Source organism: Thiothrix sp. UBA5583, from assembly GCA_002425225.1.
Taxonomy (GTDB): Bacteria; Pseudomonadota; Gammaproteobacteria; order Thiotrichales; family Thiotrichaceae; genus Thiothrix; species Thiothrix moscowensis.
The window spans coordinates 348,894-402,244 of record DILV01000026.1; the positions used below are offsets into that span (position 1 = coordinate 348,894).

60 protein-coding genes are annotated in these 53,351 nt (G+C 53.6%); 41 read left to right on the forward strand and 19 right to left on the reverse strand.

The features are described from left to right. The first annotated feature begins 59 nt into the window (after positions 1-59). The 9 genes from B2U47_RS10455 (at position 60) to zapD (ending at position 7,441) form a co-directional block, all read left to right on the forward strand. Positions 60-437, forward strand: a complete 378-nt coding sequence (locus B2U47_RS10455; protein WP_296679034.1) for a hypothetical protein — start codon at positions 60-62, stop codon at positions 435-437. 10 nt (positions 438-447) lie between these two features. Beyond that, positions 448-1,419, forward strand: coding sequence for a biotin synthase BioB (gene bioB, locus B2U47_RS10460; RefSeq protein ID WP_296679031.1), 972 nt, complete (start codon positions 448-450; stop codon positions 1,417-1,419). A gap of 9 nt (positions 1,420-1,428) precedes the next feature. Next, the gene (mnmG, locus tag B2U47_RS10465; RefSeq protein WP_296679029.1) at positions 1,429-3,303 is read left to right on the forward strand and encodes a tRNA uridine-5-carboxymethylaminomethyl(34) synthesis enzyme MnmG; all 1,875 of its coding nucleotides are present in this window, start codon (positions 1,429-1,431) and stop codon (positions 3,301-3,303) included. Between the two features lie 5 nt (positions 3,304-3,308). Then, positions 3,309-3,869, forward strand: a complete 561-nt coding sequence (gene rsmG, locus B2U47_RS10470; protein ID WP_296679027.1) for a 16S rRNA (guanine(527)-N(7))-methyltransferase RsmG — start codon at positions 3,309-3,311, stop codon at positions 3,867-3,869. Positions 3,870-3,883: 14 nt separating this feature from the next. Then, positions 3,884-4,681 (forward strand): ParA family protein, encoded by a 798-nt coding sequence (locus B2U47_RS10475; protein ID WP_296679025.1) that lies wholly within the window; start codon positions 3,884-3,886, stop codon positions 4,679-4,681. After that, complete coding sequence (locus B2U47_RS10480; protein WP_296679022.1) at positions 4,675-5,529, forward strand: ParB/RepB/Spo0J family partition protein; 855 nt, start codon at positions 4,675-4,677, stop codon at positions 5,527-5,529. The genes B2U47_RS10475 and B2U47_RS10480 overlap by 7 nt, the downstream gene beginning before the upstream one ends. An 88-nt stretch (positions 5,530-5,617) precedes the next feature. Continuing rightward, a complete protein-coding gene (gene rpsT / locus B2U47_RS10485; protein WP_296679020.1) occupies positions 5,618-5,887 on the forward strand; it encodes a 30S ribosomal protein S20 in 270 nt (89 codons plus the stop codon). A 72-nt stretch (positions 5,888-5,959) separates the two neighbouring features. After that, on the forward strand, positions 5,960-6,559 hold the full coding sequence (coaE, locus tag B2U47_RS10490; protein WP_296679018.1) for a dephospho-CoA kinase: 600 nt from the start codon (positions 5,960-5,962) through the stop codon (positions 6,557-6,559). 60 nt (positions 6,560-6,619) lie between these two features. Continuing rightward, a complete protein-coding gene (gene zapD / locus B2U47_RS10495; protein WP_296679016.1) occupies positions 6,620-7,441 on the forward strand; it encodes a cell division protein ZapD in 822 nt (273 codons plus the stop codon). Between the two features lie 40 nt (positions 7,442-7,481). Here zapD and B2U47_RS10500 read toward each other — a convergent pair whose 3' ends face one another. Further along, the gene (locus tag B2U47_RS10500; RefSeq protein ID WP_296679014.1) at positions 7,482-8,171 is read right to left on the reverse strand and encodes a DUF2914 domain-containing protein; all 690 of its coding nucleotides are present in this window, start codon (positions 8,169-8,171) and stop codon (positions 7,482-7,484) included. 167 nt (positions 8,172-8,338) lie between these two features. On the opposite strand from B2U47_RS10500, the gene B2U47_RS10505 reads away from it, so the two are divergent. From B2U47_RS10505 to B2U47_RS10520, 4 genes are all read left to right on the forward strand, one after another. After that, a complete protein-coding gene (locus tag B2U47_RS10505; protein ID WP_296679012.1) occupies positions 8,339-8,590 on the forward strand; it encodes an exodeoxyribonuclease VII small subunit in 252 nt (83 codons plus the stop codon). After that, positions 8,590-9,483 (forward strand): (2E,6E)-farnesyl diphosphate synthase, encoded by an 894-nt coding sequence (ispA, locus tag B2U47_RS10510; RefSeq protein WP_296679010.1) that lies wholly within the window; start codon positions 8,590-8,592, stop codon positions 9,481-9,483. Before B2U47_RS10505 ends, ispA begins: the two co-directional genes overlap by 1 nt. Before the next feature lie 64 nt (positions 9,484-9,547). Then, complete coding sequence (dxs, locus tag B2U47_RS10515) at positions 9,548-11,434, forward strand: 1-deoxy-D-xylulose-5-phosphate synthase (protein WP_296679009.1); 1,887 nt, start codon at positions 9,548-9,550, stop codon at positions 11,432-11,434. A gap of 111 nt (positions 11,435-11,545) precedes the next feature. Further along, positions 11,546-12,166, forward strand: coding sequence for a DoxX family protein (locus B2U47_RS10520; protein ID WP_296679007.1), 621 nt, complete (start codon positions 11,546-11,548; stop codon positions 12,164-12,166). Positions 12,167-12,220: 54 nt separating this feature from the next. Here B2U47_RS10520 and B2U47_RS10525 read toward each other — a convergent pair whose 3' ends face one another. After that, positions 12,221-12,478, reverse strand: coding sequence for a hypothetical protein (locus B2U47_RS10525; RefSeq protein WP_296679005.1), 258 nt, complete (start codon positions 12,476-12,478; stop codon positions 12,221-12,223). Positions 12,479-12,596: 118 nt separating this feature from the next. Next, on the reverse strand, positions 12,597-14,642 hold the full coding sequence (locus tag B2U47_RS10530) for a hypothetical protein (RefSeq protein WP_296679002.1): 2,046 nt from the start codon (positions 14,640-14,642) through the stop codon (positions 12,597-12,599). 158 nt (positions 14,643-14,800) lie between these two features. Between B2U47_RS10530 and rpoH the strand changes: the two genes are divergently transcribed. The 4 genes from rpoH (at position 14,801) to B2U47_RS10550 (ending at position 18,077) form a co-directional block, all read left to right on the forward strand. Beyond that, positions 14,801-15,670 carry an RNA polymerase sigma factor RpoH gene (gene rpoH, locus B2U47_RS10535; RefSeq protein WP_296679000.1) on the forward strand — a complete coding sequence of 290 codons (870 nt, stop codon included), beginning with the start codon at positions 14,801-14,803 and terminating at the stop codon, positions 15,668-15,670. Between the two features lie 599 nt (positions 15,671-16,269). After that, the gene (locus B2U47_RS10540) at positions 16,270-16,851 is read left to right on the forward strand and encodes an HNH endonuclease (RefSeq protein WP_296678998.1); all 582 of its coding nucleotides are present in this window, start codon (positions 16,270-16,272) and stop codon (positions 16,849-16,851) included. Positions 16,852-17,109: 258 nt separating this feature from the next. Next, positions 17,110-17,607 carry a T6SS effector amidase Tae4 family protein gene (locus B2U47_RS10545; protein WP_296688353.1) on the forward strand — a complete coding sequence of 166 codons (498 nt, stop codon included), beginning with the start codon at positions 17,110-17,112 and terminating at the stop codon, positions 17,605-17,607. Next, positions 17,592-18,077 carry a hypothetical protein gene (locus tag B2U47_RS10550; protein ID WP_296678994.1) on the forward strand — a complete coding sequence of 162 codons (486 nt, stop codon included), beginning with the start codon at positions 17,592-17,594 and terminating at the stop codon, positions 18,075-18,077. The genes B2U47_RS10545 and B2U47_RS10550 overlap by 16 nt, the downstream gene beginning before the upstream one ends. Positions 18,078-18,079: 2 nt before the next feature. Here B2U47_RS10550 and B2U47_RS10555 read toward each other — a convergent pair whose 3' ends face one another. Next, positions 18,080-18,601 carry an SPOR domain-containing protein gene (locus B2U47_RS10555; RefSeq protein ID WP_296678992.1) on the reverse strand — a complete coding sequence of 174 codons (522 nt, stop codon included), beginning with the start codon at positions 18,599-18,601 and terminating at the stop codon, positions 18,080-18,082. 132 nt (positions 18,602-18,733) lie between these two features. Here B2U47_RS10555 and B2U47_RS10560 point away from each other — a divergent pair, with 132 nt between their 5' ends. Next, positions 18,734-19,576 (forward strand): L,D-transpeptidase family protein, encoded by an 843-nt coding sequence (locus B2U47_RS10560; protein WP_296678989.1) that lies wholly within the window; start codon positions 18,734-18,736, stop codon positions 19,574-19,576. A gap of 9 nt (positions 19,577-19,585) precedes the next feature. On the opposite strand, the gene B2U47_RS10565 is transcribed toward B2U47_RS10560, so the two are convergent. The 3 genes from B2U47_RS10565 to B2U47_RS17270 are packed head-to-tail and all read right to left on the reverse strand — an operon-like array spanning position 19,586 to position 22,860. Beyond that, positions 19,586-21,010 carry a sigma-54-dependent transcriptional regulator gene (locus B2U47_RS10565; RefSeq protein ID WP_296678987.1) on the reverse strand — a complete coding sequence of 475 codons (1,425 nt, stop codon included), beginning with the start codon at positions 21,008-21,010 and terminating at the stop codon, positions 19,586-19,588. A 21-nt stretch (positions 21,011-21,031) separates the two neighbouring features. Continuing rightward, positions 21,032-22,660 carry a two-component system sensor histidine kinase NtrB gene (locus tag B2U47_RS10570; RefSeq protein WP_296678985.1) on the reverse strand — a complete coding sequence of 543 codons (1,629 nt, stop codon included), beginning with the start codon at positions 22,658-22,660 and terminating at the stop codon, positions 21,032-21,034. Continuing rightward, positions 22,618-22,860, reverse strand: coding sequence for a PP0621 family protein (locus tag B2U47_RS17270; RefSeq protein WP_366859896.1), 243 nt, complete (start codon positions 22,858-22,860; stop codon positions 22,618-22,620). Before B2U47_RS17270 ends, B2U47_RS10570 begins: the two co-directional genes overlap by 43 nt. 61 nt (positions 22,861-22,921) lie before the next feature. On the opposite strand from B2U47_RS17270, the gene B2U47_RS10575 reads away from it, so the two are divergent. Genes B2U47_RS10575 through B2U47_RS10590 form a run of 4 tightly spaced genes read left to right on the forward strand, consistent with a single transcriptional unit; the run spans position 22,922 to position 27,661 of the window. Further along, on the forward strand, positions 22,922-24,649 hold the full coding sequence (locus B2U47_RS10575) for an NAD+ synthase (RefSeq protein ID WP_296683400.1): 1,728 nt from the start codon (positions 22,922-22,924) through the stop codon (positions 24,647-24,649). A 10-nt stretch (positions 24,650-24,659) separates the two neighbouring features. Then, the gene (locus B2U47_RS10580; protein WP_296676936.1) at positions 24,660-24,998 is read left to right on the forward strand and encodes a P-II family nitrogen regulator; all 339 of its coding nucleotides are present in this window, start codon (positions 24,660-24,662) and stop codon (positions 24,996-24,998) included. A 12-nt stretch (positions 24,999-25,010) separates the two neighbouring features. Further along, positions 25,011-26,582: a tRNA(Met) cytidine acetyltransferase TmcA gene (locus B2U47_RS10585; RefSeq protein ID WP_296676938.1), complete on the forward strand. Its 1,572-nt coding sequence runs from the start codon at positions 25,011-25,013 to the stop codon at positions 26,580-26,582. Positions 26,583-26,587: 5 nt separating this feature from the next. After that, complete coding sequence (locus B2U47_RS10590) at positions 26,588-27,661, forward strand: acyltransferase family protein (protein WP_296676941.1); 1,074 nt, start codon at positions 26,588-26,590, stop codon at positions 27,659-27,661. Here B2U47_RS10590 and B2U47_RS10595 read toward each other — a convergent pair. Further along, positions 27,642-28,469 carry an undecaprenyl-diphosphate phosphatase gene (locus tag B2U47_RS10595; protein ID WP_296676944.1) on the reverse strand — a complete coding sequence of 276 codons (828 nt, stop codon included), beginning with the start codon at positions 28,467-28,469 and terminating at the stop codon, positions 27,642-27,644. The two genes, B2U47_RS10590 and B2U47_RS10595, sit on opposite strands and share 20 nt — an antisense overlap. A 33-nt stretch (positions 28,470-28,502) precedes the next feature. After that, on the reverse strand, positions 28,503-29,621 hold the full coding sequence (locus B2U47_RS10600) for a class I SAM-dependent methyltransferase (RefSeq protein WP_296676946.1): 1,119 nt from the start codon (positions 29,619-29,621) through the stop codon (positions 28,503-28,505). Positions 29,622-29,665: 44 nt separating this feature from the next. Between B2U47_RS10600 and B2U47_RS10605 the strand changes: the two genes are divergently transcribed. Then, positions 29,666-30,409 carry a pteridine reductase gene (locus tag B2U47_RS10605; protein WP_296676949.1) on the forward strand — a complete coding sequence of 248 codons (744 nt, stop codon included), beginning with the start codon at positions 29,666-29,668 and terminating at the stop codon, positions 30,407-30,409. Here the strand turns inward: B2U47_RS10605 and rfaH are convergent. Then, entirely contained in the window at positions 30,406-30,903 is a 498-nt protein-coding gene (gene rfaH, locus B2U47_RS10610) for a transcription/translation regulatory transformer protein RfaH (RefSeq protein WP_296688356.1), read from the reverse strand. The genes B2U47_RS10605 and rfaH overlap by 4 nt on opposite strands. A 287-nt stretch (positions 30,904-31,190) precedes the next feature. On the opposite strand from rfaH, the gene B2U47_RS10615 reads away from it, so the two are divergent. Genes B2U47_RS10615 through B2U47_RS10630 form a run of 4 tightly spaced genes read left to right on the forward strand, consistent with a single transcriptional unit; the run spans position 31,191 to position 34,929 of the window. Beyond that, positions 31,191-31,946 (forward strand): ABC transporter ATP-binding protein, encoded by a 756-nt coding sequence (locus B2U47_RS10615; protein WP_296676955.1) that lies wholly within the window; start codon positions 31,191-31,193, stop codon positions 31,944-31,946. Next, the gene (locus B2U47_RS10620) at positions 31,943-32,704 is read left to right on the forward strand and encodes an ABC transporter permease subunit (RefSeq protein ID WP_296676958.1); all 762 of its coding nucleotides are present in this window, start codon (positions 31,943-31,945) and stop codon (positions 32,702-32,704) included. Before B2U47_RS10615 ends, B2U47_RS10620 begins: the two co-directional genes overlap by 4 nt. Positions 32,705-32,710: 6 nt before the next feature. Further along, the gene (locus B2U47_RS10625) at positions 32,711-34,120 is read left to right on the forward strand and encodes a GldG family protein (RefSeq protein WP_296676960.1); all 1,410 of its coding nucleotides are present in this window, start codon (positions 32,711-32,713) and stop codon (positions 34,118-34,120) included. Beyond that, complete coding sequence (locus tag B2U47_RS10630; RefSeq protein ID WP_296676962.1) at positions 34,120-34,929, forward strand: DUF4340 domain-containing protein; 810 nt, start codon at positions 34,120-34,122, stop codon at positions 34,927-34,929. The genes B2U47_RS10625 and B2U47_RS10630 overlap by 1 nt, the downstream gene beginning before the upstream one ends. Here the strand turns inward: B2U47_RS10630 and B2U47_RS10635 are convergent. The 3 genes from B2U47_RS10635 to B2U47_RS10645 all read right to left on the reverse strand — a co-directional run bounded on the left by B2U47_RS10635 (position 34,895) and on the right by B2U47_RS10645 (position 38,642). Beyond that, positions 34,895-36,553 (reverse strand): response regulator, encoded by a 1,659-nt coding sequence (locus B2U47_RS10635; RefSeq protein ID WP_296676965.1) that lies wholly within the window; start codon positions 36,551-36,553, stop codon positions 34,895-34,897. The genes B2U47_RS10630 and B2U47_RS10635 overlap by 35 nt on opposite strands. Next, complete coding sequence (locus B2U47_RS10640) at positions 36,550-37,701, reverse strand: FIST signal transduction protein (protein ID WP_296676969.1); 1,152 nt, start codon at positions 37,699-37,701, stop codon at positions 36,550-36,552. The genes B2U47_RS10635 and B2U47_RS10640 overlap by 4 nt, the downstream gene beginning before the upstream one ends. Positions 37,702-37,814: 113 nt before the next feature. Continuing rightward, the gene (locus B2U47_RS10645) at positions 37,815-38,642 is read right to left on the reverse strand and encodes a transglycosylase SLT domain-containing protein (RefSeq protein WP_296676971.1); all 828 of its coding nucleotides are present in this window, start codon (positions 38,640-38,642) and stop codon (positions 37,815-37,817) included. A gap of 107 nt (positions 38,643-38,749) precedes the next feature. On the opposite strand from B2U47_RS10645, the gene B2U47_RS10650 reads away from it, so the two are divergent. Together B2U47_RS10650 and B2U47_RS10655 are read left to right on the forward strand one after the other, a co-directional pair. After that, a complete protein-coding gene (locus B2U47_RS10650; RefSeq protein WP_296676973.1) occupies positions 38,750-39,640 on the forward strand; it encodes an ABC transporter ATP-binding protein in 891 nt (296 codons plus the stop codon). After that, positions 39,637-40,674 (forward strand): ABC transporter permease, encoded by a 1,038-nt coding sequence (locus tag B2U47_RS10655; RefSeq protein ID WP_296676976.1) that lies wholly within the window; start codon positions 39,637-39,639, stop codon positions 40,672-40,674. Before B2U47_RS10650 ends, B2U47_RS10655 begins: the two co-directional genes overlap by 4 nt. A 37-nt stretch (positions 40,675-40,711) precedes the next feature. Here the strand turns inward: B2U47_RS10655 and B2U47_RS10660 are convergent, their stop codons facing one another. Beyond that, positions 40,712-41,158, reverse strand: a complete 447-nt coding sequence (locus B2U47_RS10660; RefSeq protein ID WP_296676977.1) for a hypothetical protein — start codon at positions 41,156-41,158, stop codon at positions 40,712-40,714. A gap of 205 nt (positions 41,159-41,363) precedes the next feature. On the opposite strand from B2U47_RS10660, the gene B2U47_RS10665 reads away from it, so the two are divergent. The 6 genes from B2U47_RS10665 to B2U47_RS10690 are packed head-to-tail and all read left to right on the forward strand — an operon-like array spanning position 41,364 to position 46,317. Beyond that, complete coding sequence (locus B2U47_RS10665; RefSeq protein ID WP_296676979.1) at positions 41,364-42,473, forward strand: transporter substrate-binding domain-containing protein; 1,110 nt, start codon at positions 41,364-41,366, stop codon at positions 42,471-42,473. A 3-nt stretch (positions 42,474-42,476) separates the two neighbouring features. Next, positions 42,477-43,094: a DUF4178 domain-containing protein gene (locus tag B2U47_RS10670; protein ID WP_296676981.1), complete on the forward strand. Its 618-nt coding sequence runs from the start codon at positions 42,477-42,479 to the stop codon at positions 43,092-43,094. Then, complete coding sequence (locus tag B2U47_RS10675; protein WP_296676983.1) at positions 43,091-44,362, forward strand: DUF4178 domain-containing protein; 1,272 nt, start codon at positions 43,091-43,093, stop codon at positions 44,360-44,362. The genes B2U47_RS10670 and B2U47_RS10675 overlap by 4 nt, the downstream gene beginning before the upstream one ends. Beyond that, positions 44,362-44,529, forward strand: coding sequence for a hypothetical protein (locus B2U47_RS10680; RefSeq protein ID WP_296676985.1), 168 nt, complete (start codon positions 44,362-44,364; stop codon positions 44,527-44,529). The genes B2U47_RS10675 and B2U47_RS10680 overlap by 1 nt, the downstream gene beginning before the upstream one ends. Before the next feature lie 25 nt (positions 44,530-44,554). After that, positions 44,555-44,767 carry a DUF350 domain-containing protein gene (locus tag B2U47_RS10685; RefSeq protein ID WP_296676988.1) on the forward strand — a complete coding sequence of 71 codons (213 nt, stop codon included), beginning with the start codon at positions 44,555-44,557 and terminating at the stop codon, positions 44,765-44,767. Then, a complete protein-coding gene (locus tag B2U47_RS10690) occupies positions 44,764-46,317 on the forward strand; it encodes a polyamine aminopropyltransferase (protein ID WP_296676990.1) in 1,554 nt (517 codons plus the stop codon). Before B2U47_RS10685 ends, B2U47_RS10690 begins: the two co-directional genes overlap by 4 nt. A 59-nt stretch (positions 46,318-46,376) precedes the next feature. Here B2U47_RS10690 and B2U47_RS10695 read toward each other — a convergent pair whose 3' ends face one another. After that, positions 46,377-46,640 carry a GlsB/YeaQ/YmgE family stress response membrane protein gene (locus B2U47_RS10695; protein ID WP_296676993.1) on the reverse strand — a complete coding sequence of 88 codons (264 nt, stop codon included), beginning with the start codon at positions 46,638-46,640 and terminating at the stop codon, positions 46,377-46,379. Positions 46,641-46,795: 155 nt separating this feature from the next. Then, entirely contained in the window at positions 46,796-47,536 is a 741-nt protein-coding gene (locus B2U47_RS10700; protein ID WP_296676995.1) for a sialate O-acetylesterase, read from the reverse strand. Positions 47,537-47,668: 132 nt separating this feature from the next. Here B2U47_RS10700 and B2U47_RS10705 point away from each other — a divergent pair, with 132 nt between their 5' ends. Further along, a complete protein-coding gene (locus B2U47_RS10705; protein WP_296676998.1) occupies positions 47,669-48,496 on the forward strand; it encodes a TerC family protein in 828 nt (275 codons plus the stop codon). A 6-nt stretch (positions 48,497-48,502) separates the two neighbouring features. Here B2U47_RS10705 and B2U47_RS10710 read toward each other — a convergent pair whose 3' ends face one another. Continuing rightward, positions 48,503-49,000, reverse strand: a complete 498-nt coding sequence (locus B2U47_RS10710; RefSeq protein ID WP_296677000.1) for a hypothetical protein — start codon at positions 48,998-49,000, stop codon at positions 48,503-48,505. Between the two features lie 109 nt (positions 49,001-49,109). Between B2U47_RS10710 and B2U47_RS10715 the strand changes: the two genes are divergently transcribed. From B2U47_RS10715 to B2U47_RS10735, 5 genes are all read left to right on the forward strand, one after another. Further along, the gene (locus tag B2U47_RS10715) at positions 49,110-50,057 is read left to right on the forward strand and encodes an esterase-like activity of phytase family protein (RefSeq protein ID WP_296677003.1); all 948 of its coding nucleotides are present in this window, start codon (positions 49,110-49,112) and stop codon (positions 50,055-50,057) included. A 1-nt stretch (position 50,058) separates the two neighbouring features. After that, a complete protein-coding gene (locus tag B2U47_RS10720) occupies positions 50,059-51,186 on the forward strand; it encodes a S1C family serine protease (protein WP_296677005.1) in 1,128 nt (375 codons plus the stop codon). A gap of 93 nt (positions 51,187-51,279) precedes the next feature. After that, positions 51,280-51,834: a Uma2 family endonuclease gene (locus B2U47_RS10725; protein WP_296677007.1), complete on the forward strand. Its 555-nt coding sequence runs from the start codon at positions 51,280-51,282 to the stop codon at positions 51,832-51,834. A gap of 70 nt (positions 51,835-51,904) precedes the next feature. Then, the gene (locus tag B2U47_RS10730) at positions 51,905-52,321 is read left to right on the forward strand and encodes an element excision factor XisH family protein (RefSeq protein ID WP_296677010.1); all 417 of its coding nucleotides are present in this window, start codon (positions 51,905-51,907) and stop codon (positions 52,319-52,321) included. Next, entirely contained in the window at positions 52,309-52,644 is a 336-nt protein-coding gene (locus B2U47_RS10735) for a XisI protein (RefSeq protein WP_296677012.1), read from the forward strand. The genes B2U47_RS10730 and B2U47_RS10735 overlap by 13 nt, the downstream gene beginning before the upstream one ends. A 13-nt stretch (positions 52,645-52,657) precedes the next feature. Here the strand turns inward: B2U47_RS10735 and B2U47_RS17275 are convergent, their stop codons facing one another. Further along, positions 52,658-52,918 (reverse strand): YkgJ family cysteine cluster protein, encoded by a 261-nt coding sequence (locus B2U47_RS17275; RefSeq protein ID WP_414717829.1) that lies wholly within the window; start codon positions 52,916-52,918, stop codon positions 52,658-52,660. Then, positions 52,830-53,165 carry a hypothetical protein gene (locus B2U47_RS10740; RefSeq protein WP_296677014.1) on the reverse strand — a complete coding sequence of 112 codons (336 nt, stop codon included), beginning with the start codon at positions 53,163-53,165 and terminating at the stop codon, positions 52,830-52,832. Before B2U47_RS10740 ends, B2U47_RS17275 begins: the two co-directional genes overlap by 89 nt. Positions 53,166-53,351 lie beyond the last annotated feature (186 nt).

Genomic DNA, 53,351 nt, shown 5'->3' on the forward strand with positions numbered 1-53,351 from the left:
ATCATTGCAATATCGGCTGGGTAGCGTAGGCTGCACGCTTTTTTGATGGAGCATTCCTGATGCAGGATAATCAACAAGTTGTCTCCGCTGATAGCGCCCGTAAAATGGCGAAGATATTCTATTACGGCAATATCCTGTCCGTGCTGATTCCATTTCCGGTGTTTATCCTCTGGTTTGGGGCTGGCATACTGGTCTATGCGATGTTCCGCCATCATCCCAATCCACGAGTGGGCTATTTTACGCAGATAGCTGCTTACCAGTATTATGGTCTGGCTGGTGGTCTGGTTCCCATACTCACCTTTGCACCGGGTGACTTTTTTGTAAACTGGTGGTGGGCACTGTGGATACTCTGTGCTGCCATTTTGCTGCCGCTTTCCGTTCGCCAGATCATGCGAGTCAATCGTGAAGTCTGGCAAGATACCGCCAAATCCCATTGAGGAGTGGACAATGTCCGAATTACGTCATGACTGGCGCATCGAAGAAGTCAATGCGCTGTTGGCGATGCCATTCAGTGACCTGATGTTTCAGGCTCATCAGATTCACCGCGAAAATTTTCCAGCCAATCAGGTGCAGATTAGTACCCTGCTGAGTATCAAGACCGGTGCTTGTCCTGAGGATTGTGGTTATTGTTCACAAAGTGCCAAACACGACACTTCGCTGGAGCGGGAAACCCTGTTGCCTTTGCAGGAAGTGGTAGATGCTGCCAAAGAAGCGCAGACCAATGGTGCAACCCGTTTTTGCATGGGGGCAGCCTGGCGTAACCCGACTGACAAGAACCTTGAGCGGGTCGTGGAAATGGTGCAGGCGGTCAAGGGTATGGGGATGGAAACCTGTGTCACGCTAGGTATGCTGACTGACCGGCAAGCCATTCGCCTGAAACAGGCAGGGCTGGATTACTACAACCATAATCTGGATACCTCGCCCGAATTCTACGGCAATGTCATTACCACCCGAACCTATCAGGATCGTTTGGATACACTGGACAATGTGCGTAATGCCGGGATCAATGTTTGCTGTGGGGGCATTCTGGGCATGGGCGAAACCCGTCTGGATCGTGCCCGCCTGTTGCAGCAATTGGCGAATATGAAGTTTCACCCCGAATCCGTGCCGATCAACGATCTGGTCAAGGTTGAAGGTACGCCCTTGTCAGGTGCTGCGAAACTTGATCCGTTCGAGTTTATTCGCACAGTAGCTGTGGCGCGAATCATGATGCCAAAATCTTACGTGCGCCTCTCCGCAGGTCGTACCGAGATGAGTGATGAAATGCAGGCATGGTGTTTCTTTGCGGGAGCCAATTCCATTTTCTACGGTGACAAACTGCTGACCACAGAAAACCCGGAAGAAAGCCACGACCAGCAACTGTTTGCGCGGTTGGGGCTGGAAGCAGAAGCAAGCCGTCCTGGCAGTACATTTTTGTGAGGTTAACGGATGCACTACCCACAACCCTTTGATGTCATCGTCATCGGCGGTGGACACGCCGGAACCGAAGCTGCGCTGGCCGCAGCGCGGATGGGTAGCCGCACCCTGTTACTGACCCACAATATCGAAACGGTCGGTGCAATGAGCTGTAATCCGGCGATTGGCGGCATCGGCAAAGGCCATCTGGTCAAGGAAGTGGATGCCCTCGGCGGGGCAATGGCACATGCCACTGACCGTGGCGGTATCCAGTTTCGTATACTCAATTCCAGCAAGGGTGCGGCAGTCCGCGCCACCCGTGCACAGGCTGATCGGGCACGCTACAAGGCCGCCATCCGTTCCATCGTCGAAAATCAGCCCAACCTGCAAGTTTTCCAGCAGGCGGTTGATGACCTGATGGTGGAAGGCGAGCGGGTCGTTGGGGTTGTTACCCAAATGGGGCTGCACTTTTCCGCCCGTGCGGTGGTACTGACCAGCGGAACCTTCTTGGGTGGCAAAATCCATATCGGCCTAAGCAACCATGCCGGGGGCAGGGCAGGCGACCCGCCGTCGATTGCGCTGGCGGAACGTTTGCGTGAACTGCCGTTCCGGGTCGACCGTCTCAAAACCGGCACGCCACCGCGCATTGATGCCCGTAGCATTGATTTCAGCAAGCTGGAAGCGCAACCGGGCGATACGCCCATGCCAGTGTTCTCGTTCCTCGGCAGCGTGGAAGAGCACCCGCAGCAAGTCGCTTGCCACATTACCTACACCAACCCGCAGACGCATGACATCATCCGTGGAGGGATGGATCGTTCGCCGATGTATACCGGTGTGATTGAGGGTATTGGTCCGCGTTACTGCCCATCAATTGAAGACAAGGTAGTGCGCTTTGCCGATCGCGAACGCCACCAGATTTTTCTCGAACCGGAAGGGTTGGATACGCACGAAGTTTACCCCAACGGCATTTCCACCAGTCTGCCGTTTGATGTGCAATACCATCTGGTGCGTTCGATGGCAGGGCTGGAAAACGCCCACATTACCCGCCCCGGTTACGCCATCGAATACGATTTCTTCGACCCACGTGACTTGAAACCGACCCTGGAAACCAAGGTGCTGCGTGGCTTGTTCTTCGCCGGGCAAATCAATGGCACGACTGGTTACGAGGAAGCCGCTGCCCAAGGCTTGCTGGCTGGCCTGAATGCCGGTTTGTATGTGCAGGAAAAAGAGGGCTGGTATCCGCTGCGTGACCAGGCTTATATCGGCGTGTTGGTTGATGACCTGATTACGCTGGGAACCAAAGAACCTTACCGCATGTTCACCAGCCGCGCTGAACACCGCCTGTTGTTGCGTGAAGACAATGCGGATTTGCGTCTGACCGAGCAAGGGCGTGAACTGGGTCTGGTGGATGATGCGCGTTGGGCGGCTTTCTGTGCAAAACGTGAAGCGATTGAGCTTGAGCAGCAGCGCCTGCGTTCCACTGTGCTGCATCCACACATGCTCAGCGCAGAAGACAGCCAGCGCGTATTTGGTGACGTGCTGACCCGTGAATACAAACTGCATGACTTGCTGCGTCGCCCCGGTGTGACTTACGCCGGTTTGACCAGCCTGCCTGTGGTAGGCAATCCGGTAGCAGATGAAAAAGTTGCCGAGCAGGTCGAAATCCAGTGTAAATACGCTGGTTACATAGGTCGTCAGCAGGAAGAAATCGACAAGCAGCGCCGCAACGAAGCAACCCGCCTGCCGGACTGGTTGGATTACGTGCAAGTACGAGGTTTATCCAACGAAGTGCGACAGAAACTGCAAACCCAGCGTCCTGCCACCATCGGGCAGGCACAGCGGATTCCGGGTGTGACCCCTGCTGCCATTTCCCTGCTGTTGGTGCATTTGAAAAAGAGGTTGGGATGAGGGGTATGGAACAGCAACTCCAGCACTACCTGCAACTGCTGCAACGCTGGAACAAGGTTTACAACCTGACGGCTGTGCGTGATCCTGCGCAGATGCAACTTCTGCATATCGACGATAGTCTCAGTGTTGCCTCTTTCATCCGGGGTGAAACCTGTCTGGACGTGGGGAGTGGGGCGGGCTTGCCGGGCATTCCGCTGGCGATCATTCAGCCGGAACGCCAGTTCACCCTGCTCGATACCAACGGCAAGAAAACCCGTTTCATGCAGCAGGCCGTGCTGGAACTGGGCTTGAAGAATGTGCAAGTGGTACAAACCCGCGTAGAAAGCTGGCAACCTGAGCATTGTTTCGACGCCATCATCAGCCGTGCTTTTGCTTCGCTGTATGATTTTGTGACCTTTACGGGCAAACATGCCTGTGAAAATGGTATCCTCTACGCCATGAAGGGGCGCTACCCTGAAACAGAGCTGGCAGAATTGCCCCAAGGCTGGAAACTGGTGGCGAAACATTCCCTGCACGTCGCCGGGCTGGAGGCAGAACGGCATCTGTTGGAATTACAGCAAGAATAGCGAGAATAAACCCCATGACGCGAGTTATCGCCATCGCCAATCAGAAAGGTGGTGTGGGCAAAACAACGACCACGGTCAATCTGGCAGCTTCACTGGCAGCGATGAAGCGTCGTGTCCTGCTGATAGATATTGATCCGCAAGCCAATGCAACTACCGGGATAGGTCTGGAAAAGCATGGGCAACAAACCAGCTTGACCGATGTTTTGCTGGGGGATGCGCACGTCACCGAGCTATTGCAGAAATTGCCTGACAGTTCCCTGCATGTCTTGCCTGGTTCGCCGGAAGTGACGGTGGCAGAAGTCAGCCTGATGAACAAGGAACGACGAGAGTACCATCTGCGGGACGCGCTGGCTCCTATCCGTGATGCTTACGATTACATCCTGATTGATTGCCCGCCATCCCTCAACATGCTGACGGTGAATGCACTGGTAGCAGCCGATGGTGTGATTATTCCCATGCAGTGTGAATATTATGCGCTGGAAGGTTTGAGTGCACTGGTTGGGACGATTGAGCGCATTACCCAAACGGCTAATCCCAATTTGCAGGTGATGGGGCTGGTACGCACCATGTATGACCCGCGTAGTAATTTGTCGCGTGATGTTTCAGAACAGATCAACGCTTTCTTCAAAAACAAGGTCTACAACACTGCCATCCCGCGCAATATCCGGCTGGCAGAAGCGCCCAGTCATGGTTTGTCAGTACTGGAATATGACAAGGGTTCACGTGGTGCGCTTGCGTATCTGGCCTTGGCAGCCGAAATGTTGCGCAAGGATACCAGCAAGATTGCTGCCAATGGAGAACGGGTATGGTAAAAAAACCGGCTCTTGGGCGTGGCCTTGACATCCTGCTCAGTTCGGCACGTGGGCAGGCAGAATCGGCGGACGATATTGTTCTGAAAACTCTGCCAGTTGAGCGTATCCGCCCCGGTCAGTATCAGCCGCGTACCCGCATGGATCCTGACGCTTTGCAGGAATTGGCAGATTCCATCAAGGCTCAAGGGCTGGTGCAACCGATTGTGGTGCGCAAACTGGGCGGTGGTGAATACGAGCTGATCGCCGGGGAACGTCGCTGGCGGGCTTCCCAACTGGCGGGATTGCATGAAATACCAGCGGTGGTGCGCGAAATCCCTGATCAGGCTGCGGCTGCCATGTCGTTGATCGAAAACATTCAGCGCGAAGACCTGAATGCCCTAGAAGAGGCCAATGCCCTGCGTCGCCTGATTGATGAATTTGGCCTTACCCATCAGCAAACCGCCGAAGCAGTAGGCCGTTCACGGGTCGCCGTTACCAACCTGTTGCGCCTACTGGAATTGCAGGACGAAACCAAACAGATGGTGGATGCTGGTCAGCTTGAAATGGGGCACGCCCGCGCGTTACTGGCGTTGCAGGGTGCGCAACAGATTGAATTGGCGCAAAAGGTTGCCCAGCGTCAGCTTTCCGTGCGTGAAACCGAACGTTTGGTCAAACTGGTGCTGGAAGGGGGTAAAAAAGCCCAACAGGAATTCAAGCCAGCATCTGATGTCGTGCGTCTTGAACAGCAACTGGCTGATACCTTGGGGGCAACAGTTGCCATCCGTTACAACCGTACCGGCAAGGGTAAACTGGTTATTGAGTACAACAGCCTGGATGAGTTGGATGGTATCCTTGCCCATATCCAGTAAATTTTGTCGTTGAGGGTGTTGAAGCAGGCGTAGAATCCCTGCATAATACGCGCCTTGTTTTTCGGATTGGTTTTTCGGGAGAATACCCTTGCCTAACATAGCTTCAGCTAAAAAGCGCGTCCGCCAAAGTGAAGAGCGCCGTATGCACAACCGTCATATGCGCTCACGCCTGCGCACTCAAATCAAGAACGTTCTGAAGGCTATCGCTGCCGGTGATCGTGAAGCAGCCGTCGCTGCTTATAATGCTGCTGTTCCGGTAATTGATTCCATTGCGGACAAAGGCATTGTCCACAAGAACAAGGCGGCACGCCACAAGAGCCGTCTGAATGCGCACATCAAAGCCTTGCAAGCCGCCTAAGCTGCCGGGCAACGTTGCCTCGTTTTCTAGGCCGGTTTTTTTAACCGGCCTTTCGCGTTTGTGCGTGATGCCATGCTGAAGGTTGGGCTAACTGGAGGTATTGGTTGTGGCAAGTCTACGGCGGTCAAGCGCTTCCGCGAGCTGGGTGTTCCTGTCATTGATGCTGATATTGTTGCCCGTGAAGTCGTTGCGCCGGGTCAGTCTGCCTTGCGGGAAATAGTGACCTGCTTTGGCGAGCAGGCTTTGCTGGCAGATGGTTCATTGAACCGCTCTTGGTTACGTCAAACCATTTTTGCCGACAGGCAGGCGTTGCAGCAACTGGAATCCATCCTGCATCCGCGTATCCGTACTGAAATTGTACAACGCATGGCAGAATGTGGCGATGTCGCCTACGCTATTGTTGACGTGCCGTTATTGTTTGAGAAAAGTTACCGTCAGTTATTCGACCGCGTGTTGGTGATTGACTGTTTGCCGCAGCAACAGCGGGAAAGGGTTGTGTTACGTGATGGCAGTGATGTGGAGTTGGTTGATTCTATCATGCAGTCACAGGTTTCACGTGAGCAGCGCTTGCAACAGGCGGACGAAATTCTAGAAAATAGCTCATCTATTCTTGATTTTTATAATAAAATTGACAGCCTTCACAAAGAATACACAAAATTCATTGATACCTAGTTGATTGAATTAGGGAATTTTTGGTATAAACACGAAACAACCCCGCTTCTAGGGTATCTTATGGTTATCTATAATCAATTGGTGGGCGAGCAGATTCGCCAACTTTCAAGGCAGCACATGATCAGTTATGAGCAACCGCTGAATGAAAAGATTCGCCTTTTGCTGCGTCTTGAGCTGCTGATGGGGCGTTTTGAGTACCATGTGTCCGGTGAACCCATGCCGGAAGATACCGTAGCGGCATTACACCTATTGCTGGATTTGTATAATCTGTCGGCTCGTCTTGATATTAAAAGTGAAATCCTCAAGGAAATTGACCGGATCGGTCAGTCCACCCGCATGTTGATGCGTGAAGAAACTGCTGATACTGCCCGCCTAGATCGGGTGCTGGAAAAACTCAACCACCACAGTGATGTGCTCTACCAGCAACGTGGACAGTTGGGGCAGCATCTAAAGAATCACATGTTTTTCAATAGTCTGCGTCAGCGTTCCACCTTGCCTGGCGGTATCAACGGATTTGATATTCCCTTGTTTAATTATTGGCAGGCGCAGATATTGTCTGTGCGTCTGGAAGATTTGCAGGAATGGGTGGCTCCTTATGTCACAGCCAAGGCTGCCGCTACCGACATTCTTAACCTGATGCGTGAGTTTTGTGAGCGGCGCGAGGAAGTGGGCAAGGAGGGTTTCTACCAGTCAACCTTGGAAGGACGCAAACCTTATCAAATGATGCGGGTAGAATTGCCTGACACGGTGGATTATTACCCTGAAATCAGTGCAGGCAAACAGCGCTTTACCCTGCGTTTCGTCAATGCCGACATGCTGGCGGATCGTGGCAAGCAGATCAGCAAGGATATTCCTTTCACCTTGGCTTTGTGCAGTTTCTGACGTAAACCCCTTCTGCCCGCAGACGGAAGGGGTTTCACCCTTAGCGTAATGTTTCCCAAATCGGTTTATCGGTTTTGGCAGGTGATTCCCACGAGGGTGTACCTGTTACGGGCGGCTTTGTGTCTGGATTGGGTGTTTCTGGTGCGGGCGCCGGGTTGACAGGCGGTTTCTGCAATGCTGGCGGAATCGGTGTCAACGGTTGTGCAGGCGCAGGAATGGTTGGTGGTTCGGCGCTAGGCATGACTGGCTCAACCTGCAAGGATTCCTGCTTAAGAATGCTGCCGTCATCATTTTGTACGGTCACTGTCCATGTTCCTGGCAGGTTGGGAGCAATGCTTTTGCTGGAATGTACCCGCCAAGGGCTACCTTCCACCGGGAATTGCAGACCAAGCTGGAATGCGCCATTGCGTTCCCATTTGTGGGTAATGACGTGCCCCTGCAAGCCGGTCAGCTCGGTAAAATAGTACATCTGCTGCCCCGCACTGATGCGGCTGAGTTGGTCAACCGGCTCACGCCCGCTAATGGCGCTGGTGAATGCAGAACGGGTGACGGCTGGCTGACTGAGAATACCTGGCGTTGGTGTTACCGGGGCAGGCGTGGTCGGAGCCGGGTTGGTACTCGCCGGAGGAGGGGTGATGATGGAGCCGTGTTCAAAAGTTTCGGCGTGGAGGGTTGTTGTTAGCACGGTCAGCAGCAAACCGGCGCTGATGCTCATCTGGATGTTTGGCATGTATTCAAGTCTCCCTTCATAATCAGATTGTTGGCTATTAGTGTAATCCAAAGCCATTAGGCAGGTTTATTTCCTTCAGGTTCCCTGAAGATTGCCCGCAATGCTTGCCCCTGAGGTCAAGTTACGCTTTACTAACTCTTTTGCCGTGTAGCAAGACAGGTTTAATAATGCCTAGAAAACAATCAGGTGATGCGGTAGCGCCACTGCCGGATTTCGAGACAGCGATGGCTGAGCTGGAAGCTCTGGTACAACGCATGGAAAGCGGTGATTTGTCGCTGGAGGATTCCTTGCGTGAATTCGAGCGCGGCGTGCAATTGACCCGTATCTGTCAGGATGTACTCAAGGTTGCAGAGCAACGTGTGAAACTGTTGAGTACTGATGGTCAGGAGCGTGATTTCCCGCCACAGAGGGAAGCCTGATGCTAAATGTACATACCCGCCTGCAAGCCTGGCAAGACCGGATTGAAGCGGTACTGGATGATGTATTACCTCCGGCAAGTACCCATCCTGTGCGTTTGCATGAGGCTATGCGCTATTCGGTACTGAATGGTGGCAAACGGATGCGTCCCTTGCTGGTCTATGCTACCGGGGATGCGTTGGGAATTCCGTTGGAGCATCTGGATATTCCCGCCGCCGCCATTGAGCTGATTCACGTGTACTCACTGGTACATGATGATTTGCCAGCCATGGACGATGATGACCTGCGGCGTGGTAAACCCACTTGTCACAAGGCGTTTGACGAAGCGACCGCCATTCTGGTCGGGGATGGCTTGCAAGCGCTGGCTTTCCAGATTCTAGCGCTGCATCCGCGCCTGAAAGCTTCTCCTGCTCAACGGTTGCGAATGATTGAGCACCTAGGGCAGGCTGCCGGTTCACGCGGGATGGTGGGTGGTCAGGCCATCGACCTTGCTGCTGTCGGCAAGCCACTGAGCGAACTGGAGCTGGAAAACATGCATATCCACAAGACGGGTGCCTTGATCCGCGCTAGTGTCATGTTGGCAGCTTACAGCGTGGAGGCGATGGATGCCCTGCGCTTGCAGCAACTGGATCACTTTGCCAAATGCATTGGCTTGGCCTTCCAGGTGCAGGACGACATTCTGGATGTGGAAAGCGATACCCAAACGCTGGGCAAAACCCGTGGGGCAGATGAGGCGGCAGGCAAGCCGACTTATCCTTCCATCATCGGCATGGCTGCATCCAAAGCCAAATTGCAGGATTTGTATGACGAAGCCCTGAATGCTTTGGCATCCTTGGGGGATTCCGCGAAATTGCTACGCGAAATTGCTGAATTCACGGTTAAACGCATACGATAAATAAAAAACAGACACCCAGCCACAGTACCCATATTGACGGTTTGATGATTAGGGGTTAGCCAACGTGCTTGATACAATCCATTCCCCCGCCGATTTGCGTCGGCTGGAACTTGAAGCGCTACCGGCGCTGTGCGCTGAACTGCGCGAATTTTTGCTGAATTCCGTTTCCACTGGCGGAGGCCATTTCTCGTCCAATCTGGGGACAGTCGAGCTGACGGTGGCGTTGCATTACGCTTTCGACACTCCACGAGACAAGTTGGTGTGGGATGTTGGGCATCAGGCATACCCTCACAAGGTTCTGACCGGACGGCGTGGGCAGATGAGTGGCATTCGCCAGAAAGCGGGGCTGTCGGGCTTCCCCAAGCGTTGTGAAAGTGAATATGACACCTTCGGGGTGGGGCATTCCAGTACCTCTATCAGTGCTGCATTGGGCATGGCTTTGGCTGCCCAGCAAAAGGGTGAGGATTTCCATTCCATCGCCATTATTGGTGATGGTGCGATGACCGCCGGGATGGCTTATGAAGCCCTCAATCACGCAGGTGATCTGGATGCCAACCTGATTGTGGTGTTGAACGATAATGAAATGTCGATTTCACCCAATGTGGGAGCCTTGCGCAAATACCTGACCCGCTTGCTGTCCGGGCGTATGTATTCAACCATGCGCGAAAGCGGCAAGAAAGCCCTGTCACACAGCAAATCGCTGTCCAAACTGGTGAAACTGACCGAAGAACACATGAAAGGCATGGTGTTGCCCGGTACGCTGTTCGAGGAAATGGGCTTCAAGTATTACGGGCCAATTGATGGGCATGATGTGGAGGAGTTGGTGCATGTATTGCACAACCTCAAACAGATCAAAGGGCCGCGTTTGCTGCACGTGCTGACGCAAAAAGGCAAAGGTTATGAGCCAGCCGAGGAAGATCCCTGTACCTATCATGGGGTAACACCTTTTAACCTGCAAACCGGGCTGGTTGCCAGCGGCAAGAAATCCACCCCCAGCTATACCCAGGTATTTGGGCAATGGTTGTGTGACATGGCTGCGCAAGATGAACGTTTGGTGGGTATTACGCCTGCCATGCGTGAAGGTTCCGGTCTGGTGGAATTTTCCGAGCGTTTCCCGCAACGCTATTTTGATGTGGGTATTGCCGAGCAGCACGCCGTAACGCTGGCCGCAGGGCTGGCTTGTGAGGGTCTGAAGCCGGTAGTGGCGATTTATTCTACTTTCCTGCAACGGGCTTATGACCAGTTGCTACACGATGTTGCCATCCAGAACCTGCCGGTGGTGTTTGCCATTGACCGTGCCGGGCTGGTGGGGGCGGATGGGCCGACCCATTCCGGCAATTACGATTTGTCTTATCTGCGCTGTGTGCCCAACATGGTGATCATGGCACCGGCTGATGAGGATGAATGCCGCCAGATGTTGTATACCGCATTCCGGCTGGATTGCCCAACGGCAGTCCGTTATCCGCGTGGCAAGGGCATCGGGATAGAGCCACAAGCCGTCATGCAGGAAATTCCGCTGGGCAAGGCGGTGAAACTGCGCACTGGGCATTCCGTTGCCATTCTGCTGTTTGGCTCCCTGTTGCTGGAAGCGCAGGCTGCGGCAGAAGAGCTGGATGCAACCTTGGTCAACATGCGTTTCGTCAAGCCGCTGGATCAGGCCATGATTCGGGAGCTGGTGCAAACCCATGATTTGCTGGTGACACTGGAAGACAATGCAGTGATGGGCGGGGCTGGTAGTGCGGTCAGTGAATACCTTAATGAAACAGGGCTGGATGTGGCGGTGTTGAATCTGGGGTTGCCCGACCGTTATATTGACCATGCCCAGCGCGAAGAGCAGCTCGCCGCCTGTGGACTGGATGCTGCCGGTATTGTCCGGCGTGTCCGGGCAAGCAATGTAGCCAAAACCCAGATGTATGCCGTACCAGCGTTGTCATCTGTCAGGGTGGGATGATGGATTTAACCCCGTATCCTGTGCCACAATACGCCCAAACACGGCAATGTTGCAGGGATCGGCTATACTTGCGCGGTTCCAGTAGTATTTTAAATTCCAAGGAGTTTTTCCATGAAGTTTCTGGTCGGCTTTTTCAGCCTTGAATGGATGCGTATTTTCGATTTTCTGGCACCATTGGCTATCCGCCTGTTTCTGGCTCCAATGTTCTGGATTTCGGGAGTGAAACGTCTGGGTTTGTTTTCCAGCTCCGATTTCGTCATTTATAACCCGTTGACCTGGGTCAATACGGAAGCCTTCCAGCAAAGCGTTGCTTCCATGAGCAATACTCTGTTTTCCGGGATGGGAGCTGAAACCTTGGTAATCCTGCTAGGTTCCATCGAGATTGCTGCTGCCATTCTGCTGGTGCTGGGTTTCGCAGTACGCTGGGTGGTTCTGGCGCTGATGTTTGTAGTGGTGGTACTGGGGCTGTTGTCGATGGGCGAGGCCGGTTTCCTCAATACCATGCAGCAACTGGTGATGAGCCATGGTTATACCAACATGACCAACAACCTGACCGAAGTGTATCTGGTTTACTTCATCATGCTGCTGGCGTTGTTTTTCATGGGAGCGGGTCGCTGGTTCAGTCTGGACTGGTATATCTACCGCAGTTTCATGCAACGTATCGACAACAAGGCAGCAGTCAAACAGGATCCTTTCGAGATTGATGCAACCGATGAACCTGGCATCAAATAAGCAGTCAGGCTGCTAATCCATCAGTAAAAAGGCTGCCTTGGCAGCCTTTTTTGTTTAGCGAATTTCACCACGTTCGCGTCGTTCTCTGACTTTTTCATCGTTGCGTTTCATCAGTTGCAAGGTCAGGTAGATTTTGGCGGGAATGGACAGAAACAGCCCTCCAGCAATCAGCCCTGCGACAGTGGCAATGCCGTTGACACCTTGTCCGGTCACAATATCCGTGAAAATCACCAGACCGACACCAAATGCGCTGATGCTCAAGCCGACGATAATGAGTGCGTACATGAAGCGCGTGACAGTTTTTTCAGTCATATTTACCTGCCTTGCGGCTTGTTGAGGGAATCCGTCATTATCAACCGTCAGTAATTGCAAGGTAATTGACGTTTATCAATGGTATATTGGTTTTCTCTAATATTCCTGTGGTGGTCGCCTAGCCAGTGGCACTGTAAACCCGTAATTGTTGCCCCAGTTTTTGTAGCATGGCATCACGGGTTTGCAGGGCTTTTTCCTTGTGCAGCAATTGCTGGTTGAGCTGGGCAATGATGGTGTCTTTCAGACCGATCACCTTGTCGCGCTGTTGCAGTTTTTGCTCGATACTTTCTCGTTCATTGTCCTGGTGCTGCTGTGTGCTAGTCAATTTGGTCAGTTTTTCCAGGTGCTGCTGGAGGTGGGTTTCTTTGCTGGTGTAATCGCGTTCACGGGCAGCGAGGGTGGATTCCCGTTCTGTCAGACGTGTTTCGCGTTCTGCCAAGGCCGTTTCAAAGGCTTTGCGGTTGCTTTCCTGAGCCTGATATTCATTGGCTAACCGGGTCAGGGTTTCGATATAGGTTTGCAGGCGTTGTTCCTGCTCAACGTGTTGGCGTTCGCGTGTTGCCAGATGGGTTTCGCGCTGCTGGATGCCCTGTTCACGCTGGTTGAGGGTTTGGTTGAGAGCGTTGCGTTCCGCTTCCTGCGCCTGCTGGGTCTGGGTAAAGCTGGTTAATGATTCGATGTGCTGCAACAGCAGGTTATCACGGTTCTGATGCTGGCGTTCGCGTTCTGCCAGTTGGGCTTCACGTATCTGGATTTCGTCTTCACGCTCCAGCAGGCGCTGTTCGCGTTCTGCCAGCAGTTTGTCCTGTTCCTGCAATTGCTGGTCACGGTTTTGCAGCAGGCTGTCACGTTCCAGCAGTTGCTGGGTGGAATCTTGCAGGTTTTGTGCCTGTTGCTGGATCAGTTGGTCTTTTTCCAGCAAGAGCGTGTCTTTGTCAGCCAACAGGCGTAGTTGCCCGGCAAGGTGTTGTTCCTTGGCTTGTAGCAGGGTTTCGAGATCGGCAACCTGCTGGTGGTGGGTTGCAATCTGTTGTTGCTGGGTTTGCAGGGAGGCATCCTGCTTGAGGATATGTTCCTGCAAGGTGGTGATGAGCTGGTCGCGGCTCTGGATTTCCTGGTCGCGTTCCTGAAGTTGCAGGAACTGGGCAGCAATCTGGTCATCACGGCGTTGCAGATGGTGTTCACGTTCGGCAAGGCTCTGGTCACGCAAGCTGAGCTGTTGATCTTTGCTTGCCAACTGGCGGGTTTGTTCCAGCAGTGCTTGTTCACGTTCTTGGGCAATGTGTTCCTTTTCGTGTAACAAGCGGGTTTGTTCAGCAAGCTGTTCGTTGCGCAGGCTGATCTGGTCGATTTTACGACGTACCAGTGAGTCACGCAGGCGTAGTTGCTGGTCTTTTTCCAGAATGGCTTCATCGCGGCGTTGCAGCATTTTGTCAATATCACGCAAGCGCTGGTCGCGGTGGTGGATTTGCTGGTCGCGTTCCTTGATCTGGCGGTCACGTTCTGTCAGTTGGCGGTTACGTTCTGCCAACGACTGTTCTTGTGTGTGAATGCGTTGTTGTTGTTCTCGAATCCAGCGGTTGAGTTCGTCCAGTTGTTGGCTGAGTTCCTGGATACTGGTATCACGCTTGCTGATTTGTTTGTCGCGGTTATCGATTTCGCGGTCACGTTTGCCGATGTGGTTGTCTTTTTCTTCCAGACGGCGGTTGCGCATGTTGATCTGGTCTTCACGCTCCAGAATGAATTTTTCTTTCTGGTGGATGAAGTTTTCGATTTCGCGTGAACGTTTTTCCAGCTCGCGAATAAGCTGGTCGCGTTCACGCAGGGAGGTTTCCTTTTCCTGAAGTGCTTGTTCCAGTAGCTGGATGTGCTGGTCACGGGACAGGGTGTTCTGCTGGCTGTTTTGCAGCATTTGTTCTTTTTCGTGCAGCAGGCGTTCTTTCCGTTCCAGATGCTGGTCACGGTCGAGCAGGGATTTTTCTAGGGTTTGAACCAATTGTTCCTTGGTCAGGATGCTCTGGTTGAGTTCGCGCAAGGCTGTTTCTGCTGTTTGCTGGCGCTCATGAGCGTCTTTCCAGCGATCAATCAACAGTTGCCGGTCTGCGGCAGTCAGGAAGCGGTTGCCTTCTATCTTTTCGACGAGAGTCTGTTCTTCGCGATTCATTATTATTATCTGTTTATCGGGTTACACGCTACTCGCCAATATAATATGCTAAAAATAACCTAGCGTGAACCGACAGAATAACTGAAACCAAACAGGTTATTAGCACTCTAAAGTAATGAGTGCTAACATAACACCATAGCGAATCGAGGAGACTACCCATGACCAACGCATTGATGCTCAGAGGACAGACGCTGCCAGTTCCGGTCGGCAATCTGGAGAGTTACATCCATGCGATTCATGCCATTCCCGTACTGGAAGCCGAGGAAGAGCGTGAACTGGCTGAGCGTTTGAAATATGAAGGCGACTTGGAAGCTGCCCGCCGCCTGATTCTGCATAACCTGCGCTTTGTGGTGAAAGTCGCACGGGGTTACAGTGGTTATGGTTTGCCGCTGGGTGATTTAGTGCAGGAAGGTAATGTTGGGCTGATGAAAGCCGTCAAGCGTTTTGAGCCGGACATGAATGTACGTCTGATTTCTTTTGCTGTGCACTGGATTAAGGCTGAAATCCACGAATTCATCCTGCGTAACTGGAAAATCGTCAAGGTGGCAACGACCAAAGCGCAGCGCAAACTGTTTTTCAACCTGCGTAGCAACAAGCAACGCCACGGTTGGCTGAATCAGGAAGAGGCGCAGGCCATGGCGGACGATCTGGGTGTTAGTACCGCCGAAGTGCTGGAAATGGAAAAGCGCATGAGCGCACATGATGTGGCTTTCGATCTGGATTCTGAGCAGGATGATGAGGACTCCAGTAGTTTTGCGCCTAGCCAGTACCTGATGGCAGAAGCGGCTGACCCGGCAGAAACGCTGGAAATGGAAGAGTGGGATACCTTTACCCGCAAACGTTTCCACGCTGCGCTGGCAAGTCTGGATAGCCGCAGCCGTGATATTCTCGCCAGCCGCTGGTTGGTGGAAGAGAAGGCAACGCTGCATGAACTGGCAGAAAAATACAGTGTATCTGCTGAGCGTATCCGCCAACTGGAAAATGCCGCTGTCAACAAGCTGCGTCTGGCAGTGCTTGATCCGGCCTGAGGCTGACGAGATAGTAAATATCCCTATAAAAAAGGCCGCTAATGCGGCCTTTTTAGTGAGACTTGCTGCTGTTTAGCCGAAAAATGCGACTGACAGAAAGCTAAACCAAGCAAAAACAATCATGCCAATTACCAACAGCATCGGAATGCCAAAATCCCAGCTCAACATACGCTATATACCTCTTGATCTTGTGAATATGGCGAGAGCATAAAAGAATATACCCTCCCTGACAAGATCAGGCAGTGCTAATGAACGTTAGAGACAAAACCACCCCGCCAGTATCTGGTAGGGGTGGCCTTGCATCGCCAGCGGTTAGGAGCAGAGGAGGAGAGTCTGACCGCTTAGCCGGAGAAAACAACAGAGAAGAAACTGAACCAAGCAAACACGATCATGGCAATGATAATTGCAAAAGGCAAACCGTAATCAAAGCTCAACATATCCTATTCCTCATTCAGTTCTTGATAATCAGTAGACGCAGTTTGCCCGAACTCCTGCTAAAGAAACTTGATCTGGCTCAATAATTTGTAGTGATTCATGACAGTCTGGTGAAAGATTTCCTGAATACTTGATTTATGTCAGGAATCTGCAATCATGACTGTATGATCAGCTTGAACCAACTGATCCTGCGTACTGATGTAAGCGGGATGCCGTTGGAATGGATTCATTTCCAGACGGCAGTCAAACTTTACTATTCGGAACAGGTGGCTTACACTTGCGGGACTCCCATTCTCGCCATTCATGGCGGATTCAATGCCAAAACGGGCGCACGCAGCGCCATTCTCCTCAATTCCATTATTGCCACCTATGGCAGCAAGCAGCAGTTGCACGCAGCTTATGTACCGCCCTTGAACAATTCCCTGCTGTTCCGGCGGGATAACCATATCTGTCTGTATTGCGGTGAGCATTTTATGGAACGGAATTTGTCCCGTGACCACGTACACCCGCTGGTACAGGGCGGGCGCGATGTGTGGACGAACGTGGTGACTGCCTGTAAACATTGCAACAGCCGCAAGGGTGGGCGTACCCCGGAGCAGGCGCACATGCCTTTGTTGGCAGTGCCGTTCCAGCCCACGTATGCGGAATACATTTTCCTGCAAGGACGCAATATTCTGGCTGATCAGATGGAATTCCTCAGTGCGCATTTTCCACGCACCAGCAAATTGCGTGATCGTTGCTCGTAAGGTGCTTTTTTCAGGCCAGTCTGGGTGTTTTTGCCTATAGTCCTAGGCAACTTCAGCAAGGAGAATGACATGCCTGCCTCAAATTCATTCTGGAGCCGGTTCTGGTCGAGGTTCAGAAGACCAGCATCACCACCAGCCCCGCTACCCCCGGTAACACCCGTTCCGCCAACGGAATTGCCACCTGTTATACCTGTTCCTCCACCTGTTGCCGGATCAGTGCCATCCCCCAGTATGCCACCACAAGGCGGAGCATTGCCTATGGAAGGCCCTACTCTGGGTTTTCGCCGCTTGTGGCAGAATCATCCTACCGCTAGTGAGGGGGAAACGTTTCCCTGCCGCAGTCACGATGGTCTTCCGCATTTCGAGAACCAGTGCGCGATTCTGATGGGGACCTGTTTGCTGCGCAGTGATTTGCTGCACGGTTATGACCGGGCAACCTGCTGGTATCGGGGGCACAAGGGGCATACCTTGCGGGCGAGGGAGTTGTCAGAGTGGATGCGTAGCCATCCAGAACGTTTCGGTCGGGTGGAAATCCGCAGCAATGTCAGTTGGGGGGCATTCAAGGGGCGTACCGGTTTCGTCTGTTTCCACAATTTCTGGGGAGCAGGCAATCAGGGCGATCACATAGATTTGTGGGACGGAACCGGCATCATTCGCCGCGAACTTGACCCCCTGCTGGAAGGGCCGGGTTTGGCTGATGGCTCACTGGATTATTTTGAGCGTGCCGAGGAGGTCTGGTTTTGGCCGGTTCATTGAAAAAAATGCCACAGGTCTGGCTGGTGTTGGTGTTGTCACTGTCGGCTTGTGGTGAGAAAACGCCGGAGCAGCAGTCTTTGCCATTGCCGGAACGCCCGGTTGCGTCAAAGTACATTACCGATCAGGCAAGCGTTGCCGGAATTTCGCTGGTGTTGTGGGATGAACAAGGCGGGTGCAGGCTTCAGGTTGGCAAGGCTGCACCGGAAGCATGGCTCAAACCAACAGCACCTTGCCATTTCGTCAAAGCACCGGGTCGGCAGGATGTGCAGGTGTTTCAGCAAAGCAAGGCATCGCGGATTGTGGCGGTAGTTGGCACGCCCACCAGCAAGCCGCGTTGTGGTCAGGAAGTGCAGGGGCTGATTGTGGAAGGCAGCGCTGTCAGGCTTTCTACTTATATCATGCAGGGTAGCGTGTATTGTGCTGATCAGGGTTTGCAGAATTTTCAGTATGGCCTGTTCGACAAGCGCTGATGTCAGTCGCCATGCACAACGAAACTGTCGCCGAAATTGGTGGGAAAGCGCCTGCTGAGGCGGTCGCGCATGGCTTCAGCATCCATCCTGTCAGTGTATGCCCCCACCCGCAGCTTGAACATCATCCCACGTGAGGTGTTGAGACTGATCAGGTAGGCATCATATCCGGCGCGTGCCAAATCATCCCGCCACATGTACAACTGGCGGGAGTCATACCCGGCGGCAACCTGCACGGCATAACGCCCGCTTTCGGTGTACTGGTTGTCCTCATTAGGGCGTGTGACTGGCGCGTATTCTTCCTGACGGCTGACCTGTGTGTAATTGCCCCCTTTGCCTGCGGATGGCTGCACACCATTGCTGATCACTGTTCGCGCTTTTTGAACAAATTCAGACAGCTTGCCGGTCTTGTACAGTACGACCAGCATCACCACGCCTGCTACAATCAGCAGGGAATGGATAAGTTTGAACACGAAACCACGTTGCCGACGCAAGGATGATGTTGCAGCTTGACCCGATCTGTTCACTCCAACCTCTTTGGTGTTTTGTTGTTCCATGACTATAGACAAAAAGCCTGCTGGACGAAAACATGAATTTTTCAGCATGAAAGGCTTTTTTGCACTAAAGGTTAGTGAACCATAATAAACGGGAAAATTGCCATGAAAAAACTGTTAATGATTATCTGCTGGTTCTGCCTGTCCACAGCGGTCGTTTGGGCGAGCACGCCAGGAACTTACTGGGTGGATGTTGAGACCAGCCTGACGGTACGCAGTGCGCCAGCCGCTAATGGCGCTTCGCTGGGTAGCTTGGGGCGCAATGCAGAAGTGCAGGTAGCCCGATTCGTCGGTGCAGTGCAAACCATTGGTGGGCGTAGTGGGCAGTGGGCAGAAATCAGTTATGCAGGGGGGCGGGGTTATGTATTCGGTGGCTTCCTTAAATCCTCAGCGGGTTCAGCTAGTCATTTGCCTGACCATACAGCAGTACTGACAAATTTGCAGGTCAAATACCCTGCGTATTATGCCAACGGCGTTTTTCTGGTGGACGACAGCGAGCAGCGCATGTACTGGTACGACAGCGGGGAACTGGTGCGCAGCTATGTCATTTCTACCGCTGCCAAAGGGCTGGGGGCGCAGGCCGAAAGCGAAAAAACCCCGCCGGGGGCGCATCGTATCAGTACCAAAATTGGCAAGAATGCCAAACGCGGTGCGATTTTCGAGAAATTGACTGATACCGGGCGGGTGGCAAAGATTTACACCCGACCGGAATACAGCGTCAAGGCACTGGTATTGTCACGCATCTTGCGGCTAGATGGGCTGGAACCGGGCAAAAACAAAGGCGGCAATGTGGATACCTTCAACCGCATGATTTACTTCCACGGAACTAACAAGGAAGGCAATCTGGGCAAGCGGGCGTCACACGGCTGTATTCGGATGGCGAATGACGAAATCATGGATCTGTTTGGGCGGGTGTCGGTGGATACGTTGGTTTATATTCAGCCATAATCCAGATACCTAGCCTTCATCCAGCCCATATTTCTGAATCCGGTAACGCAATTGGCGGAAGGTCATGCCCAGCACTTCTGCCGCTTTGGTGCGGTTCCAACGGGTCTGGTCAAGCGCACGCAGGATCAGGTCGCGTTCGGCGTCTTCATCCACCGGGTTCCATGCAGGTAGTTTTTCCGGCTCAGGTACGTGGGCGACAGGTGAAGTTACGGCCTGAATGACAGGCGCAGGTTTCACCAACAATTCAGGAGCTGATTCGCCGCTCATGCCCGGCAACTGCAAGTCATCCGGCTGGATGGTGTTGTTATCGCACAGGGTGCTGGCGCGTTCCAGGATATTTTCCAGTTCACGCACATTGCCAGGAAAAGCGTAAGCTGCCAGTTCTGCCCGTGCTACCGGAGAAAGGCGGATGGGGGGCATTTGCCAGCGTTCAGCAATCTTGTGCAGAAAGAAATCAGCCAGCAACAGGATGTCGTCTTGCCGTTCACGCAACGGCGGCACTTTCAGCTTGATCACATTCAGGCGGTAATACAAATCCTGGCGGAAGCGCCCAGCCGCTACCTCGTGCTCCAGGCTTTTGTGGGTGGCGCTGAGGATACGCACATCCACCGGAATTTCTTCCAGCCCACCCACGGGTTTGATTGCACCTTCCTGAATGGCTCGCAGTAGTTTGACTTGCATGGTCAGTGGCAGGTCAGCCACTTCGTCCAGAAACAGGGTTCCCCGGTGAGCTGCCTGAAACAAGCCCTGCTTGTCAGCGACAGCACCGGTAAAGCTGCCTTTCTTGTGCCCAAAAAATTCGCTTTCCATCAGGTTTTCAGGAATGGCGCCACAGTTGACTGGCACGAATGGCGCTTTGAGGCGGGAGCCTTGCAGATGGATCTGGTGGGCGACCAATTCCTTGCCGCTGCCGGATTCTCCGTGGATATACACAGGAGCCTGGCTGCGGGCGAGTTTGTTAATGGTAGACTTGAGCTGCTGCATGGCTGGGGAATGACCAAGAATGCCGCTACTGTGATCAGGTTCAGCCTCATCCGCGTGGTCATTGGTTTGGCGGCCTTTGCCTGCTGACAGTTTCAGCGCAGTCTGGATCAGTTCACGCAGTTTGGGCAGGTCGACAGGTTTGGAGACGAAATCGTAAGCTCCCGCCTTGAGGGCTGCCACAGCGGTATCCATGCTGCCAAACGCAGTGATGACGGCAACTGGAATGTGCGGGTAGTTCTTTTGCAGGTAACGCACAATGTCAATGCCATTGCCATCCGGCAGTTTCATGTCGGTCAGGCACAGGTTGGGCTGGTATTTTTCGATTTTTTCCAGAGCGCCTTGCACATCACCTGCCGTGACGGTATCCAGCCCCATGCGCAACAGGGTGATTTCCAGTAATTCGCGGATGTCAGGTTCGTCGTCGATGATGAGTACAGTTTGTTCGGTCATGATATTGGTTGTTCTTGTTCTTTATTGATGATGGGCAAACACGATACGAAAGCAGCTACCGCCAGTCGGTAATGCCAGATATTCCAGACTGGCTCCGTTGGTTAGGCAGAGTTCACGCGACATGAACAGACCCAGCCCGGTTCCTTGGGTGCTGGTAGTGAAAAATGGTTCAAACAGGCGCTGGCGCTGTTCTTCGCTCATGCCTCGCCCGTTATCAATAATGTTGAGCATGATGTCGCGGGTATGGGTCGGGTTGCCGCCCTGAATATCCAGTTGCAATCTGGTAGGGTCTTCGTGGGCGTATTTGAGGGCATTGCGGCACAGGTTCCAGATGACCTGATGCAAATGCGCTGGGTCGAATTCGATCACGGTATCCGCCGGTTCGATGAACAGTGATACCTGATCTTCGCGTAACTTGTTTTGCAGGAGGAAATCCTTGCGGAATTCATGCAGCCACAGTTTCAGTGCCAGCCGTTCACGGTTGGGGTTTTTCTTGCGCGACAGATTGAGGACGCTTTCAATAGTCAGGTTCATGCGCCGCGCATTGGATTGGATGATCTGGAGCAGGCGCAAATCGGCTTTGTCCAGATTGGGGGATTCACCTAGCAATTGCGCAGCATGACTGATTGCCCCCAGCGGGTTACGGATTTCATGGGCAATGCTGGCAGTCAGTTGCCCGAGGGAAGCCAGTTTGGCGCTTTGCAACTTGGTGCGCTGTTCCGAAGTATCTTCCAGATTGATCATGGTGGCACGGCGCGACTGGGTTCCCAGTTGCGAGAACCGTGCCCGCAATTCGGTGGTGTTCTGGTGGCGGATGTCGAAACTGCCAATGCGCGGGCTGAGTTTATGCAGCCAGTGTTGCAGGTGATGGTCGAGTTCTGGGGCGAACTGTTCCAGTGGTTTGCTGCGCCAGTTGCCTGGTTGCCCCAGCATGTCCCATGCGGTCTGGTTCATGTGGCGGATGGAGCCGGAACCTTCCACCACCAGAATGCCTGCTTCCAGTTTATCGAGAATCGACTGGTTAAGCTGTGATAGGTTGGCAAGGTCTACCCCCCGGCGTTTGGCCAGAGAAGCCATCGCGCTGGCTTTGCGTATCCAGCGGTTGCTGGCCCAACCGATCAACATGATGAACAGGGCTATCAGGCCACTGTGCATGACGCCGCTTTGCCCGGAGATGCCTTTGGATTGCAGCCATACCTGCATGGCGATGGTGGCAAGCCCGGTCATGGCAGCCAGCATTAACGACACATGCCCCGGATGCCCTAGATGGGGAATCAGCACCGGAATCAGCAACAACACGCCGAACCCGGCCTCAATACCGCCGCTGGCATAGATCAGCCCCAGTAGCAGGGCGATGTCTAGCAAGACGAAGAATAGGGTTTGTACCGGCAAATCCGGCCACTGAAAGTAGGATGCCAGATTGCTGAGGACTGCCATGATCAGGTAAGTGCCGGTCAACCAGGTAAACAGGGCATGATCGTATTGCCCAAGCCGGACATTGCCATATTCCAGTACTAATGCCACCAACAGTGCTCCTGCCAATGTCAGGCGGTACACGTGGTACAGGCGCAGTAGGTTCCACGGGTCTTCGTGCAGGAAGACTGGGACTAATTTTTCGTCAAATGAAGTTTCGCGTGCTCCAGACTGCAAAAGTGTTTCCCCCCCTGAGAAACGGCTTCAACTTCCGGGACATGCAGGTCGCAGTACAGGCAGCGAACCATGCGGGTATTTTTTTCGATTTGCCCGGACGATTGTTTATGTTGTTTTGACAGATTTTGCCTGCGTTGCCAAGATTTTAACAGTAGAAACCCGACTACCAGCAAAACGAAGATAAAAAGAATACGGGACATGATGCACGCCACCCTTTTCAGGTATAGTCTTTGACTGGTAACAATACAGTTTTATGACACCGTGCAAAAGAAAAATCAGACATTACGCATTGCATTGGCTCAATTGAATGTGTGCGTTGGGGATGTGGGCAACAACCTGAGCCAGGTCAAGGCCGCCATCCGGCAAGCCCAGGAGCAACAGGCTGACCTAATCGTGTTTCCCGAACTGGTGCTGGCAGGCTACCCGCCGGAAGACTTGCTGTTCCGCCCCGATTTTCTCGCCCAGATGCAGGCAGATGTGGCAGAAGCCGCCACTGTTACCCACGGTATTACCGCTATCCTCGGAGCACCGCTGCGGCGCGACGGGGTATTGCGTAATATGGCCTGTGTGCTGCGTGACGGGCAGGTGGTGGCGGAATACGCCAAGCAATGCCTGCCCAATTATCGGGTTTTCGACGAAAAGCGCTATTTCACACAAGGAAATCAGTCGCTAGTGGTTGAGGTGGCGGGTGTCAAACTCGGCATCCTGATTTGTGAAGACATCTGGGAAGACGCCCCGGCACGGGCAGCAGTAAGTGCGGGCGCAGAAGTCTTGTGTGTGTTGAATGCCTCCCCGTTCAGTACCGAAAAACAGGCGCAACGCACACAATTGTTGCAACGCCAGGCTGCCAGTAATGCTGTACCGCTGGCCTACATCAATCTGGTCGGTGGGCAGGATGAACTGGTGTTCGACGGTGATTCCATGCTGGTGGACGCAGCAGGGCATATCGTGTTTCGGGCGGAAGCATTTGCGGAAGGGGTGTTTGTAAGGGATTGGGAAATTACCCCTCACCCCCTAACCCCCGCACCCAGCCCCTTGCAGGGTCGTCCCTCAAGGGGCGAGGGGGAACAAGACACATCACTCTCTTCGCTCCCCTCTCCCCTTGAGGGAGAGGGGCTGGGGGTGAGGGATTCTCCCCTCATCTACCGTGCCCTGACCACTGGCATCCGTGACTATGTGCGTAAAAACGGCTTTTCGCGCGTGCTGTTGGGGCTTTCCGGTGGTATAGACTCCGCGCTGGTGTTGGCATTGGCGGTGGATGCGCTGGGGGCGGAAAATGTGGAAGCAGTGATGATGCCATTCCATTACACCTCCGGCATGAGTGTGGAAGATGCCAAACAGCAGGCGGAATGGCTGGGTGTGCGTTATCGGCAGTTGCCGATAGTCGATATTTATGACAATTTTATGCACCTGTTGACGCCAGAATTTGCAGGCAAGCCGGTAGATGTGACCGAGCAGAACTTGCAGGCGCGGATTCGTGGTGTGTTGCTGATGTCGCTTTCCAACAAGTTGGGCAGTTTGCTGCTGTCCACCAGCAACAAGAGCGAAAGTGCGGTTGGGTATGCGACCTTGTATGGCGATATGGCGGGCGCATTTTCCCCGCTGAAAGATGTGTACAAGATGCGGGTGTATGCCTTGGCGGAATACCGCAATACCTTGGGGCAGGCAATTCCACAACGGGTCATTGAACGTCCGCCCTCGGCAGAGCTTGCGCCGGGGCAGGTGGATCAGGATTCCTTGCCGCCTTACCCGGTGCTGGATGCGATTTTGCACCGTTTCATTGAAGAAGATTCGGCGCTGGAAGACATTGTGGCAGCCGGATTTGAGGAAGCTACGGTTCGCCGCGTGGTGAATCTGGTATTATTGAGCGAATACAAACGGCGGCAGGCAGCACCCGGTGTACGCATTAGTGGGCGCGGTTTTGGCAAGGACTGGCGTTACCCGATTACTTCTGCCTGGCGCAAACATTTACCCTTGAAACCCCATTAAAGGAGCGAGTATGAAACTGATTCAGGCCATCATCAAACCGTTTAAACTGGATGACGTGCGTGAGGCATTGACCGAAATTGGTGTTACCGGCATGACGGCTACCGAAGTCAAAGGTTTCGGGCGGCAGAAAGGGCATACCGAGCTGTACCGTGGTGCAGAATATGTGGTGGATTTCCTGCCCAAAGTGAAACTGGAAATCGTGGTCAAGGAAGAAGACCTGGATCGTGCCATCGAAGTTATCCAGAAAGCCGCGCATACGGGCAAGATCGGTGATGGTAAGATTTTCGTGCTGCCGGTTGAACAGGTTATCCGTATCCGTACCGGCGAAAACGGGCGCGACGCCGTTTAAGTTTTGAACCCCTTGCCACGCAGGCTGGAACTGGTGTGCGGGGCGCAAGGCGAATGCCTGCAACGGTCTGCCGCGTTGTTGCCTGCTGATGTTCCGGCTGTCTGGATCACAACGGCTCCCGGTATCGCGGGGGCGTTGCCTGCCAACAAAGCCCATACCCTACTGGGGCAGGAAACGGGCGCACTGGTGTTTGATGCCCACAGCGGCTTTGATGTGAATGCCTTTGCGGCGGTCAGCGGAACCTTGCGGGGTGGTGGAACGCTGTATTTGCTGACTCCACCGCTGGACGCATGGGCACAGTATCCAGACCCGGATTACCGACGGTTTTTGCCATACCCGTATCAGGCGGGAGATGTGGAAGGGCTGTTTTTGCAGAGGTTGGTGGGGATGCTGGAAGAGAAATCCCCCCTAGCCCCCCTTTTGCAAAGGGGGGGATTTCTCCAGCAAGACGCCGTTATTACCATCATCCAATCCGAAGTGCCGGTTGTGCTAACGGCTGACCGGGGACGTGGCAAATCGGCGGCGCTGGGTATGGCTGCCAGTCAGTTGATTGGGCAAGGCAAACGGGTGATGCTGACCGCACCTTCTCGCGCCACGGTTGAGTCCGTGTTCAAACACGCGGCAAACCCACCCGCATTTTTCGCCCCCGATGATTTACTGCAAACCTTGCCCAAAGCAGACGTGCTGATGGTCGATGAGGCGGCTGCCATCCCGGTTCCCTTGCTGCTGCAAATGCTGCAACACTATCCCCGCTGCGTGTTTTCCACGACTTTACATGGCTACGAAGGCAGCGGACGCGGCTTCGTCCTGCGCTTCCAGAAACAACTCGACACGCTGGCTCCCGGCTGGCAATCCATCCGCCTGCACCAGCCCATCCGCTGGCCTGAAAACGATCCTCTCGAACACTTCATCAACCAAGCACTGCTGCTGGATGTCGATCTTGCCCCCTGCCCCCCTTGCGGGGGAAGGGCTGGGGATGGGGGGGAGCGTGCGGAGTACCGCCAGTTAAACCGTGACAACCTCGCCCAAAACGAACCCCTACTGCGCCAACTGTTCGGCCTGCTCGTCACTGCCCACTACCAGACCCGCCCATCTGACTTGCGGCAGATGCTGGATGCCCCCAACATTTCCATCCATATCCTCGAACAGCAAGGCATCATCGTGGCGGTTGCCCTGCTGTCCCGCGAAGGCGGCATTGATGCCGACCTGACCGCTGCCATCCATGCTGGAACACGCCGCCCCCACGGACATCCCATTCCGCAAACACTGACGTTCCATGCCAAAATTCCGCAGGCAGCACAACTGGTGTGCGAAAGGGTGATGCGCATTGCCGTGCATCCCGACCGGCAAAACCACGGATTAGGTGCGCAATTATTGAAACATCTGTTAGGATTTGCCACCCAAGGTGGGGCTGATTACATGGGTGTCAGTTATGCCATGACCCCGGAACTGGTGCGTTTCTGGGAACGTGCCGGTTTTGTAGTCGCCCGGGTCGGGCATCGCAAGGATACCGCCAGTGGTAGCCGTTCCGTGGTACAGATCAAAGCGCTAACTGCCAGGGCAACAGCATTATTCAACAGGTGATGAGTTTGGAACAGGTTTCAGCGGGCAGCCAGCGGTTTCTGGCACTGGATGCCTTGCGCGGTTTGGCCGCGTTATGGGTGTTGTATTTCCATGTTTACGGTGGCATGGCTTATCTGGCAGTGGATTTTTTTCTCGTCCTCAGTGGTTTCATCCTTTCGCACCGCTATTTGTACAGCGACAAACCTTCTACTCCGCTGGCATTCATCAACCACCGTATTGCGCGGCTGTATCCGTTGCATTTGTACACCTTGCTGATGTTTACGATGGTACATTGGCTGATGTACTGGACAATGCCGGATTTTCCCGATGGAACCCTGTTTACCTTCATCCAGAACCTGACGATGACCCACAATATCGGCCTTAACCCGCACGGGCTGACCTGGAATTACCCCAGTTGGTCGGTATCGGTGGAATTCTGGGTCAATATCGCCTTCATTTTCCTGATTACCCGCCAGACCCGCAGCGGCATCCTGTTTTTGCTGGGGACGCTGGGCATACTGGTGTTGTTCATCCAGCACGGGCATCTGAATACCCAGGCGGACAATTATTTCGGTTTCCTCAATTCCGGGTTGCTGCGCGGGATGGCTTCGTTCCTGCTGGGAATTTTGTCCTATCGGGTATACCTGTTTTACCGGGATGACTGGCGGGTGGAGCGTTATGCCGGTTGGCTGGAAACGCTGTGTGTACTGGTATTGGCAGGCATCCTGTCGAGTAGAACGGGTGCGTCTATGGGCATGGATGTGTTCGTGCCGTATTTCGCCTTGTTGATGGTGGCACTGTTTGCGTTTGAACAAGGTTGGTTGTCACGCGCTCTGCGCAAATTGTCCTGGCTGGGGGAAATTTCCTACTCGGTTTATCTGAATCATTTGCTGGTACTGATGCTGGTGCGCCATTTTTCTCTGACCTACCACTGGAACTGGGAAAAGCCGCTCATTTTGGGCATGACCCTAGCTGTCACGGTGGTGTATTCGCACTTTACCTACCGTTATCTGGAAATTCCGCTGGGCAAGGTAATGCGGCGGGGGCTGGAATGGCTGACTTCCAAGCCCCCGCAGCCGCTCAATGCACCGTCCAGTTGACCAGCCCGGTGTAGGCCGTAATCAGCACAATGACACCAAACGCAATCCGGTACCAGGCGAAAATGGTGAAGTCGTGATTGCTCACGTAGCGGATCAAGGCTCGTACCGCCACCATCGCGCTGATGAAGGAAAAGATGAAACCGACAATCCATGCTCCCAGATCGTCCATGCTCAGCAGGTCACGCGCCTTGTACATCGAGTAGACGGAAGCAATCCCCAGCGTCGGTACGGCAAGGAAAAACGAAAATTCCGCCGCCGCCTTGCGTGATAGGCCAAAGAACAGCCCGCCGATAATGGTTGCCCCGGAACGCGAAGTGCCCGGAATCAGTGCTACCGCTTGCGCCAGCCCCAGTTTCAGCGCATCCAGCGGCTTGATGTCGTCCACCGTTGCGATGGTCACGGTATGCTGGCGGCGTTCTGCCCACAGGATGATGAATCCACCAACGATAAAGGCAATCGCTACCGGCACAGGCTTGAATAGGTATTCCTTGATCACATCGCCGAAAATCAGCCCCAGAATCGCCAGCGGCAGGAACGCAATCGCCAGATTGATGATCAGGCGGTTGGCTATCGGGTCACGCCCGATGCCAGTAAAGGTGCTGACGAAACGGGTACGGTATTCCCATACCACAGCAAGAATCGCACCTAACTGGATGGCAACTTCAAATACACCACGTTTGTCGTGATCCATGAAATTCATCAGGTCGCCAGCCAGAATCAGGTGTCCGGTACTGGAAACAGGCAAAAACTCGGTTGCGCCCTCGACGAGACCCATGACGGCGGCTTTGAGAAGCAAAAGAAAATCCATAGCAGTCCTTTGATGTGTATTTTGGTGGATGGATTATAGGCGATGTCGCTGATCAGCAAGTCTAAAGCCCACGAGATCGGGCGTAAATCCCTTGCTGAGGGCTATTACCTTGAAACGGTCGCCCATTTCCGACGGAAGGCTAAGAGTGCGCACCTGTTGAGCCAGTTTGTACTGATTGGCAGGGTAGGTGTTCAACGCGGTCATGAACAGTTCCTCCAGCCCGCTGCTGGCGAGAAATGCGGCTTGTGTTGTGTATCCCGCCAGTTCCAAACCGTTATCTGCGCCTGCCTCGGCAACGGCAGTGAAATCCACACTGGCAGTAATGTCCTGAAGGCCGGGATACCACAGCGGGTTGTTGTGGACACGGTGCTGGTAATGGCAAATCAGTGTGCCTTGACTGCGGTCGGGGTGGTAGTAATCAGCTTGTTCGTAACCGTAGTCGATCAGCAGCAGGATTCCAGCTTTCAGTACATCTGCCATGCTGCCTAGCCAGCCGGGGAGATTGGGGTTGAATTCAGAGGTGTAATCACCTGCCACCTCGACCAATCCAAACCCATCGCCCTGGATTTCCACCTGTCGGATAATCCGTTCCCCATTCACCAGTGTAAACAATTCCACCGGCATTGCATCCAGTACCTCATTCCCCACTATCACCCCGCGCATCGGTTCGGCAGGCAAGGCATCCAGCCATACCACCCGTTCCAGTAAATGCGGTACGTTTGTCTGCAAGGTTTGCCGCTGGCGATCCCGCAATTCCGGGCTGAGATCGAGGATGTAGTAATGTTCCGGCAGGCAAGCGAGACTTTCCAGTCGCGCAAGTATATCCGCTGCCATCACACCGCTGCCCGCGCCCAGTTCGAGGATGTCGCCACCACCCAATTCCGTCAACACCTGCGCACACTGGTTGGCAAGGCATTGCGAAAACAGCGAGGAAATTTCCGGGGCAGTGATGAAATCACCTTCCTTGCCGATCTTGCGCAGCCCCGCCACGTAGTAGCCCAAACCCGGCTCGTACAGTGCCATTTGCATGAATTCGCGAAAGGGGATGTTGCCGCCATTGCGTTCAATCGCGTTGCGGATGCGCTCTGCGAGTTGTGCGCTATGTGCCAATGCCTCGGCTGGCGGTGTGGGTAATGTGTCAGTAAAGCGCATGGGGTATCATCGGCAAAAACACAAAGCTTAACAGAAGGTATGAAATGGCGACATTGGAAGGTAAGGTAGCACTGCTCACAGGCGCTGCCCGACGCATTGGTGCAGAAACTGCCCGCATCCTGCACGCAGCCGGGGCAACCGTAGTAATCCACTACCGCAATTCCTCACAGGATGCAGAGGCGCTCCAGACAGAACTGAATACCATCAGGGCAGATTCCTGTTTTTTGGTGCGTGGTGACTTGCTGGATGTGGCAAGCATTCCCGGCATCATCCAGCAAACACTGGCGCAAACCGGGCGGCTGGATATATTGGTTAATAATGCCTCCTCCTTCTATCCCACCCCGCTGGACACCCTGAGCGAACAGCAATTCGATGACCTGATTGGTACTAACCTCAAAGCCCCGTTGTTCATGGCGCAAGCCGCCGCAACACATTTGCGCAGCAGCCATGGCTGTATCATCAATATCGTCGACATCCACGGCTTCCGCCCGTTAAAAAACTATACGGCATATTGCGTGGCGAAAGCTGGTTTGCTGATGCTCACCCAATCGCTGGCCCGCGAACTGGGGCCGCAGGTGCGGGTGAACGGCGTTGCTCCCGGTGCGATCCTGTGGCCAGAAATGAGTGAAAACCACGCCATGCACGCCGACATCCTCGCCAAAACCGCCCTGCACCGCGAAGGCAACCCAGCGGATATTGCCAAGGCCGTGCTGTTTCTGGCGCGGGATGCCGATTATATTACCGGACAGGTGATTCCGGTGGATGGGGGGCGCTTGCTAAACCATTAGGCTGCCAAGAGCTGGGCGGGGGAAATGCCCAGTTTGCTGGGGCGTTGGGTTTGCAGGATTTTTAGCAGGACTATGGCACGATTTTCACCGTCATAATGCTGAAACACAGCCTCCAACCCGCGAAATGCGCCCTCTGTTATGATGACTTTTTCACCCGTGTGGAAACGGTCAAGGTCGATGGCGCGTTCGCTCAGTCCATCTTCCTCTGCTTTCAAGTCCGTAATCAGCTTGTCGGGAACAGGGGTGGGCAAGTTGGTTATGCCAAAGCGCACGATGCCACTGACGCCAAGCGTGGAGCGGATGGGTGCCCAGTTGTCTTCCAGCCCGTCATCCAAATGAATAAACATGTAACGTGGGAACAGGGATTCCACCACCTGCACCATTTTGCCACGCTGTTTCCGCAGCCGTTTGGCAAGCGGGCGGTAGACTTCATACTCCTGTTTTACTAGGTTTTCTTGCGCCAGCTCATCTTTATGGGGCTTACTAGTAAGCAAGTACCAGTGTCTTTGGTTAACAATTTCAGTCATATATTTTCTACATACCTTTTTTATTGCCATTGAGTAACGATCCGCCAATTGACCGTTTTCTCATCCCTTGACCCTGTTCGACTCCTTCCTCAATAGCCTAGAGCTATAAAGAAAGCTAGTCAATATTGAAAATCGCTTGATCGTTCCTATTTTAGACATGTAGTCGTATACTCGCGTTGCAAAAGTCATTTTCCATAAAATCATATTTTTGAAAATAAATTTCATAAATTACCGAATAAGTAACAGGCTCGATAATGATGATGGATAATCAGAATGTGCTGGTCGCGGCAACAGGGCTGTCGCGCTACTACAGCAATCATTGTGCGGTTGACCGCATTGACGTGCATTTACATAAAGGTGAGGTTTTGGGTTTGTTGGGGCCAAATGGTGCAGGCAAATCCACCACCATGCAGATGCTCACCGGTAATCTTGCCCCCTCTGTGGGAGAGATTCAAATCAATGGTATTGATTTGCTGGATGAACCGCACAAAGCCAAACAGCAAATTGGCTACTTGCCAGAACAGCCACCAGTTTACCGCGACCTGACAGTCGACGAATACCTGTATTACTGCGCTCGCTTGCGCAATGTAGCTGCAAGCCAGCGCAAGGAAGCCGTGGAACGTGCCAGTGAACGTTGTGGCTTGCAAGAGGTGGGCAAACGCCTGATCGGCAACCTTTCCAAAGGCTTCCGGCAGCGGGTCGGGATTGCGCAAGCTATCCTGCACAACCCGGCGGTGGTGATTCTGGATGAGCCAACGGTTGGCCTTGATCCTATCCAGATTCGGGAAATTCGCCGTTTGATCCGTGAGCTGGGGCAAGAACACGGCATTATCCTTTCCACCCACATTCTGCCGGAAGTTCAAGCCGTGTGTGACCGGGTGCAAATCCTCAATCGTGGCAAAACCGTGTTCAATGATAGTCTGCAAGGTGTTGAATCGCTGGAACAGGTGTTTTTTGACCTGATATTCCGTGAAGCAGATCATGTTCCAGCAGGGGAGGAGGTAGCATGAGTGCCATGTGGGCCATTGCCATCACCGAATTCCGTCGCATGTTTTTGTCACCGCTGGCGTGGAGCATTCTGGCGGTGGTGCAATTCATCCTCGCCTGGATATTCCTGCTGGGTTTGCAGGAATACATGACCCAAATCCAGCCGCTGACCACCACCATGGAAGACCCACCGGGCATCAGTGATCTGGTAGTTTCCGCCCTGTACCTGTGGGCAGGGATCATCATGCTGGCCGTAATGCCGTTGATGACCATGCGCCAGTTTGCAGAAGAGCGCATGAACCAGACCTTGCCATTGCTGACTTCCTCGCCGCTATCCAGTACCCAGATTGTGCTGGGAAAATATGTCGGTTTGCTGTTGTTTGTGCTGGTGATGGTGGGTTTGTTGAGCTTGATGCCTTTGTCACTGGCACTGGGGACGCAACTGGATTGGGGCATGTTGGCATCGGCAGCGTTGGGGCTGGTGTTGTTGCTGGCATCGTTTGCGGCTGCGGGTTTGTTCCTGTCGTCACTGGCGCGGCAGCCGGTGATTGCAGCGGTCACAACCTTTGGTTTGCTGCTGTTTCTGGTGGTGCTGTACATTTCCGGCAAGTCACAGGTGACAGGTAGTGAGGTGTTTGTGTACCTGTCGCATTTCGGTCATTTTCTGTCATTTCTGGAAGGCATGTTCGACAGCAGCGATTTGTTGTATTACCTGTTGTTTATCGGTGGTTTCCTGATCCTTACCATCCGCAAACTCGATAATGACCGGCTTCAGGGGTGAGACAGCATGAAAATGAATAAAACAGCCCATCGCTGGATCGGCTTGCAAAACGGCATTTTTTATCTGCTATTCGCAGCGGTGGTTGGTTTGCTGGGCTTTTTCGGGCATCAGTTTAAACTGCAAGCCGACTGGACGTACAACAATCGCAACAGTTTGTCCCAACCTACCCAGGCGTTATTGCAAACCCTGGACAAGCCATTGAAATTCATTGCCTACATTCCTGACAATCCTGGGCTGAAAAACCAGTTGGAAGGAGTTGTCAGCAAATATCAGCGGGTTAAAGCCGATACTAGCTTGGAATTCGTCAATCCCGATCTTGAGCCGCTACGCGCCAAACAGGACAAGATTGATTCCGCCGGGCAGCTCGCTATCCATCTGGGTGAACGCAGCGAAGTGGTCGAAGAAACCAGCGAGCAAGTCATTGCCAATGCCATCCAGCGCATGAGCCGGGGTGGGGAGCGGCTGGTGGTATTTCTGGAAGGCCACGGCGAACGCAATCCGCTGGCTACAGAATCCAGTGGCATGTCCAAACTGGCTGAATCCTTGCAACGCAATGGTTTCACGGTACAGCCCCATAATCTGGTGCGTACCCAGTCGTTACCCCAGAATGCCAGTGCCGTGGTCATTGCCGCGCCACAACAGGATTTGCTGCCAGGTGAAGTAGACATCCTGAAAAAATACGTGGAACAGGGTGGCAACCTGCTGTGGTTGCAAGACCCCGGCGGTTTGCACGGCTTGCAAGGGCTGGAAGAACAGCTTGGCCTGCAAATCCATGATGGAACCATTATTGATGCCAACGAAGCCCTGCAAATGCTGTTGGGTATCAACCACCCGGCAGTTGTGCCGGTAGTGGATTACGGAAAATCAGCCATCGTGCAAAAGCTGGCAGGTGTACAAACCCTGTTTCCGTTTGCCACTCTGGTTGAACCTGACCCAGCGGCTGCCAGTAAGGAGGGTGGGCCTGCCTGGAAAACGGATGCATTCCTCAATTCCTTGCCGACCAGTTGGCTGGAAAGCAGTGGAGTGCTGGAAGGTGCAGTAACGTTTGACGAAGGCAGTAATGACTTGCAGGGGCCGTTATCCATTGGCATAAGCCTGACCCGTACCTTGGAGGCTGCTACCGACAAACCGGACGCACCACCTCGCCAGCAACGGGTAGTCGTGGTCGGGGACAGCGATTTCATGCTCAACAGTTTTGTCGGGCATGGTGCGAATCTGGAACTTGCTACCAACATTTTCAACTGGCTCAGTGAGGATGACAATCTGCTGCAAGTGCCGCTGATCCGTGCGCCGGATACACAGATGGAAATGGGCGAAACCCTGGGTTTTGTGTTGGGTAGCCTGTTCCTGTTTGGGTTGCCGCTGGGTTTGTTAATGGCAGGCTTGCTGATCTGGTGGCGCAGGAGGAAACGTTGATGAGTGTTCAGGTCAGACGTTTACTGTTGAACTTGCTCCTGTTGCTGCTGGTGGTGGGCTTGGGTGGGGTGGCATGGTGGCAAACCAGCCAGCCCAAGACATTGCCAACAACCTTGTTGCCACTGACGCGGGCTGACATTACCCGTGTCACTATCAATCCCCAGCCGGGCAGTGACAAGCCTGTACTGGTACGTCTGGAACGCAGCGGTGATCAGTGGCAAATGCTAGAGCCGGAATCAATGCCCGCCAACCCTGCCCGCATCAGCCAGCTATTCACCCTGCTGGATGAAACGGTTGAAGCCTCTTACGCTGCTACCGGCAAAGACCTTAAACAGTATGGGTTGGAACCGGGCAATGCCAGCCTGACCCTGAACGAGGAAATCCTGCTGTTTGGTGCCGAAAACCCGGTTTCCCACAAGCGTTACGTTTTGCATCAAGGCCAGATCAAACTGGTGTCGGAAGCCGTGTTTGGCTTGCTGACAGGCGAGGCACTGGAGCTGGTTTCCCGCAAGCTGGTTCCTGAAGGGCGTCAGGTGAAAAGCCTGCAATTACCGCAAGGCCATGCCAGTAAGCCGGAAACTTTGCAAAACTGGCAGATGGCAGATGCTGTCCGGTTGGAAAAGCTGTCTGGCAAGGTGGCAGGAACGGGCAATATCACCCTGACGCTGGATGATGGCAGTAGTCTGGTTTTCAGCGTGTTGCCGCAAGCAGGTGATTTGGTACTGGTGAATGAGGCTGCCGGTTTGCGCTATACCTTGCCGGAACCACAACGGGCTAACTTGTTGCCGCCCGCTGAGTCATCGCCATAACCTGACTGATCATCGCCAACAATTCTGCCGGTTTGAACGGTTTGCCTATGAATTCGTCCATTCCGGCAGCGAAACAGGCTTCACGATCACGATCCAGGGTATTGGCGGTCAGGGCAATGATGGGAGTGTGATGACGCGAACCGTGTTCATGTTGACGAATGCGGCGGGTGGCTTCCAGCCCATCCATGATGGGCATTTGTACATCCATCAGGATTAGGTCGGGCTGGTGATCTGCCCAGGCAATGATGCCAGCCTTGCCATGTTCCGCGATTATGACTTCATAACCGGCCTGTTCCAGCACCTTTATTGCCAACAGGCGGTTGACCACATTGTCTTCCACCAGCAGGATTTGCAGGTTATCGTTCATTTGAGTGCGGGGCGTGATAGCAGCGGGTATGGCTGGCGTTACGGCTGCCTGTTTGAACGGCAAGCTGAAATGGAACAGGCTGCCTTGTCCGGGAGTGCTGGTCAGTTGCAGCTCACCCCCCATCAGGTGTACCAGACGTGCGGCAATGGTCAGTCCGAGGCCGGTTCCACCGTAACGGCGGGTGACGGTATTGTCGGCTTGCTGGAACGCTTTGAAAATGCTGGCCTGTTTATCGACTGAAATGCCAATGCCGGTATCACGCACGGCAAAATGCAGGCGTATTTGCCCGGCGGGTGCGGCGGGTTCGCGCTGGAGCGTGAGGTTGATGACACCTTCTTCGGTAAATTTCACTGCATTATCCAGCAATGCGCTCAATACCTGTTTGAGGTGTTTGGCATCGCCTTCCAGGTAGTCGGAAATGCTGCCATCAATGCCGTGGGTGACTGCCAGACGTTTGTGACTGGCGTGTTTGCGGCATACTTCAATGCATTCCTGTAGCAGTGGGCGTAACGCAAACGGGGCGTTTTCCAGTTCCAGTTCGCCCTGTTCCATGCGGGAGAAATCCAGAATGTGGTTGATGATTTCCAGCAGGTTATTGGCTGAGCTTTGTACCACATCCAGGTACTGGCGTTGGGTGGGGGTCAATTCGGTGTGCAGGGTCAAATCCGTCATGCCGATGATGCCATTCATGGGGGTGCGGATTTCATGGCTGATCATGGCGAGGAATTCGCTTTTGGCCTTGCTGGCCTGTTCGGCTGCATCACGGGCTTGCAGGGCTTCCTGCCGGGTGGTTTGCAATGCCGTGTAATTGAGGCAAGCCGTGCAGGCGCTATCCAGCCGTTTCATGATCGGGCCGAGTGCCAGCAGCCACATGGGTGAAAACGGTTTGTCCCGCAGGATAACCAACAACCCACTGCTGCCGATGGGCAGGAAATGGTAATGGATACCCGCTGCTTCGATGATTTCCCCCGGCTTGCTGATTTGCCATTGTCCGCTGGCAATACGTGCGATGTACTGATCCAGCAGGGGCAGTTTGTTGGCAAGCGTGCCATGCAGGCGCGGGTAACTGTGACAGGGCTGGTAGCTGTTGGTGGTGAACGGTGCATGATCGTACAGCCACACATGCGCACTCCGCCCGTTCAGTAAGCGCAGGGCGGGATACAGGAATTTGCGCAACATGGCGTGCAGTTCCTGATCCTGTCCGACCAGCAGCGCCAGTGCATACTGGATGGAAACGAGCTGGTTGGTGGCTTTCATGCCGCATCCCCCCGCTTGGGGACAACACCCACCGCAATGGTTTTATTGTCCATTTCCAGACAGGTTTCGCCGTTGTTGGCAATTTGCCCGTGGCTCAGGACGCCGAGCAGTGGAATGTCTGGTGGCAGTGCCGCACGGACGATGGCCAGTTCTGTGGCAAATTGTTCTCCCAACAATACCGGGCGACTGATGCTGTCGAATAGCAATGCCGGGTGTTTGCCAACACCCATAGCCGTGGCGGCTTGCACACAAGCGCGTGCCGTTGCCAGTATGTTCGCCTGCCTGCCTTTCAGAATGTATAACATGTGGTTGAGCGGAACCTCACCCACACATACCAGATCGTTACCCGACTGGAGCAACGGTGAACGCACGCTCAGTTCACCGTCCAGCTTTTCCAAGCCTAGCGGATAGGTATGTACCAGTTCGGCGAAACGCTTGGACTGGTGGCTGATACCACTGTCCGTTTCCACCACCTTGCGGTAAACCTCGAATGCCGGGCAGTAATCCAGGGTAGTAATGACGTTGTGATAAGCACCTGTCACCAGAAATGGTCCGGCGAATTTTTGCCAGCCATGCCCGCTGCTGATGTTGAGTGTGTAGCCCAGCGCAGCAATTTGCACACAGTCCTGTAACAAACCAGCATTGCTGAACAAGCAAGGCGTAATCCCTGTCAGCGGTGAACCTGCACCACCACCCAGATAACGGCAGTTATCGCCCAGCACTTCATACAAACTTGCCAGACAGCTAGACATCCGTTTGCCTGCGCTGTCGAACAGGGCAAGCAGGGTGGAACCGGGGGCTATGGCGGCGGCGAAGGCATCCACTGCTTCGGTAAAATCCCTGTCTTCCGCAGAAATATCCGGTATGTGTCTGATGGTCGTGACTGTGGGCAAGCCATATACAATGCTGCCGCGAGTCATCAAGAGCCGGTTTGCGATCAGTTGGGGGAAGATGCCACCAAATACTGGCACGGGTAGTGAGCGCAGTCTGGCATTGAGTGCAGCGGGCGTAAAACCGTTGGCAGCACAAGCCAGTAGCAACAGGCTTTTGGCTCCGCCTGCTAGCGCTGCATCAATATGCCGGAACAGGGCATCAGCAGAACCGCTGGTGTCGCTAAACAGCAGGTAAGACGAAGTGTGGTCGTGCATGGTGGTTCACTGTTTTTATTGTCGTCAATTATGCTGGCATTGTAAGGAATGCCAGCAGCCGACAGAAGCACGGCACGATAATCGTTAGGTTTACGCCGGTTTTGAGCACAGATTCAATTGGATTTGTGCAAGAGTTGTGCAATGTTCCACAATTTGGGCACGTATTCCACGGCTGCTTTCAAGGAGATGTCTGCCGGATTGCGCAAATGGGCGGCGTAAAGGTTGTGGTAAAAATTGGCGTAACTGATTTCCTGCCCCTGGTTTTGCATGTCTGCCAACAAGCGTTTGACATTGCCTGCACCCCAGTTGAAGGCAGTGAATGTCAGCAGCCATGCATCTGCTTCCGGGAAACGCGCAACCTTGGCAAAGTAGAAATGGTAGCGGTGCAAATGTACCTGCGCGGCTTGGGTACTGAGTTCGGCATCTGCTCGCAGTTTGTCAATGTTGGTGGTTTTGAGGGCATCCGTAACGTAGTCCAGCGTCTGGATTTCCGTGATCACTTCGGGTATCAGTTGCCAGTAACCGTAATCCCCATCTTTTTCCCCCTTGTGCCCATGCCATTGGGATTCCATGTAGGGAATCAGCATGATGGTGTCGGGCATCCCTTGCAGGTCATGCTTTTTGACAAAGGCGAAAGAGCGACGGAATGCCTCGTTGTAAATATTGATGCCCTTGTCGTTGCGCCAGGTAATATTGTTGCGCACAGCCGCAGATACGCGCAGGAAATCTTCTTTGCCACGTCCGTGCAGGGCGTTGTCCAGAAAAAACCGGAACAAGTCATGATGCTTTTGTGCAAGGTTATCCAGTGAAGGTTTGGCAGGTGTTTGGTAAGCCACTTTGACCCACGCAGCTTCATTGGCATGGCTGATGGCAGGAGTCAGTAAACTGTTCAGGGCAAGTAACAGGATGCTACGGGTAATAGTGCTTGTTACAGGTAACATTTTGCGGTCTTTTTCTTGTTTAAACAGCCGCTTATTTTAGCGGATCATATTGCATTAAGATACCTTTCTGCCATTATCCAGGTTTTACACTGTAGCGTAAGCCGGTCATGAGTGTGCCCATTATCGAAGTGCGCAACTTGCGCAAGCATTACCCCAAAGTCAAAGCCGTGGACGGGGTGGATTTTGCCGTGCGGCAAGGCATCTGTTTCGGTTTGCTGGGGCCGAATGGCGCAGGCAAAACCACCACGATTGAGATGATGGAAGGCATCACCCGGCCTTCTTCCGGCGAGATCCTCTACAAAGGTGAACCGCAAGGGGAACGCTTCCGGCAAGAAGCAGGCATCCAGTTCCAGTCCACCGCCTTGCAGGATTTCCTGACCGTGCGCGAAAACCTGAAATTTTTCAGCAGCCTTTATCCCAAGAGTTTGCCGCTGGAAGAGCTGATCGACATTTGCCGCCTGCGTGATTACCTCGACCGAGATGCCAGCAAGCTGTCCGGTGGGCAACGCCAGCGCATGTTGCTGGCATTGGCGCTGGTGAATGACCCGGATGTGGTGTTCCTCGACGAACCCACCACCGGCCTTGACCCGCAGGCGCGGCTGAATTTCTGGGAACTGGTCAACAGCATCAAGGCACGCAACAAGACCGTGCTGCTGACCACTCATTACATGGAAGAGGCTTATAACCTGTGTGATGAAATCGCCATCATGGATCACGGCAAGATCATTGCCCACGGCTCCCCCGACGAATTGCTGGCGGAGCATTTTCAGGATGTGATCATTGAACTGCCGGAACGTGATTTCCCGGACAGTGCTAAAACCATTCCGCACCGTTATCTGGACAAGGTGAACGGCACGGTGGAAATCATTACCCAGGATGTGAACGCCACCTTGGCGCAACTGATGCAGCACGGAGCATCACTGGCGGGTTTACAGGTACGCCCACGCACCCTCGAAGACCTGTTCCTGCAACTGACCGGCAAGGAGTTACGCGCATGATCAAACACATCTGGGCAGCCTTTTATGCCCGCAGTCTGGAGTATGTGCGTGACCGTTCGGCTCTGGGTTGGAATTTTATTCTGCCGGTGGCGCTGGTGTTCGGGCTGGCATTCATCTTTTCCGGTGATGGGCAACCGTTGTTCAAGGTCGGGGTGGTGACGGAAAACGCCACGGCGGAAGTGAAACCAGCCCCAACCCTGCACCCATTCCTGCATACCTTGCATGTGGATTTTTACAGCGTCCCACCACAAACGCTGGATAGTGCCATCCGCAAGGTCGGGCGGCACCAGGTAGACATGCTGCTTGATTTACGGGCAGGGCAGCAGCATTACTGGATCAACAGTGATTCGCAGAACGGTTACGTGCTGGAAAAGCTGTTGCAGGGTAGCGGTGGTGCGCCACTGGTCAAGCAGAGTGTGCAGGGTGCAGAAATCCGCTACGTGGACTGGGTGGTTCCCGGCATTCTGGGCATGAACATCATGTTCAGTTGCCTGTTCGGGGTGGGGTTCGTGATTGTGCGCTACCGCAAGAGCGGCTATCTGAAACGCCTGAATGCCACCCCGCTGAGTGCCACCGAATTCCTGCTGGCCCAGGTGTTGTCACGGCTGGTGCTGATCACGCTGGCCACCATCATTGTCTTTACGGGAACCAACCTGTTCATGCACTTTACCGTGGAAGGCAGTTATCTGGATTTGCTGGTGGTACTGGTGCTGGGTTCTTTCAGCCTGATTGCCTTGAGCCTGCTGGTGGCAGCACGGGTTAGCAGTGAGGAACTGGCAGGCGGGCTGCTCAACCTGTTGACTTGGCCGATGATGGTATTGTCCGGGGTGTGGTTTTCGATGGAAGGGACAAACTCGGTGATGCAGTGGCTGAGCCAGTTGTCTCCCCTGACCCACATGCTGGCGGCAGCACGGGCGATCATGCTGGATGGCGCAGGTCTGACTGACATCAGTGAACATTTGCTGGTGCTGGCGGTGATGTCGGTGGTGTTTCTGGCGGTGGGGGCTTACACGTTCAAGTGGACGGCGGAATAAGGGCTGCCAGATGTTGAGCCGGTAGCCCTTGCGTGCATCAGGCGGCGCGGGCTTCCATCTGGATACAGCCTTGTTCCAGCAGGGTGGGGTAAAGATGGACGGTTTCATCGTCGATGCGGCGGATAACCAGACCAAACAGTTCGCGTGTATCGGCTACAAACGCTTCATGGTCACGGATACGCAGTTCCTTGCCCTTGCACCAGCGCTTGCGGTACTGGTCGAAAATTCGCTTGATCTCGCCGGAACCGGACAGGAATTTGCGCCCGGTATTGCGTACATCATTGTCTTCGTGTACCAGCAATTCCTGATAAAGTTCGCGTTCTTCCACTTCCAGATGCTCGCGTACCATATTCAGGTATCTGAAAAACAACTCGCAGGACACGGCGGTGTCACACATGGCGCGTTCATTGATCAGATAACTGAGTACGTTGGAGAGTTCGGTAATCTTGTGGTTTTGCTCGTGTAATTCCATGTATGAAATCATGGTGCTGTCTCCTGTGGTTCTCTCTTCCTAGCGCGAAAAGCCCCGTTTTTGTAAGGGCTTTATGTCACCGTGAATGATAACACCCACTGACCGGCATGTTTAGGGGCAATTCAGGAAAATACAGGGGCATGTCTTGGGGTTTATACGGGTAACAACCTGCTGATAGAATGCCTTTTCTTGCGATGGATCAATAAAAGGATTTGGTATGCGTTTAGTTCAACGGGTGTTGGGTTTTTGCCTGTTATGGGTGTTGGCAGCAGGTAGTGTGCAAGCAGAAGAGACGCTCACGGTGGGTGTCAGGCCATCAGAGCCGTGGGTCATGTACGATGCCAGCCTGCCACCAGAACAGCGGCAACCGCGTGGTTTCAGCATTGATTTGTGGAATGCGCTTGCCAAGGAAATGGGCGTCAAAACCGAGTGGGTGTATTTTGATACGGTTCCCGACCTGATCAAGGCAGCACAGGAAAGCCGTGTGGATGCTGGCATTTCTGCCATTACCGTGACTAGTGAGCGCGAGGAGAAGGTAGATTTTTCCAACTCCATGTACGAACTTGGCTTGCAGATCATGGTTCCGGCGGATGCCAGCCCCAACCCGTGGCTGGTGGCTTTGGGCGAAATTGGCAAATTGTTTACTTGGCAAGTGGGGCTGGTACTGCTGGTGCTGGTAGGCATTTTTGCGCATGTGCGCTGGTGGGTGGATCGTCGTTCCAGTGACGGTGATGCCAGTTTCCCGGCAGAGTACCGGCAAGGGATGGGTGAAGCAGCCTGGTGGGCGCTGACCATGTTCATTACTTGGGATACACCGCCACGGCGTGGGTTGGCGCGGGTGGTGGATTTGTTCTGGTTCCTGATGGGGTTTCTGTGTCTGGGTATCCTGAGTTCCGTGATTACCGCTGCCCTGACCGAGCAAAACCTGAATAGCAATATCAAGGGTGTGCGTGATCTGCTCGACAAGCGGGTGGCGGCAGTGGCAACGGATGCCCCTAAGGATTACCTGACCAAACTGGGCATTACGGTTGTGCCTGTCAAGGATCTGGCAGAGGGTGTGCAAAAAGTGGCAAGCAAGCAAGTCGATGCACTGGTACACGATGGCCCTCGTCTGGTGTATCTGGCGGGTCAGCACAACAAGAATGAAAAAGCGGCTAAAGTTAACGTATTGCCTGCGAGTTTCAATCCGCAGATTTACGGGATTGCTTTTCCTACCAACAGCCCGTGGGTAGAGCCGGTCAACCATGCCCTGATGAAACTGCGCGAGGCACAAGGCATGAATGACAGCGTGCATGAAAGCCTGCGCAAACAGTGGATACCCAACTGATACATGTTGAACACAACCCACAACTGCCCGCAATGCGGTAGCCTGTTACCGCTCAACTTCCGTTATAGCAAGCTGGCGGTGTGCGGGCATTGTAGCAGTACCCTGTTTCTGGAAGATGCAGCAGTACGTTTGGCAGGCAAGGCATCGGTGCTGGCGGAGATGCCCAGCCTGTTGCAGTTGCAGGTTCCTTTCAGTTATCAGGGTAAAACTTACACGCCGGTAGGGCATGTGCGTTATCGCTATCAGGATGGCTTTTGGGACGAATGGTGGGTGCTGGATGGGGCTGATGGCTGTTGGGTCAGCGTGGACGAGGGTGATTTTGCGTTTGAAATTCCCCGCCCGGACTGGATACATCCGTTCCCTGACATCCGTACCGCGCAAGTGGGACAAACCGTCAAACGCCTCACGCAAAGCTGGGAGATTACCGAAAAAGACCTGTGCACCTGCGAAGGTGTGCAGGGGGAATTGCCGGAACACATCCTGCCCGGTGAACGCATGGGCTATTTGCATTTGTCCGGCCCGGAGAGCGCGTTGGTGACGCTGGAGTACCCCTTTCAGGGCGAGCCAATGGCTTACGAAGGACGCTGGGTTGATCCGTTTGAAATCCGGGTAACGACATGAGCAGTACGGCGAAACTGCGCAGTATCCGTTGTACCGCTTGTGGTGCACCACTTGCCCTGCATGGTGGCGGACACAAAATCCTCACCCTCAACTGCCAGCATTGTGGGGCAGTGCTGGATGCCCGCAAGGAATACGCCGTGCTGGCCCAGTTCAAGGAGCAGCAAAAACCGGACTGCCCGCTGGACATCGGGATGCAGGGCAAGCTCAAGGGGGTGGATTTCACCATTATCGGCATGGTAGGGCGGTTTGCTGAAGGTGAATGGGTCGACTTGCTGTTGTTCTCGCCGACCCACGGTTATGCGTGGCTGTCGTATGAAAACGGACATTTCACGTTCGCCCGGCGTATCCGTGATGTGCCTACCGGTGACATCTGGTTACTGGCTGTCAAAAAGCCACTGTATGTTGGCAACCGCACCTTCAAAATGTACGAACGCTATCAGGCTGACATCACCTACGTGGCAGGCGAGCTGACCTGGCTGGCGAAAGTGGGCGATTCGGCAGAAATGGCAGAAGCTATTGCGCCACCGTGGTTGCTGTCTGTGGAACGTACTGCTCGGGAAACCGAATTGTATCTGTGTGAATATTTGCAACCAGCGGATGTGGCGGCGGCTTTTCAGCTCACTGAGGCTTTGCCGGACAGAAAGGGTATCAACCCGGCACAACCGTTTGTTTCCCCCCGGCTGGAAGCTGTCAGCCGTGCGGCTCGCCCGTTTGTGCTGGTGGTGGCAGTGGTCATGCTGTTTATCTGGCTGTTCATGGGGGGCGAGGAAGTCCACCGTGAATACATTGCCCAGCCTGATCTGGTCAATGGCAAGGTAACAAAAAACTTCACCATCCATGACCATCACCGTCTGGTGGAAATGCAGATGGAGACCCGCCTGAACAATGCCTGGGCGTATCTGGATGTGACTGTCCAGCACAACAAGGCGGAAATCTATTCCTTTGGCAAGGAAATGGGTTTTTATTCGGGTTATGACGACGAAGGGTATTGGGAAGAAGGCAGCAACACGGCTTATGCCCATTTCAAGGTTCCCGAACCCGGTGAATACACCCTGCATGTGCAGGAATCCGAAGGCGGGGAAGGTGATCTGGCTGAGCAGAACAAGCCGCCAACGGCGCTGACTATTGCTATCCGCGAAAGTTACACCAGCCCGTATTATTTCGTGCTGTTGTCCATCCTGCTGGCGGTCGTAGCCATAGCCCATGCGGTGGCACGTGGCTGGTATGAATCACGCCGCTGGGCAGCCGTAACGGAGGATGACGACTGATGGCTCGCTGGATGATGTTGCTGTTTGCTGCACTGACCGTTGGGGCTGCGCTACTGACCTATTACAACGTGGGTCTGGAAGAAACCTATCTGGAGGACGCCAGCAGTGTGCGCCAGGGTAGCCACGGCGGCGGTTTCAGTTCCGGCGGTTACAGCCCCGGCAAATGAATGTTTTTACCACAAGGACAATTTTATGGCAGATTTGACGCTTGAACATATCATCTCCAGTCTGGTTTACGGCCTGATCGGGATGGGGCTGTTTGTTTTCACGATCTTTGTGCTGGAATGGATACGCCCGTTCCCACTGGAAAAGAAGATTGTTGATGAAAACAACACGGCGGTGGCGATTGTGGTGGCGGCGGTGATCATTGCGTTGGGGATGATTTATTCGTCGGCAATCCGATGACGGAAGCTGGTAAATTCCACCAGCAATTGGCGCTGCTGGCGGCGGCGTTCGTGATTGCCATTTGCGGGCTGATTTACGAACTGCTGGCGGGTACGCTTTCCAGCTATTTGCTGGGTGATTCGGTCTACCAGTTTTCGCTGGTCATCGGCTTGTTCATGAGCTCGATGGGGGTGGGGGCGTGGTGGTCACGTTTCCTTGAACAGGAATTACCGCGTCAGTTTATCCGCCTGCAACTGCTGATCGGGGTGTTGGGCGGTTTGTCTGCACCATTACTATTTTTTGCCTTTGCTATTCTCGACAATTACACGCCGTTGCTGCTGGTGCTGGTGTTCCTGCAAGGGGCGATGCTGGGCATCGAAATTCCCCTGATTATTCGCATCCTGCAAGAACATTTTTCGCTCAGGGTCAATGTCTCTAATGTTTTTACGGCAGATTATATCGGTGCATTGCTGGCAGCCTTGCTGTTTCCGCTGGTGTTGGTTCCACAACTGGGATTGTTGCAAACCGGCTTTCTGACCGGCTTGCTGAATGTCGTTGTGGGGGTGCTGGCGCTGTATGTGTTCCGGGCGGAAATACCACGCCTGCGCCCGTTGCTGCTTGCCTCGGTGGTTGCGGTGGTGATGTTGCTGGTCGGTTTTGCTTGGTCGGAACGGTTTACGTCCGCGATGGAAAACCGTTTGTATCAGGATGAAATCATTTTCACCCAGGATAGCCAGTTCCAGCAGCGTCTGATCCTGACTCGGCGTGGGGAGCGCATCCGTTTTTACCTCAACGGTGCTTTGCAGTTCGACAGTTTCGACGAATACCGCTACCACGAATCGCTGGTACATCCGGTGATGGGGCTGGTACGTGACCCTGCCAATGTGTTGATCCTAGGGGGCGGGGATGGTCTGGCAGCACGGGAATTGTTGCGTTACCCGACAGTGAAACAGATTACCCTGGTTGATCTTGATCCGGCAGTGACGCAATTGTTCAAGGCCAACCCGTTGTTGCGCCCGCTGAATCAGGATTCTCTCAACAATCCGCGTGTGCAGGTGGTGAATCAGGATGCGTGGAAATTTCTGGAAGCCAGCCCGCAGCTTTACGATGCCATTTTCATTGACCTGCCTGACCCCAACAATACCAGCCTGTCGCGGCTGTACAGCACGGCTTTTTATACGCTGGTGAAACAGCATCTGGCTCAAACCGGGGTGATGGTGACGCAGGCAACCTCGCCGTTGTATTCACGGCAGGCATTCTGGTGCATTGATGCGACCATGCAGCAGGCTGGCGGGGAAGTGGTGAAACAAGAACGCTGGTTTACCCTGCCTTACCATGTGCATGTACCCAGTTTTGGCGAATGGGGATTTGTGATGGCCTCGCGCCAGCCGTTGCGCCCGCAGCAAGTTCAGTTGGCAGGGCTGGAATACCGTTTCCTCAATACGGTAATCTTGTCACAACTGTTTGAGTTTCCATCTGATATGGGCAGGGTGGCTGTTGAACCCAACCAGTTGTCAACTCACCCCTTACTGCGTTATTACGAAGCAGGCTGGGCGCAGTGGTATCAGTGAGGCAATGAAAAACGCCGCTACAGGAGCGGCGTTGAGGTTTGTGCAACGGAAAGATCAGGTCAGGCGCGTTTAAACAGACCAATGATAAATAGCAGGATGACTGCGCCAATTACTGCCCAGATCAGGGTTCCCAGCAGCGGGCCGACTCCTAGGTTGAAAGACAGCATCCCGCCGACGAATGTGCCGATGACAGAGCCGACAATGCCCACGATGATGTTGCCAATCAGACCGAAACCGGCTCCCTGCATGATAATGCCCGCCAGCCACCCGGCAACGGCACCAATGCCCAGCATGATCAGAATTTGTGTAATTTCAGCACCCATAAACTGACTCCTTTTTACTGTGGTAAATCCATGTTTTTGGCAAGCGCCAGAAAAAGTATAGTTAATTCTTGGGTGGTTGCTCATCCAATTGCACTTATTGGGTCAGTGAGCGGATGTATGTGTGGTTAACCCGGATAACCGGGCTGGACTAAAGCCTATTTTGTTTGCCGGATATAGGCTTGGGCGAAACGCTTGCCCAGTTCCAGTTGCCCGGCAGCATCCAGATGAATGCCATCCCCCAGTTTGCCCAGACCGTCAGTCAACACCATGCGGGCATTGACCAGCGAGTTAGGCAGGGTTTGCTGTTGCTGGCGGACGGCTTCAATGGATGCTTGAAAAGCCGGGTGTTGCAGGTTGGTTTGCCCGAACAGGAACAGGCTGTGAGGGGAGTCCAGATCGTTGCGCAGATTTTCAATCATCTGTTTGAGTTGGTTGCCATATTGTTTGGCAATGGGCAGGCTGCTTTGGGCATCACTTTCGCCCTGCATCCACACAATCGCGTCAACCTGCGGGCTGGTTTGCCCTTCGGTGGCGAAACCGATTTGCCGCAGCAAGCCTTTGTATAAGGCCTGACCGGGTTGCCATTGGCGGATCATACTGCCGGAAGCAGCTTGTTTGACCAGAATGATGCGGTCTTGCGGGAAAGCCTGGGCGAGGGTGTGGGCAAAGCTGACTTCCGGGCCGAAATACGCGAATTGCGCCAGTTTGCGTTCGCGCCCCTGATAAAAGTAATGCACATTGGTCGGCGTTGTTTTGTAAGCATGTGGCAAGTCATGGGTTTTGCCGCGTCCCATCATGTTGGACTGGCCTGCCAGAATGATCAGGCGGTCTTTGGCCCACAGGCTGGTGGGTTGCAGGCACAAGGCCAGGAGCAGCAGAGAGTGTGTCATGCGCATGAATCGGGAATCCTTTCCAGATAAGAACTGCCCGACTCTAGCACACCCGGAGGAAAGTCGCAGGCAATAGCCTGAATTTGCTGGTGATTTATCCTTATGACGGCCTATTATCGTGCAATACATGAGTTTTGCGTGACTTTTTCCAGCAGCGTATTAGACTTGCGCAGTTTTTCCAATGAGAGCTTTAACGGTATGGAATGGTTGTGGGACGTTAACATCTGGAGTGCCCTGATTACCCTGACGGTGCTGGAGATTATCCTAGGCATCGACAATATCATTTTCCTGACCTTGCTGGTCGGCAAGCTGCCCAAGGAGAAGCAGGCATTTGCCCGCCGCTTCGGTTTGCTGGCAGCGATGGGAACCCGGATTTTACTGTTGTTGTCAGTAGCATGGTTGGCAAAGCTGGTAGAACCGCTGTTTGAAGTAATGGGGCATACGGTTTCCGGGCGGGATTTGGTGTTGCTGTTGGGGGGGCTGTTCCTGATCTACAAGGCGGTTACGGAAATTCATGGCAGTCTGGAAGGTGGTGAGGAACTGCACGGCCCCAAACATGTCCCCAACCTGTTGCCACTGGTGATTATCCAGATTGCCATCATCGACATTGTGTTCTCGCTGGATTCCGTCATCACGGCGGTCGGTATGGCGGATCATGTAGGGGTGATGGTGGCTGCCATTGTGATTGCGATTGGTGTCATGATGTTTGCTGCCAAACCGATTGGCGATTTCGTGGAAGCCAACCCGACGTTCAAGATGCTGGCTCTGGCCTTCCTGGTACTGGTCGGTGTGGCACTGGTTGCGGAAGGTATGCACGAAGAAATCCCCAAGGGTTATCTGTATTTTGCGATGGCTTTCTCGTTTGGGGTGGAAATGCTCAACATGCGTCTGCGTAAACGCAAGGGTGAAACCGTGCATTTGCACCAGATTTATGATGACGTTGAAAAGGAATCGGCAGGACGTTAATCGCTGTTAGCCCAGTGATTGTTTCCACTGGGCGAATGCAGCTTGTTGCTGGCGCAAGCTGGCAACCTGCTCAGGCAGGGCTGGTGCGAACATGGGCAGCATGTGTTCCGGGTCAGGTGGCAAGCCAGCCCGCAATACGTAGAAATGGTTGCCGAAATCACGGTTGCGTGCATCGGCAGCGGGGTAGCAATCCCGCCGTGCACCAGTCAGCAAAGGGATCAGCCCTGCTTGATCCAGTTGCCCGCGCACCGCGAAAAAGGCTTCCACCAGATCCGTGCCGTTGGCATCAAATGACTGATCTCGTTCCGGCAGGCTGATCATGATCTGGTTGATACGGCCTTCACAATAACCCAGCAGCGCCTGATGCTGCTGGCCTTGCGTATCCAATAATTCAAGATTCATGTAACTGTGAGCGGATTGTGCTTCCCTGACCAGTGGTGCTTCCGGGTCATACGGCGAAGCCTCCTGAATGCCGAACAAGCGTTGCAGCAAGCGTAACAACATGTGTGTTTCTCATGATAATGCCCAAGTTAGAGTGTAAATTAAGCAGGCTTGCGCATGGATGAATTGGTTTTACAGTATTAGACTTGCGCGAACTCTATTGAATGGATGCATGATGAAAAAACTTTTACCAAGGTTTGGGGCAGCGCTCATTGGAATGCTCTGTGTGGGCGTGGCGTTGGCAGTTCCTCCTGACCTGACTATCCATAGCAGCCTGACGATTTCGCCTGCCGAGGTTAATGGGATCAAGTTGACCGAATTATCAGCACTAGCTTGGGATGCTGATGAACAGGTGTTGTATGCCCTTTCCGACAAGGGGCGGGTATTCCATCTGCGTTTGCAATTATCCGGTAATACCCTGGAATCGGCAGAGCCTGTATTTGCCGCCCAGTTGCTGGATAGCAAGGGCGTGCCATTGAAGCGGGGGCGTGCTGATGCGGAAGGTTTGACCGTTCTCAATGCAAACAACCGCAAGCGCGGGGATAGCGTGCTGGTGGTTGCACTGGAAGGCGAGCCGCGCCTGGTGCGTTTCACCCCGCAAGGGCAAGCCATCAGCAACATCGACCCGCCTGAACCCCTGCGGACTCGTGCGCGATTCCAGCATGGCAATGATGCACTGGAATCGGTTACTTTCCATCCCCGCTATGGTTTTCTCAGTGCCCCGGAACAGCCTTTGAAAGGTGAGCCGCCTGACCTGCATTCCGTCTATTCCACTAGGGGACAGAAGTGGTCTTTCATGGCTTACCCGGCAGAAAACAGTGGCATCAGTGCGCTGGAAGTGTTGCCCGATGGTAATTTGCTGGTGCTGGAGCGTGCCTGGTCTGGGTTTTTAAATCCGTTGGTGATCAGTTTGCGCTACTTGGATTTTGGGCAGTGTTCACGGGATGGGGCTTGTACCGCGCAGGATTTGCAGGTGCTTTCCAGTCGTCTGGTAGTTGATAATTTTGAAGGGCTTACCCATATTCAGGGCAACCAATACCTGATGGTCAGCGATGATGGTGACAGCGACTGGCTGCGTACCAACCTGACCCTGTTTACCCTTGATCCGGCAGGAAACTGACATGAGTAGCAACCGATCTTTCAACCTGTTTTTGTGGGCTTTGCTGGGCGTATTCCTGCTGTGGGTGGCGCAGCCGGTGTGGAGCCCCTGGTTTCAGTCGGGCAGCCGGACAGCAGAGCCGCGTCCGGTAGTGGCGCGTGGCGATTTGGCAACCGATGAGCAGGCAACCATCGACATTTTCGAACAAAACAGTGCGTCGGTGGTGTATATCACCACGGTTGAACGGGTGCTGGATTTTTGGACGCGCAATGTGAGTGAAGTGCCCAGTGGTACGGGAACAGGATTCGTTTGGGATGGCAACGGACACATTGTTACCAACAATCATGTGGTGGAAGGCCACAAGACTGCCAAGGTGCGTCTGTCTGACCAGCGAGTGTTTGATGCAGTCGTGGTGGGAGCCAGTGCTGAGCACGATCTGGCGGTATTGCGCCTGCAAAAAACAGCCGATGTGCCGCCGCCCGTGCAAATTGGTACGAGTGGCGATCTGAAAGTCGGGCAAAAAGTGTTTGCCATCGGTAATCCCTTCGGGCTGGATCATACCCTGACCTCGGGCATCATTTCGGCACTGGGGCGCAGCATTGGTGATGAAGAGGAAGGCGGCGACATGAAAGGCTTGATCCAGACAGATGCTGCCATCAATCCGGGCAACTCGGGTGGCCCGCTGCTGGATAGTGCCGGGCGTGTCATCGGGGTTAACGTGGCAATTTACAGCCCCTCGGGGGCTTCCGCCGGTATCGGCTTTGCCATTCCGGTGGATGTGGTCAACCGGGTTGTACCGCGTCTGGTGAAAGACGGGCGCTATACCCGCCCGGTGCTGGGGATTGAAGCGGATGATTCCGTCAGTCGCCGTATTACCCAGCGTCTGGATACGGAGGGTGTGCTGGTACTGCGGGTGGCAGAGGGTTCCCCAGCAGCACAGACCGGTATTCGGGGAACTAGCCTGACCAGTAATGACGATGTTTTGCTGGGCGACATCATTCAGTCCATCGACGGCAAACCGACCCTGACGGTCGATGAACTGACTTCCGTGCTGGATGATTATGCACCTAATAGCAAGGTGCGTCTCAAGCTGCTGCGTGATGGCAAGGACACGCTTGAGGTGGAGGTTGTCCTGAGCATGACGCGGTAGTGGGATTCTGATTTTTTACCTGGCATGGTGTCTGTGAACTCATGGGTATGATATGTTGGTGAGAGGTTATGCCCGGCTATAAAAGGAGGCAGTATGTCGTTTGTTGCATCGCTAGCAAAACCACACAGTTGGACACGTAGCGAGTACGAGCGCATGGTTGACGCAGGTGTGTTTCATCCTGATGCCCGTTTTGAACTGATTGATGGCGAGATTATTGACATGGCGCCACAGGGTAGTTACCACGCAACCTCCATTCAGGTAATGGCGGATTATATTCGCAACCTGTTTGGAACAGGCTACCATGTGCGTATCCAGATGCCATTGGCGCTGGGAGAGGCTTCCGAGCCTGAGCCTGATGTCGCAGTGGTAACAGGTAACTTCCTTGACTACCGCCACGTCCATCCACAAGCAGCCGCACTTGTCGTCGAAGTGGCTAACAGCACATTAGCCTATGACCGACTGAAAGCAACTACCTATGCCAATCATGGTATTTCGGAATATTGGCTGGTAAACCTGGAAGAAAATTGCCTTGAGGTCTTCCAGCAGCCGGAAAATGGGCGATATACCAGTTATCGTAGTTTGAAGACGGGGAGTGCGTTTGTGTGTGGCAACGGCAAGCAGGTGATGGTTGGTAGTGTGCTGGTGTAGTCATTCACATCGCATTCGAGAGCCACTTTTGCTAATATTTTAAGGGAATCAAATTGAGTGCAGCCCGACTATGCCAACCAGAGACATCTACCATAATACCGTTAAACACGCTTTAGAAAAAGGCGGGTGGGATGTCACGGCTGACCCATTCCTGTTACGTGCTGGCGCAATCTCCATGTATGTCGATTTAGGGGCAGAACGTTTGCTGGCAGCCAATAGAAATGAAGAGAAAATTGCGGTAGAAATTAAATGCTTTTTACAAGCTTCTGATATCTCTGAGTTCCATGCGGCATTGGGGCAATTCATGAACTATCGCCTTGCCTTGAGTAAGCAAGAACCTGACCGCGTTCTGTATCTTGCTGTACCTGCCGATACTTACGACTCATTTTTCATCCAACCCTTCATTCAAGATGTATTGCATCAGTATGAGGTTAAGCTGATTGTATTCAAGCCTGATCAAGAGGTTATCACGCAATGGATAAGTTAATGCTGTACCGTCAAGCCATCAAAAGTCTGCTTAAAGAATATGCTGATCTTTCCGCTGCGGATAAAGAGGTGGATACCCAATTGCTGTTTGATGAAGCACATGATCACTACCAACTCATGCACGTTGGCTGGATAAATGGGCAACGCATCTACGGTTCAGTCATTCACCTAGATTTGATCAATGGCAAAGTCTGGCTACAACACAATGGTACAGAAGGCGATATTGCCCAAGAGTTGATGGCTGGCGGTGTGGTACGGGAAGATATTGTGCTGGGTTTCCGTTCGCCTGCGGTACGTGTGCATACAGGTTATGCGGTTGCTTGAGCGCATAAACGCATCACAAGATGCTCAATTTGTTGCAGGCTTGCACATTGACCTCGACAAACGCCTCCCAAGTCATGAATGGTTGGTAATTGATCTCATATTGCTCATCCACACGGCAAATACTGGGGCGGTTAGCATAAATACTACACTGCCTGTTGCTGTCGTCGTAATGCTGGCAACAACCATCACCACGATCCAGAAACTGGGTTTCGGTGGCTAAGTGGACGTTGCGGCAACAGGTAACTGATTGCAAAGCCTTTGCTGGTATCGACAATCACTTGTGCTGCCACGTCTCCCTTGGTGGTTTTGCCTTGTGACAGTTGATAAAGCCCGCTGACTCCTGATGCTACACCGCTAAAGGTTGCTCCCATTTTTCCGGCTTGCATACCGGATTGGTGCATGTCGGAGAGGGCAGCTTTGGCTTCAAACCCGTTAGCAACCCGATTCGCGTGTTTACTATCGGTGGCTTTTAAGGCTTCGTCATAGGTGGTGTCGCCGGATGCAACATTGTCGGCTTCCACGCATTTGTGTAGCCTTTCGGAGGCACTTGTATAGTTGTTGGGTTCTTTGTGAGGTTCCCTTGTCGTGTTTATTATACTGAGCAATGTCACCAATTGATTTTGGCTCATTGTGTGTTTCGTGGTCTTGCAGGGTGAACCTTGAAACTGGTGGCACCCAGCCCAACTGATAGCCATCCGATAAGTCAG

What these genes read in the sequence shown, in the direction of transcription:
- B2U47_RS10455 (WP_296679034.1), top strand. Translation starts at nt 60, where the DNA reads ATGCAGGATAATCAACAAGTTGTCTCCGCTGATAGCGCCCGTAAAATG.
- bioB (WP_296679031.1), top strand. Translation starts at nt 448, where the DNA reads ATGTCCGAATTACGTCATGACTGGCGCATCGAAGAAGTCAATGCGCTG.
- mnmG (WP_296679029.1), top strand. Translation starts at nt 1,429, where the DNA reads ATGCACTACCCACAACCCTTTGATGTCATCGTCATCGGCGGTGGACAC.
- rsmG (WP_296679027.1), top strand. Translation starts at nt 3,309, where the DNA reads ATGGAACAGCAACTCCAGCACTACCTGCAACTGCTGCAACGCTGGAAC.
- B2U47_RS10475 (WP_296679025.1), top strand. Translation starts at nt 3,884, where the DNA reads ATGACGCGAGTTATCGCCATCGCCAATCAGAAAGGTGGTGTGGGCAAA.
- B2U47_RS10480 (WP_296679022.1), top strand. Translation starts at nt 4,675, where the DNA reads ATGGTAAAAAAACCGGCTCTTGGGCGTGGCCTTGACATCCTGCTCAGT.
- coaE (WP_296679018.1), top strand. Translation starts at nt 5,960, where the DNA reads ATGCTGAAGGTTGGGCTAACTGGAGGTATTGGTTGTGGCAAGTCTACG.
- zapD (WP_296679016.1), top strand. Translation starts at nt 6,620, where the DNA reads ATGGTTATCTATAATCAATTGGTGGGCGAGCAGATTCGCCAACTTTCA.
- B2U47_RS10500 (WP_296679014.1), bottom strand. Translation starts at nt 8,171, where the DNA reads ATGCCAAACATCCAGATGAGCATCAGCGCCGGTTTGCTGCTGACCGTG.
- B2U47_RS10505 (WP_296679012.1), top strand. Translation starts at nt 8,339, where the DNA reads ATGCCTAGAAAACAATCAGGTGATGCGGTAGCGCCACTGCCGGATTTC.
- ispA (WP_296679010.1), top strand. Translation starts at nt 8,590, where the DNA reads ATGCTAAATGTACATACCCGCCTGCAAGCCTGGCAAGACCGGATTGAA.
- B2U47_RS10520 (WP_296679007.1), top strand. Translation starts at nt 11,546, where the DNA reads ATGAAGTTTCTGGTCGGCTTTTTCAGCCTTGAATGGATGCGTATTTTC.
- B2U47_RS10525 (WP_296679005.1), bottom strand. Translation starts at nt 12,478, where the DNA reads ATGACTGAAAAAACTGTCACGCGCTTCATGTACGCACTCATTATCGTC.
- B2U47_RS10530 (WP_296679002.1), bottom strand. Translation starts at nt 14,642, where the DNA reads ATGAATCGCGAAGAACAGACTCTCGTCGAAAAGATAGAAGGCAACCGC.
- rpoH (WP_296679000.1), top strand. Translation starts at nt 14,801, where the DNA reads ATGACCAACGCATTGATGCTCAGAGGACAGACGCTGCCAGTTCCGGTC.
- B2U47_RS10540 (WP_296678998.1), top strand. Translation starts at nt 16,270, where the DNA reads ATGATCAGCTTGAACCAACTGATCCTGCGTACTGATGTAAGCGGGATG.
- B2U47_RS10545 (WP_296688353.1), top strand. Translation starts at nt 17,110, where the DNA reads ATGGAAGGCCCTACTCTGGGTTTTCGCCGCTTGTGGCAGAATCATCCT.
- B2U47_RS10560 (WP_296678989.1), top strand. Translation starts at nt 18,734, where the DNA reads ATGAAAAAACTGTTAATGATTATCTGCTGGTTCTGCCTGTCCACAGCG.
- B2U47_RS10565 (WP_296678987.1), bottom strand. Translation starts at nt 21,010, where the DNA reads ATGACCGAACAAACTGTACTCATCATCGACGACGAACCTGACATCCGC.
- B2U47_RS17270 (WP_366859896.1), bottom strand. Translation starts at nt 22,860, where the DNA reads ATGTCCCGTATTCTTTTTATCTTCGTTTTGCTGGTAGTCGGGTTTCTA.
- B2U47_RS10580 (WP_296676936.1), top strand. Translation starts at nt 24,660, where the DNA reads ATGAAACTGATTCAGGCCATCATCAAACCGTTTAAACTGGATGACGTG.
- B2U47_RS10595 (WP_296676944.1), bottom strand. Translation starts at nt 28,469, where the DNA reads ATGGATTTTCTTTTGCTTCTCAAAGCCGCCGTCATGGGTCTCGTCGAG.
- B2U47_RS10600 (WP_296676946.1), bottom strand. Translation starts at nt 29,621, where the DNA reads ATGCGCTTTACTGACACATTACCCACACCGCCAGCCGAGGCATTGGCA.
- B2U47_RS10605 (WP_296676949.1), top strand. Translation starts at nt 29,666, where the DNA reads ATGGCGACATTGGAAGGTAAGGTAGCACTGCTCACAGGCGCTGCCCGA.
- B2U47_RS10615 (WP_296676955.1), top strand. Translation starts at nt 31,191, where the DNA reads ATGATGATGGATAATCAGAATGTGCTGGTCGCGGCAACAGGGCTGTCG.
- B2U47_RS10620 (WP_296676958.1), top strand. Translation starts at nt 31,943, where the DNA reads ATGAGTGCCATGTGGGCCATTGCCATCACCGAATTCCGTCGCATGTTT.
- B2U47_RS10625 (WP_296676960.1), top strand. Translation starts at nt 32,711, where the DNA reads ATGAAAATGAATAAAACAGCCCATCGCTGGATCGGCTTGCAAAACGGC.
- B2U47_RS10630 (WP_296676962.1), top strand. Translation starts at nt 34,120, where the DNA reads ATGAGTGTTCAGGTCAGACGTTTACTGTTGAACTTGCTCCTGTTGCTG.
- B2U47_RS10635 (WP_296676965.1), bottom strand. Translation starts at nt 36,553, where the DNA reads ATGAAAGCCACCAACCAGCTCGTTTCCATCCAGTATGCACTGGCGCTG.
- B2U47_RS10640 (WP_296676969.1), bottom strand. Translation starts at nt 37,701, where the DNA reads ATGCACGACCACACTTCGTCTTACCTGCTGTTTAGCGACACCAGCGGT.
- B2U47_RS10645 (WP_296676971.1), bottom strand. Translation starts at nt 38,642, where the DNA reads ATGTTACCTGTAACAAGCACTATTACCCGTAGCATCCTGTTACTTGCC.
- B2U47_RS10650 (WP_296676973.1), top strand. Translation starts at nt 38,750, where the DNA reads ATGAGTGTGCCCATTATCGAAGTGCGCAACTTGCGCAAGCATTACCCC.
- B2U47_RS10655 (WP_296676976.1), top strand. Translation starts at nt 39,637, where the DNA reads ATGATCAAACACATCTGGGCAGCCTTTTATGCCCGCAGTCTGGAGTAT.
- B2U47_RS10660 (WP_296676977.1), bottom strand. Translation starts at nt 41,158, where the DNA reads ATGATTTCATACATGGAATTACACGAGCAAAACCACAAGATTACCGAA.
- B2U47_RS10665 (WP_296676979.1), top strand. Translation starts at nt 41,364, where the DNA reads ATGCGTTTAGTTCAACGGGTGTTGGGTTTTTGCCTGTTATGGGTGTTG.
- B2U47_RS10670 (WP_296676981.1), top strand. Translation starts at nt 42,477, where the DNA reads ATGTTGAACACAACCCACAACTGCCCGCAATGCGGTAGCCTGTTACCG.
- B2U47_RS10675 (WP_296676983.1), top strand. Translation starts at nt 43,091, where the DNA reads ATGAGCAGTACGGCGAAACTGCGCAGTATCCGTTGTACCGCTTGTGGT.
- B2U47_RS10680 (WP_296676985.1), top strand. Translation starts at nt 44,362, where the DNA reads ATGGCTCGCTGGATGATGTTGCTGTTTGCTGCACTGACCGTTGGGGCT.
- B2U47_RS10685 (WP_296676988.1), top strand. Translation starts at nt 44,555, where the DNA reads ATGGCAGATTTGACGCTTGAACATATCATCTCCAGTCTGGTTTACGGC.
- B2U47_RS10690 (WP_296676990.1), top strand. Translation starts at nt 44,764, where the DNA reads ATGACGGAAGCTGGTAAATTCCACCAGCAATTGGCGCTGCTGGCGGCG.
- B2U47_RS10695 (WP_296676993.1), bottom strand. Translation starts at nt 46,640, where the DNA reads ATGGGTGCTGAAATTACACAAATTCTGATCATGCTGGGCATTGGTGCC.
- B2U47_RS10700 (WP_296676995.1), bottom strand. Translation starts at nt 47,536, where the DNA reads ATGCGCATGACACACTCTCTGCTGCTCCTGGCCTTGTGCCTGCAACCC.
- B2U47_RS10710 (WP_296677000.1), bottom strand. Translation starts at nt 49,000, where the DNA reads ATGTTGTTACGCTTGCTGCAACGCTTGTTCGGCATTCAGGAGGCTTCG.
- B2U47_RS10715 (WP_296677003.1), top strand. Translation starts at nt 49,110, where the DNA reads ATGATGAAAAAACTTTTACCAAGGTTTGGGGCAGCGCTCATTGGAATG.
- B2U47_RS10720 (WP_296677005.1), top strand. Translation starts at nt 50,059, where the DNA reads ATGAGTAGCAACCGATCTTTCAACCTGTTTTTGTGGGCTTTGCTGGGC.
- B2U47_RS10725 (WP_296677007.1), top strand. Translation starts at nt 51,280, where the DNA reads ATGTCGTTTGTTGCATCGCTAGCAAAACCACACAGTTGGACACGTAGC.
- B2U47_RS10730 (WP_296677010.1), top strand. Translation starts at nt 51,905, where the DNA reads ATGCCAACCAGAGACATCTACCATAATACCGTTAAACACGCTTTAGAA.
- B2U47_RS10735 (WP_296677012.1), top strand. Translation starts at nt 52,309, where the DNA reads ATGGATAAGTTAATGCTGTACCGTCAAGCCATCAAAAGTCTGCTTAAA.